Source organism: Candidatus Gastranaerophilales bacterium, assembly GCA_028693235.1.
Classification (GTDB): domain Bacteria; phylum Cyanobacteriota; class Vampirovibrionia; order Gastranaerophilales; family Gastranaerophilaceae; genus JAQUVW01.
In genome coordinates this window covers 230687-288357 of the sequence record JAQUVW010000004.1, presented here as the reverse complement: position 1 = coordinate 288357, position 57671 = coordinate 230687, and the positions used below count along the sequence as shown (strand labels likewise).

The window sequence follows — 57671 nt, the reverse complement described above, 5'->3', positions numbered from 1 at the left end:
ATCTGATTTGATAATTATGTCTGAATCAAAAATGAATGATAATGTAAATGTTGACGTCAAAAAAGAGCAAAAATCTTTCGACTTAAAAAAAGCTTTGGCTCCGCTTGCCGTCGGGACGGTGGGGTTGTTTGCTGCAACTGCAGGTATGAGTGCGATTTTGAAAAAAAGTGCTAAAACAATTTTAAAAACAGAACCATTTGAACAACTTCCGGACTTGGCTTTGAATATGAATATCAGACAAGAGCCACAGTTTGCAACTTATATGATGCTCAGAAATCCCAATACAAAAACTGTTCTAGGGGCGATTGGTGTTTGTGCTTTTAGCGGACTAACAGTGCTTGCTAAAAATTTCGTGGATGGCGTAAAAGAAGTTTGGGTTAAAAAACAAGAGGCTGATATACAAAGGGATTTGCAAGAAAATCTTATTGATACTGAGACTCAAGCTTTTTCTGGAAAATTGAAAATCGAGAGAAATATTCTTTCCGACACTGCCGATTACTTTGATAAGGTGTTTAATAAACCTCATTTTGATAAGAATAACGTTGCAAAAACATTCAGTAGCATAAGTAGCTTTAAGGGCAACATGGAAGGGCCTCTTAAAAAGCAAGAAGAAACCAAGACTGTAGCTACCAAAAGGTTTGTTGATGAAAATAAGAAAAATAATATTTTGTTAGCTTCAATAATTGGCTTGACTACTATTGCTGGGATTTTGTGCGGGAAAATGACGTTTAAAAATTTGAAAAAAACAACTGAATTGGCAAATGATTATACTAACAAGTTTGCTGAAGATATTGTCGATTCTATAGACAAGGTTACCGCAAAGGCTGAAAAACCTAATATCGAGGCTCTCTCAAAACTGTATGAGACAATTTGTGCGACTCCTGAGTATGTTAGAGCAGGTTTAAGCAAAGTTGGTGCAACAGAAGATGAGATAAAATCAGTAATTGAAAATGTTTCTAGGGCAAAGAAATCAATATTTGCAGATGCTCCTATAGCATTAGGCGGAATTACGAAAAAAATACAATATTATTGCTATCTTGATGAGGATAGAGGGCATTTGTATAATTGGATTATGAATCCTGATAACAAATTTATGAAATATGTATTTTTAGCTTTCAGTTCTATCAGTGCAATGGGATATGCAGGTAAGCAAGTTGTAGATGCCTTAAAAGCAGTTGCTGTAAGTAAGGAAAATTCTAATACCGAACTCGGACTTCAACAACGACTAGTTGATGTTGAATTGAAAAATTTTGAATCAAAGAAAAACAGTGCTGTTAAACCATTGGTCGAAGAATTCGATTTGAGAGTAAAGGAAGGAAAAAGCGAAGAAGAACTCAAAAATCTTGCAGACAATATATTGATGGAAGTAAAAAACGGTGCTCCGTTTGTTTATTCATAGGTGGGTGATATGGAGATTAATTCGATAAATATGAATACTTACAATATGGTTGCTCGTCTTGGTATGCAAACTCAAATGCCTAACGAAAAATGCAATTATTGTACTTTTAATCAGCCATTAGTTAAGTCAATTGTAGACCAAAAAGAGGCTGCACTTCCTTATATCGGTGGATTTTTGAATACGGTTAATGACGAAAGGCAAGTTTCAGAGGGGCTTTATACTTTAGACAGAATGATTGATACAGGGGTGCAAGGAGTGGACAAGTTATATCCTGTTATTTCAAGATTTAACGATACAAATTCTCCAAATGTTCAAGTTCTGTTAGCGGGTATCTACAGAAAAACCAAAGTCCCTGACGCTTTTGGTCCATTGAATAAAATGCTTTTAAAACAAACTTTTTATCCCAATAGTCCCTATTTTGATCCAACAGAAGAAATAGGTGGTGCGATTTTAGAATATTTGAAAAGCTCTGCTGCTGTAAATACTTACTCTGCCAAGCTTTAACATAATTGTTACGATTTGTGTAACATGTTGAAGTTAAGAGTCAAACTTGCCTTTTAAAAATACTTTATATAAGAGTAAGTGAAGGTAATTTATTAGTATTTTAGGTAAGGTAATTTGACTTTAAACGTTGATAACAACTTAATGTCGAAAGGCGTGGCTTTTGGTGCGATAACATCCACCAATCCAAATGCTTCTCAAGGCTTAAAAACAAAACCAATGGAAGCCGATTCTTTTAGAAGAAGTAGTGTCATCACTATCCCTACCAATAAATTTCAAAGTTTTTATAATAAAATCCTTGAAAAAGTTGCCCCCAATGTTTTATTAAATAGCTATTTGAACGATAAAAATATACAATTATTGTTGCTAAGAAATCCTAATGTAAAAACCGTTTTGAACGCACATAACATGCCACTTGTCGTTAATACAGAAAACGTCAAGGGTATAAAAAAAGTGCATATCGATTCAACAAGAGATTTTGCAAGTGGTATTGCAAAAGAATTGCGATTGTCTTCACAAGAACAAGAAATCATAAAAAATGGTGCTATATTCCATGATTATGGAAAAATTCTTATTCCTGCCGCTTTGTTGAATAAAAATGGTAGATTAACTGTTGATGAAAAAAAGATTGTCGACATGCATTCTCGACTCGGCTATGAAATGTTGAAAAGTACAGGAATGAGTGATGATGTCCTTTCTATTGTAAGAGATCACCACAAACCACTTTACAAAAATCCTGATGTAAATACACAAGTTGTTTCAGTTGCAGATATTTATTCTGCTTTAACAACAAAAAGACCATACAAAGAACCATTGTCGCCTGAAAAATCCTTCCAGATTTTAGATGGATATGTCGATAAAGGACAAGTTGATGCCGAATTGGTTAAAGCTTTGAAAAGTCATGTAAATCAATCAGAAAGAGTTTAATAATCACTTACAATTTTAATAAACTAACCAAATAAATAACCTACCTTTTAAGATATTTTTGTTTTCAAAAATATCTTTTTATTTTGCAATTTGGACGATAGCCGGCAGGTTCTCAACTTCTAGTTTATAAATTGCTTCTGCTCCTAAATCTTCATAAGCAACTATATATGAGGAGCTTATCTTGGATTTCAAAAGGCTTGCAACACCTCCTGTAACTGTTAAGTATAAGCCGTTATTCTTTTTTATGGAGTCTGTGACTTCGCCGGAGCGTTGCCCTTTCCCGATTGTAGCTAAAAGCCCGAGGTCGTATAAATCAGGTGCAAATTTATCCATTCTTGAAGATGTTGTGGGACCAATCGGACCTATGATTTCACTTTCATTTGCAGGACACGGCCCTGCGTAAAATATAGTTGCGTTTTTTATTTCAAAAGGTAAATTTTTATTTTGTTTAATTAACTCTGCTAATCTCTGATGGGCAGCATCTCTTGCTACATAAAGGGTTCCTGATAGTAATACAGAGTCGCCTTTTTTTAACGAACGCATTTCGTTTGTATTTTGCAGATTTACGATTTTGGTATTTTGGTTATCTGCACTTATATCTGCAAAATCAGGCGTTTCAATGAAATATTTTGTTCCTTTTGATGAAATTTCAGCAGAAGCTTCTCGTGAAGAATGGCAATTAATAGTAACAGATACCGGCAGGCATGCTATATGAGTGTGTTCTGTCAAAATATTTAAGCCTAAAATTAAATTTTCATCAAAATCCTCTGGTGCATTTTGATTAATTGTTTTTATGATTTCTTTTTCAAAATTTTTGGATTTTGGGTCCGGTGTATTTATAAGCAGAGCTTTTTTAGAAAGTATAGCGGCGTCTTCGAGTGTACCCCCTATTCCGACTCCTGCAAAAATTGGCGGGCATGAATTTATACCTGCGTCAAGGATACTTTTGACAATAAAATTTTTTACATCTTCTTTTGTACTTGTCGGAAGAAGCATTTTTGCCAGAGATTTGTTTTCAGAACCCGCACCTTTAATTAATACGCTGATTTTGATTTTGTTTCCTTCAACTATTTCAGAATGAATGATGCAAGGAGTATTTGTGTTAGTGTTGAGTCTTTCAAAAATGGCATTTTTAACGATTGATTTTCTAAAAAAGTTTTCGCAATAGCAATTTTGAACCGCTTGGTTTATGGCTGTTTTTAAAGGCTCTCCTGAGATATGAACATCTTGTCCGATTTCTAAAAAAATGATTACTTGCCCTGTATCTTGGCAGAGTGGTCTTTTGTTTTCAAAGGCGATTTTTGCATTTTCTAAAATTGAAGCAAAAATATATTTCATTTTATGAGATTTTGCAGTTTGATATGCTGATAAAATTTTCGAATAAACTTTGTTGTCAAGTGTGGTATTTGCGTCAAAGCAAAGTTTATAAACAGCATTTTTAATTAAATTTGTAGAAATCTCAACCATAGAATACATAATATAATCTTGGGTTAATAAAGTAAAGTGTAGAAGTTAAAGGTTATGAAAATAAGTGTATATAAAGACAGAAGAGTCGCCGGTTTAAAGAATAAACCGGCGTGGAGAGAATTGTGACTATATGTATTATTTAAGCAGTTGAAGTGCCAATTGAGGAACTTGGTTAGCTTGACCCAATACGCTTGTTGTAGATTGTTGCAAGATTTGATACTTAATCATTTCTGTACTTGCTTTAACTAAGTCAACATCCATGATTCTGGATTTAGACTCTTCTGTATTTTCGTTCAATGAAGTTAAGTTGCTTTTATTTGCTTCTAATCTGTTAGAATAAGCACCTAACATTGATCTATCAGTAGTGATTTTGTTCACAGCGACGTCAATTTGGTCCATATAGCCCATAATTTCAGTCGGATCCCAATCGGCAATATTCACATAATCGCCGGTAGCAGGACCTGTGGTAACTTTTAGTTCGACATTTAAGCCGGTATCATCAATTCTCATGTTGGTTAAGGTTGGTCCGATGTCGATTGAGTTCAAAGCCGGATCAGTGCCTGCACCGAATTGAAGGAACAAGTGTTCTTTGGTACCGTCTAAAAGCGGTATGTTGTTGAAGTTAATTGATTGGGCTTGGATATCAATATCACTTATTCTTTGTTTCATTTCATTCAAAATAGAGATTTTGTTTTGTGTATTGTAGATTTCGTTGGCTGCTTGAACACAAAGTTCTCTAACTCTGGATAAATGCTCGTTGACGATGTTCATTCCGCCTTCAGCTGTTTGCATAAGGCTCAAACCGTCTTGAATGTTTGTAGCGGCTCTTTCGTTACCTTTAATTTGGTTTTCCATACCTACGGAAATTGCTAAGCCTGCTGCGTCATCTGCTGCACTGTTAATTCTTAAACCTGTTGATAATTGTTGCAACACTTTGTTCAAACTTGTGTTAGCTCCAATTAAGTTGTTTTGGGCAATTAATGCCGAAACATTTGTATTTACTGTGATTGGCATTTTCTATCTCTCCTTCTCTTATCACACTCTGGTTATCGACTCTCTTTTCTCATACTTTAGTTGGGTATTTTGTAGTTTTTTTATTGTAAATCCTGAAAAAGCTTGCTATATATAGGGTTTAGGTGTATTATACTTACTTGAGAAATATCCTCCATTTGGAGTAGAAATCGAGAAAATATGCCGCATTTTATTATAAATTCAACAGCTGTAGAGGGTTGCTATATCAGGGTTTCAGGCAAAGAGCTCTATAATCATATTGCTAAAGCGATGAGGGTTAAAGAGGGAGAAACCCTTATGTTTATTGATGAGAACGAGGTTCAGTATAAGACTTTGGTGGATAAGATTTCATCTTCTGAAATCTATACTAAAGTTGTAGATTCTTATCCGTCATTTCGTAAACTTGACGTAGATATTACATTGGCTCAAGCTGTTTTGAAGCCTGATGCTCAGTTTTTGGCTATACAAAAAGCTACAGAACTTGGGGTCAAAAACATTCTTCCTTTGGTGACGGATAATTGTGTTGTGAGGGAAAGTATTATAAAAGCTAAAGCAGAAAAATGGCAAAAAATTGCATTGGAGTCTGTTAAACAGTGCGAAAGGGCTGATATTCCAGTGGTTTTGCCTTATGAAAAACTAAACAAAGACTTTTTTGATAAAGAATATAAATATATAGCTTTTGTTGAAAGAGATGCTGATTATTCGTTAAAAGAATTTTTTAATTTGACAGAAATCAATAAAGAAAGCAAAATTGTTATTATAATAGGACCGGAAGGTGGCTTTTCGCAGAGGGAATTTGACTTGTTTAAGGAGCTTGAAATTCCGCAAGTAAGCCTCGGAAATCTTATTTATAGGGCGGATACAGCCTGTACTGTTGCAGTTGCAAATGTTTTATTCGGATTGGAAAATGGAAAAAGCTAAAAATATAATTGAAAACGATGAGATACTAAATTCCGTAAAAAAATACGTAGATAAAGGAAATATCTACGTTGTAGGCGGTTATGTTCGAGATGCTTTAATGGGTAAGGTGAGTGTTGATAGGGACTTGATTGTTGATTGTGATGATGTAAGAGGTGTTTCGCAATTTTTGGCAGACAAGCTTGACGCTTATTTTGTGCCGTTAGACGAAGTTAATAAAATATATAGAATCGTTTTAAAAGACAAAATCAATTATTTGGATATTACTTCTCCTGTCGAAAATGACCTTGAAAAAGACTTGAAACGCAGAGATTTGGCTTTAAATTCTGTCGCATACGATATTAAAAAAGCTGAATTCGTTGATATATCAGGTGGCATTCAAGATATTAAAAACAAGGTTATTCGAGGGATTTCAGAGGGCAATTTTGTAGATGACCCTTTACGAATTTTGAGAGTGTATAGATTTTATTCAAAGCTTGGTTTTGAAATTGATGATGAACTTTTTAAAATTACCAAAAAACATGTTTTATTAATTAATAACAGTGCAAAAGAAAGAATTGCAACTGAACTTTTGAAGTTGTTTGAGGGCTTTAGGGCTGATGATGCGATTTTAAAAATGGATGAAATAGGGCTTGTTGATATACTTTTTCCTATAATGAAAGATGTAAAAAAAGTGCCGCCAAACCTGCATCATCATTTGGATTTGTTTCATCATTCGGTCGAGTCTGTTAGACAAGTTCAGCAGAAATATAAAGAAGCTAATGTTGATACAAAATCTTATTTGGACAAAATTGACTATGGCGTAACTTCAAACCTTGGCTATTTAAAGCTTTCCGCTTTTTTGCATGATATAGGTAAGCCTCAAACTTGGACGATTGAAGAAGATACAGAGCGACATAGGTTTATAAAGCATGATGATGTCGGCTCAAAGCTTGCTGTACCTATTTTAAAAGATTTGAAATTGTCAAAAAAACAAATCTCGCATATTACAAACCTTATAAAATATCATATTTATCCATCAACTTTGACAAATCAAGGGGAAGTTTCTTACAAAGCCCAAATGCGATTTTTTAGAAAAATGGAGGGCTCTGTTGTTGAGGTGATTTTCCTTGCTATGGCTGACCGTTTGAGTGCAAGAGGAGTCGAGATTACTGATGAAATTGTCGAAAAGAACATAAGTGGTTTGAAAAATCTTCTTAATATATATATGCAGACAAAAGAAGAAATTAAGCCACTACCAAAATTATTGAACGGAAAAGAGATTATGGAGCTATTGAAAATTCCTCAATCAAAAGTTCTCGGTGAGATAATCAAACAGCTTAAAGAGGCTCAAATTTCTGGTGATGTCGAAACTAGAGAAGATGCTATAAGTTTTGTCAAAAATATAAATGCGTAACAAAAATATATATATAATTTTGAAAAACGTTTGGTTTTGACTATAATCTATAAGTAAGAGGAAATAAAGGAAATTGATATGAATTCAGTCGTTTTAGTTGGCCGTGCAGGACAAGACCCTGAGATGAAATATTTTGAATCAGGAAAATGTAAAACTACATTTTCAGTAGCTGTTTCACGTTGGGATTCAAAAGCTAAGGCAGAAACAACAGACTGGTTTAATATAGAATTGTGGGATAAAGCAGCTGAAATAGCAGGCGAATATGTAAAAAAAGGACGCTGGGTCGGAATAGACGGCAGACTCGCTTGCAGCAAATGGACAGGTCCTGACGGAACTCAAAAAGAAAGATTTTTGGTCAGAGCTAATACGTTAAGACTTCTCGGTGGCAAAAACGAAGGTTAATAAGGCGTAAATATGTTTATTTCCAGCACAATCGGTATTATCGCAGATGATTTGACCGGAGCTAATGATACAGCTTTGCAGTTTCATATGCGTGGTTGTAATACACAGATAATTTTAGATTATAATTCTTTACCTGATATCAAGGCTCACACTCAGGCATGGGCGTTATCTACGGAGAGTAGAAACACAGATGCCAAAACTGCAAAAGAAAAAGTTAAAATTGCGACAGAAAATTTAATAGACAATTTTAATATAGAATATTTTTATAAAAAAATAGATTCGACAATTCGAGGAAATATAGCCCCCGAAGTGCTTGGAATGCTTGATATATTGGGTTGGGACGCTGCGATAATAATGCCGGCTTTCCCAAATGAAGGTAGAATTACCGTGGGCGGATATCACTTGTGGAAGGGTGTTCCGATTGAAAGAACAGAACTTGCTCGTGACCCTCATTCACCTATTTATGAGTCACATATCCCGACGCTACTTAAATCTCAGCTTGAGGATGATAGCGAAAAAGACTTGGTTGATTTGATTGAGCTTGAAACTGTAATGAAAGGGGCCGGTCCCATTTTGATGAAGCTCAAAGAGCTTATAAATAAGGGTAAAAAGCTTATTGTGGTAGATGCTGTTTCTACTGTTGATATAGAGCAAGTTATACTCGCAATGGAAAAATGTAATTTTAAAATATTGCCGTGTGGCTCAGCCGGAGCTGCTCAAGCTTTGGGGAATGCTTGGCTTCCCGAGATGAAGTATCAACATATTACAAAAACCATTCCAGTGTTGCCGAAGCTTATTATTTCCGGAAGTTCTACTGATTTAACAGCTTCACAACTTAAAAAACTTGCAGATGATGATGATATTGAAAATACTTATTTTATCGAATTAAAACTTGATGATATTTTGAAAAATAATAATCAAGAAGTGATAGAACGAGCAGTTCGCAATCTAGTTGGCGGAAATGTTGTTGTTATACATTCTTCAAATTTGATTGAATCACCTGAAAAATTACCCGATATTTTGTTTGAAAATGAACTTACAAAGAAGAAGTTTGCGTCTATGATTGGTGACTTTTTGGCTGAAGTTACAAAAGAAATTTTGGCTAAAAAAGAGGTTATATTGATTAGTGTAGGCGGTGAAACTTCTTATAAATGTTGTAAAGCAATTGATAGCGGAAATATCCAGCTGATAGATGAAGTTGCCCCTGCTATTCCTTTGAGTATTGACCATAAGGCTCAATGGATTGTAACTAAATCAGGCAATCTCGGCAATCCAAATACGTTAATTGAAGTTATAAAATATTTCGAGCAACATAAATAATGAAAAAAATAGCAATTACGCTGGGCGATCCCAATAGTATTTCGCCTGAAATTATCATTAAAGCTTTAAATAAACTTGATTTACCCCAAGAAAAAATCGTTTTAATAGGCTCAAAAAATGTATTTGATTATTATGAAAAACATTTTGCATTGAGTTTTGCCAAAAAATATGAAATTGCAGAAGTGCCTTATGCTGAAAATGATATAAAAATCGGCTCTGAAACAAAAGAAGCAGGTGAGTTTTCATTTGAAGCGATAAAGAAAGCTTGTGAGCTTGTCAATTCTGGGCAGGTAGAGGCGATTGCTACGGGGCCTGTTTCTAAAAATGCGATGAATATGGCCGGTCATCATTACGCAGGTCAAACAGAGATAATTGAAAAATATATTGCTAAAAACGGTCAAAAAGCCGAAATGCTTTTTGTATGTGGTGATATTAAATTGTTGCTTTTGACAAGGCATGTTGCCGTGAGCAAATTATCAGATATTTTGAAAAAAGATTATATAGTTAAAAAAGTCAGCTCTGTAAGTGAGGATTTGACTCGTCATTTTCGAGTTCAAAATCCAAAATTTGCATTGTGTTCTTTGAATCCCCATGCAGGTGAAAACGGGCTTTTCGGGGACGAAGAAATCAAAGAATATTTGCCTGCGGTCAAAGAGCTTCAATCGAAGGGTGTGCAAATAACAAAACCTCTCCCTGCAGACGGCGTTTTGGCGAAGCTGGATATGAATAAGGCTCCCGAATACGATTGTTATTTGGCAAGTTATCACGATCAAGGGCTTGTTGCTATAAAGCTTTTAGGAATGAATAAAACTGTAAATACTACGATAGGGCTTGATGTATTAAGGACATCGCCTGCTCATGGGACAGCTTTTGATATTGCCGGAAAGATAGTTGCAGATGAAGAAAGTATGATATCTGCGATAAAACTCGCAATTAAAGATTAAAGTGACTATGACATTATTTTCGAATTAATAATGAAGGAAAGTGAATCTTTAAGAAACACGGTGACAGTTTCAATAAGTGTTTATTTTCCCAAATTGATTTCATAAAAACTTTTGCATTGCCAAAAATAAAAACAGAAGACAAAATCAAAAAAAATGGTAGAATATAGTTATGCCTAAAGTCTCTTAAATCATTGTAACGAGAGTGTAAAATAAGAGAAAAATTTTTAGTACAATTTATTGATTTTATTTTTTGAAGTAAGATAATGAAAGTACTAATTGTGAAATTTTTCACAAATGCGTACAAAATGGCACAAATTAACAAATAAGAAAATATGTTTACAAAAGGAGAGCAAAATGACAACAGAAAGTCAAACGAAAATTGACTACTCAAAAGTTGATGAAATCATCAATGCTTATTCCGGTAAGAAATCGAACTTGATTGCGATGTTGCAAAAAGTTCAAGAAACTTACCGTTATTTGCCAATCGATGTAATGACTTACATCGGCACAAAAATCGAAGGACTATCACCAGCGACTGTATATGGAGTAGCTACTTTTTATGCACAGTTTAGCTTGGATCCAAAAGGCAAATATGAAATAAAAGTATGCGACGGAACTGCTTGCCATGTTAGAGGTTCAATGCCTGTTCTTAGAGCAATAACTACAAAATTGGGGCTTAAAGATGGTAAATTCACCACAGATAACGGCCTCTTTTCTTTGGAAACAGTTAGTTGTCTGGGTGCATGCGGATTGGCTCCTGTTGTTGTTATAAACGGAAAAGTTTATCCTCAAATGACAGCAGATGCAATAAATGTCGTTGTAGATACAATTATAAATGAAGAAAAAGAGGGCTAAAATGGAAAATACAATGAACATTAATATTTTAGACGAACAAAATAAAGCTAAAGAATCTATTAAAGCCCAAGGCTTGAGAGTATTGGTTTGTGCCGGTACAGGCTGCGTTGCAAACGGCTCTTTAGAAATTATAAAAAAGTTCAAAGAATTGGGGGCAGATGTTTCTCCTTTGAGTGATTTTGACAAGGTTACTATTGTTCCGACAGGCTGTCACGGATTTTGTGAACAAGGTGTGTTGGTTATTATTCCAGAACTTGATGTTACTTATGTGAAAGTTAAATTGGCTGATGTTGAAGAAATAATTGAAAGCCATATAAAAGACGGAAAACCTGTAGAAAGACTTTTGTATAAAGACCCTAAGTCAGGTGAACCTGTTTATAAAAATGAAGATATAAATTTCTATGCAAAACAAACAAGAACTTCACTTGCAAATTGCGGAAATATCAATGCTGAAGAACTATCAGAGGCTATTGCCGTAGGTGCATACGAAGGCTTGGCAAAAGTTCTAAAACAAAATGACCCAAATGCTGTAATCGATGAAATTGTAAAATCCGGTTTGCGTGGTAGAGGCGGCGGTGGCTTCCCTACAGGCATGAAGTGGAAGTTTACAGCTGCAAACAGAGGCGGAAAATCTTACGTAGTTTGTAACGGTGACGAAGGTGACCCGGGTGCATTCATGGATAGATCCGTTATGGAAGGTGACCCTCATAAACTATTAGAAGGTATTGCGATTGCAGGTTTTGCAGTTGGTGCTGATGAGGCTTATATATACGTTAGAGCTGAATATCCGTTGGCAATTAAACGTTTGAAAATCGCTATCGCTCAAGCTGAAGAAGCTCATTATTTGGGTTCAAAAGTTATGGGTACAGATTTTAATTTTGAAATTCACATCAAAGAAGGTGCAGGAGCATTCGTTTGTGGTGAAGAAACAGCCCTTATCGCTTCTATTGAAGGCGAAAGAGGTATGCCAAGACCAAAGCCGCCGTTCCCTGCTAATAAAGGTTTGTTCGGCAGACCTACTTTGATTAACAATGTAGAAACATTGGCTAATGTACCTGTTATCATTCGCAAAGGTGCTGATTGGTTCAGTTCTTTAGGTACTGAAAAATCCAAGGGTACAAAAACATTTGCGTTGACAGGCGAAGTCAACAATACAGGTCTTATTGAAGTTCCGATGGGAACAACTTTGAGAGAAATTGTATTTGATATCGGTGGCGGAATCAGAAACGGCAAAAAATTCAAAGCGGTTCAAATGGGCGGACCTTCAGGCGGTTGCTTGACGGAAGAACATTTGGATATGTCTATGGATTATGATTCATTGATTAAAGCAGGTGCAATGATTGGTTCAGGCGGACTTGTTGTTATGAATGAAGACACTTGTATCGTAGAAGTTGCAAGATTTTTCATGAACTTCACGCAAAATGAGTCTTGCGGAAAATGCGTTCCTTGTCGTGAAGGAACAAAAAATATGCTAAAAATTCTTGAAAAAATTGTTAAAGGTCAAGGCACGATGGAAGATCTTGATACCCTTGAAGAACTTGCAAAAGCTGTAAAAGACGGTTCACTTTGCGGTTTGGGTAAAACAGCTCCAAATCCTGTTTTGTCTACTCTTAAATATTTCAGAGATGAATATATAGCACATATTAAAGACAAAAAATGTCCTGCAGGTGTATGTTCAGCGTTGAAAACAATTGCTATTGATGAAGACCTTTGTAAAGGTTGTTCAAAATGTGCAAGAACTTGTCCTGTTGGTGCTATTTCAGGTCAAATTAAATCACCATTCAAGATTGATCAATCAAAATGTATTAAATGCGGTGCTTGCTTGAACAACTGCCCATTTAAAGCTATTAAACAAGTTTAAGAGAAAAGGGAACTTATAAAATGAGTACATTATTTATAAACGGAAAAGAAGTGGAGTTCACAGACGAACCCAACATCCTTGAAGTCATTAGAAAGACAGGCTTAAATTTACCTACTTTCTGCTATAGACCTGACTTGACACAATTCGGTGCTTGCAGAATGTGCGTTGTAGAAGTTGAATATCCAAACGGAAGAAAAATGATAAATTCTTCTTGCACAATGCCTCCTGAAGAAGGTATAAAAGTCTTTACACACACAGAAAAAATCAGAAGAATCAGAAAAACTGTTCTTGAATTGTTGTTGGCAAGCCACGACAGAGAATGTACTACTTGTGAAAAATCAGGCAGGTGTGAACTTCAAGAATACGCTGAAGAATACGGTATAAAAGACCTTAAATATTATCAAAAACCTAAATCAGAATATCTTCCAATAGATGATACAAACCCATCAATAGTTAGAGATCCAAATAAATGTATCCTTTGCGGTGCTTGCGTTAGAGCTTGCTCTGAATACCAAGGACACAGCGTTTTAGGGTTTGCAAACAGAGGTTCAAAAACAGTTGTTCAACCTATTGCAGGTAAACAATTGGCAGAAGTCGATTGTGTATTCTGTGGTCAATGTCAAGCAGTTTGCCCGACAGGTGCTTTGACAATTAAATCTGACATCGAAAATGTTTGGAATGAAATAAATAATCCGAACAAAAAAGTTGTAGTTCAAATCGCACCATCTGTCAGGGTTGCAGTTGGCGAAATGTTTGGACTTAAACCTGGAGAAAACACTATTGGTAAGTTATATGCTGCATTAAAGACAATCGGATTTGATCTTGTATTTGATACAAACTTCTCAGCTGACCTTACTATTATGGAAGAAGCTACTGAGTTTATCGGTCGCCTTACAGAAAATAAAAATCTTCCATTGTTTACATCTTGTTGTCCGGCTTGGGTTAGATATTTAGAAACTCAACATCCAGAGCTATTGAAACATTTATCAACTTGCAAATCACCTCAAGGTATGTTGTCACCTGTTATCAAGGAAATTTTGCCAAAATATAATGAAGGTGTTAATAAAGAAGATATTGTTGTTGTTTCAGTAATGCCTTGTACTGCAAAAAAAGCTGAAGCAAAGAGATATCAGTTGATGAAAGATATGAAACCTGAAACAGACTATGTTTTGACAACTCAAGAAATTGGGAAAATGATTAAAGGAGCAGGTATCAATCTTGCTAAACTTCAAGACGTTGAACCGGATTCTCCGTTTGGTGAATATACAGGTGCAGGTACTATTTTCGGTGCTTCAGGTGGTGTTGCAGAAGCAGCATTAAGAACAGCATACGAATTTGTTACAGGCGAGGAGCTAAAGGATGTTGACATTAAGGTTGTAAGAGGTGTTGATAAAGCTTCAAGAACTAAAGATGCCGAAGTCGATGTCAAAGGTACAAAAGTAAAAGTAAGAGTTGTTTCAACCTTGAAAGAAGCTGAAAAATCACTTCAAGAGTTGATAGCCGGCAAATCAGATTTCCATATTTTGGAAGTAATGGCATGCCCCGGAGGTTGTATCAATGGCGGCGGACAACCTAGAAGCTGCGATGATATTTCTATCAGAGAAGAAAGAGCAGAAGGTTTGTATAAAGAAGATAGAGAGCTTCCGTTAAGAAAATCTCATAAAAATCCAGCGATAATCAAACTTTATAAAGACCAACTTGAGAAACCAAATTCTCATATAGCTCATGATCTGTTACATACACACTATGAAGATATGTTCCAAGGTTCATATAAGGATTTAAAGTAATCCCATAGTAGTGGTTTATTCTGCATCAAACCATAAAGACCGTCAGGAATGGCGGTCTTTTATTTGTGCAAGAATTTTATGTTATAACTTTTACCTTATTGGGTATTGTGATATCATGGTTAAGCAATTTTAAAATTAAAACCCGGGGTATAAAATGAAAATGAGTAAAAAAGCATTCACGTTAGCAGAAGTGCTGATAACCCTTGTCATAATTGGCGTTATAGCGGCTATTACAATACCGTCGTTGTTGAATAATACAAATAAAGAAGAGTACAAAACAGCACTTAAAAAATCTGTTTCTACGTTGAATAATGCAATATCTATGGAGTATGCACATACGGGCAAAAACATTGAAGATTTTACGTCAGTTAACGACTTGCAGGAGAATTTATTTAAAAAGAGAATGAATGTAGTCAGTGTACCAACGGGTAATGAAACTCCCATACCCGAAGATGAATATAGTTTATTTGAAATGCCAGCTTATGCAGGAAGTGCTCCTAGCTCTATTCCTTCTGATGAGTTTATATATACTGCAGATGGAATCGGTTATTATGTTGAGCCAATGAGTGTTGGAGATTGCAAATATACATCTGAAATGTTAGATCCTCCTTGCTTTGGAGTTGTTGTTGATGTAAATGGTTCAAAAGGTCCCAACAAAATTACTACATTTGCGTATAGCGGCACTGTAGCAGGTTCAATTGCCTCTATTTTTGAACAGCCGGCATGGGCACTTATTTCTAGTTCTTCAAGTCTTGATTTAAAAGACCAAATTTCTGTTATTTATCTTTATGATAAAGTTGCGGTTCCAGACGGGCCAGCTTCAATTATTCTTCAAGGAAAAGATAGTGCAACAATAGGCAAATAATAATGTAAACAAAAGGCACTTGAAAAAGTGCCTTTTGTTTATTTTACTTTTTGGAAAATATAAATGTATTCGTGTTTGAAAATATAGAAGCCACCGCTTAGAGCTCTATAACGCCATAGATTGGCTGTTCTACCCTTACATTTTTCGTTGCCTTCAATATTTTTTACTATGATTGCTTTAGTTATGAAGCCAAGCTCATTCATTTTTCTTGAACAATCGGCTCCCAAGGGGTAGATTTGTGAGTTGGCATATTTGTCGCCGATAATTAAAGCTGCAAATCTTCCTTTTTCAAGTAAATCATAGCCGTTTTTAGCTACTTTCTCAAATAAATCATAAAATTCATCAGTTGTAGCACAGTTAGATAAATCCTCTTTTTTATCTGAAAATTTTATAATATCGTCATAAGGTGGGTGTAGAATTAAAAATTGAGCTTTATCTTTACCCATAACATCTAGTCTTGCTTGAACTTTCTCTTTTGCGTCAGAAGAAGCACTATCTGCACAAATCAGGTTTGTTTCAGTAACAAGTTCTTTTTGTGTAAATTTTTGTGAGACATGGTCAACCAATTCTTGTTTTAGTTCGACGCCTATACATCTACGTTTTATATTAAGAGCTTCAATGGCAGAAGTTCCGGAACCTAAAAATAAATCTAAAACGACATCCCCTTTTTTTGTATAACGTTCATATAGTTGTTGGGCTATTTGAGGTATGTAGTTTCCGTGATATTCATTAGAATGTTTACCGGTTTTGTCACGTGATGCGAACTCCCACCACGTATCAGTTTTTATGTGTGGATAATCTTTCCACTTATCTAATCTAATATCGCTATATGGCTTGGTTAATGATTTTTTCTTAGGAACGATTTTTAAATCAGGTCTTTGAAAATTTTCTTTAACCTTGTTATGACTCAAAGTTGGCATATCCCAATATCTCCCCTCTGTTTTTCTTAAGTATAAAGGGTAGTCCATGCTTTTAAATCATTACGATAGATGAAATTTTATTTATGTTTAACTTTTAATTTCGAGTTAAATTCTTGAACAGTCCAGTTTACAATATCGGTTGTAATACCTTTGTTAACTTTCAAAATAAGCATTCCTATTCCGCCATATGGATAAGTTTTTATATAATAGGGTCCTTGAGCAAATCTTTTTAAATAATAAGCTTGAGTTTGAGAGTATCTGTCTTTTGCACTAAGGGGAACGCAAATCGGAACGTTTCCAATATCTGCAAGGATTATGGGCGTGTATAAACCTTTAAATTTGGCAGAAGGAGATATCAAAACTAAAGCAATAGGTTTAGTTTTTAATTTGGAAGAAGCCAGAATGGCAGTGTTTGCACCTATGTCAGCTCCAACAATAGCCATGTTTGAAACTGAAATATTTTTGTAATTTTCACTTACATAAAGTAAAACGTCACATACATCAGAGGGATATTTTTTATAAGTCTTTTCAGACATATATCTCCAGTTTGTTTTTCTAAAGTTTGCGGTATAGATGCTTTTGCCGTGACCTCTGAAATCCATTTCTAACACGGCGAATCCTGCTTGATTAAATTTCGACTGTAAATCAATCCAGTATGCACTGGAATATCCTAGAGAATGTAATAAAACTACCAGCGGATATTTTTTTCGTTTTTCTTTAGGCATATACAATTTAGAAGTTAATAAGAAACCGTCTTTAGTTTCAACTTCAAGGTCGATAGAAGCTTTAGATACTTTTTTAGACAACGCAGCACCGAAAGCACAAGACGTTGTAAATATGCATACAACAATAAATATTATAAATTTTTTCATCTCATCGCCTTAATTTCCCCGACGGGGTAATCTCTAATAGTTTTTAATTTTACCTTTTACCTTTTTATTTGTTTTTTATCTGTATAAGAGCGTCAACAAGACAAGGGTCCCATTTGATTTGAGATTCTTGATGTATAACGTCTAAAGTTTCTTTAACACTTAATGCATCACGATAAGTTCGTTTTTCAAGTAAAGCACAGAAAGCGTCTGCAATTGCAACGATTCTTGAACCGAGAGGAATACTGTATCCGCTGAGTCCTTCGGGTTTACCTTTGCCGTCCCAACGTTCTTTATGGTAGTGAATATAAGGGACGACTTCAGATAAGAAGTTGATGCTCATAAGCAGATTAACACCGATATTGGGGTGGTTTTGAAGTTTTTCCCAATCTTCTCGAGATAACTTTTCTTTTTTGTTAAACAATTCTTGAGGAATTGTTATTTTGCCAATGTTACGCAAAAGAGCTGCATAATATATTAAATCTTTAGTTTTTTCGTTCAATCCGAGATGAGAGCAAATATCTCGAGCCAAGTCGGCAACTTCTTTAGAGTGATTTGCTTTGAAGTTGCTTTTAGCGTCAACAGCTTTAGCCATGTTTTCTACAAACATTTGTTGTTCGTCGCCCAAATCACCTATTACGGCAGTCAATTCTGCTCTATGGTGTTGCAATTGAGTTGTTGTAACTTCAGAGTTATTTATGAGAATTTCGGTTTCTTCTGTCAATTTTTGCAAAGCAAACGAAGTTGCAAAAAGTTTAGCTGTAACATGTACGAGTTCTACAAATTCTTTGTTCACTTTTTTATTAGAGTGATTTTGAATAACGATAACGCCGACATTTTCAAGGTTGCTATACATTGGAACGGCAACGCAGTAGTCAACTTTGTTTTCTTTTAATTTAAGGATAGGGGTATATTCTTTGCCTTTTCCGTAGCCAAAAGTTTCAATTATTTCATGGTCAGTGAACGCTTTTGTCACAAGGCTTTTATCGTTAAGAGAGTAGCCTATATTATGTGAGTAAATATCATCTCGGAAGTTCAAAGATGAACCGACAAGGACCAAGTCGTTATCAGCTTTATCAAGACCTTTAGCATATTCTTTAGCCAAGAAAATTTGGCATGCATCAACTTCAAGCATTTGTTTTATAGTTTTTGCGATTGAGTTGTAGATGACATAATCTTCTTTATCGGTAAAGCCTAAAATTTTCAAAGTATTGTCTATTGAATAAATAGAAGTCAATTCTTGTAATTGATTTTTAAGGCTTTCAATTTTATCGACGCTACCGCCTTTGCTTATTTTTTGAGCTAAATCATCAGAGATTAAATGTTCTGATAAAAAGTCGCCCAAATTCAAAGCAAAAATTTCTTCTAATGGGTCAGCATCCATGAAATCGGCACTGCGTGAAAACAGTGATACATTTTGTTCTGATTTTTCTTCCGTCATAGGTCTTCCTATTTCAATTTCTCTTTATTTTAAGGCATTTTTTCGTGTTTTTCAAAAGGTTTTTTTTTAGGAAAAAATCCTTACTTTGAGATTATCGGCAAATAAAAATAAAACTTTGATGCTTTTTACAAAAATTTATACTTTAGTTGTAGAAGTTTGATAGCAAAGTATGAGTTTAGGGCGTTAAATTAAGAAAGTTTAAGCAAATTAAAATTAGAAAACACATTGTAAACAAATGTAACAACATCGTCTTAAAACCTAAAGTTGATATTCAATAATGTCGAAATAATAAATGTAAGTAATAAGTACAAACAACAATAAGTAATAAATGGGATATGGCGAAAATGAGTCTTAACATTAACAACTACAATAGCTTGAATAATACATACGGTTTGACTTCTAAGAACCAAGGTATTGATACAAATGCAGTAAAAGATATCACAAGCCAAATCTTAGATAAAAACATTAAAACCGTTGATCTCGATTCAGTTGATCTTACAAAATTCAACAGAGCTCAATTAGGCTTAGACTTGTATAATTCAAGAACAAACATCGAAAAAGCAACTCAAGTTGCAGTTAGAAATGCAGGTTTGGATATCAACTTGAACCAAAATTTCATCGCTAACGTTCAATACTTGAATGCACAAGCAGCACAAGATTCAGTTAAAACAGCAAAACAAGTAGAAGGCAAAGTTGTACTTCCTGTTTCAGAAGCAACAGATGCTAACGTAAAAAACGTATTTGCAGTTCCTCAAGCAGCTCAACTTTTTGGAGCTCAAAACTTAAATAAAGATAAAAGAGGTTCAAACCCATTTTCATTCTACCAACCTGCAGCAAACAAAGAAGAAAAATCTGAAAAAGAACCTTTGAATATATTCGCATAATTTACAAAATGCTAATAAATTATGAATAAAAAGTATAAATTCTCACTTATTACTTATTATTACGGATGATTGTTTGATTATCCGTTTTTTCTTTTGAAATTGTCCTTGCTGACTGTGGCAAAAAGCCCTTTAGGGGGTTGAAACAAGTTCAGCATGCTGTAAAGGTTTTGATTTTTATTTACTGTTGATTATCTTTGTTTAAATATAACCACGTCTTGGATTATTTGCAGTTGAAAATCTTTCATTTTGCTTCATTAAATTGTTCACTGGGACGAGCTCGCTCACTTTCTCTCGACTCGGCTCTTGCTAAAATCCGGTCACTATTCTAAGTTCTTATCACAAGAGAAGCTCTTTTGTTTATCGTGACGCCATTTTCTACGGCTCGTAACTAGCCTTGAAAAGAAGGCAAAAAAAAGCCCTTTCTAATGAAAGGGTTTTGAATCTGTTTTGATTCCTCGTGTGTGTAAAAGTAAAGTGTAAGGTTAGTAAGTAGTGTGGAGTGTGTGTGGTTAAAAAATTTGTTTTAAAAAGCTTTTTGGCTTTTGTCTCTCTATTACTCCCTCTAATATGTTGTAGACTTAATCGATTTCATTCGTGGTTTTAAATTTTTGTTTTCTCTAATCTCTCGTGTGGTTAATTTCTCTCGTTCTCGAAACTCTCTCGTGGTGTGGGTTTGTGGTTCTCTCTTTTTTCATCTCTCGTACTTTAATAAAGTATTTTTATCTTTAAATATTGCTTTTTTATATTCATTTTATATACCCTTGTTACATTGCTTAACAATTACTTTTCAAATGTCAATCTTGATTAGCATCTTTTCTTGCTATAATGTTAATCTTTTTGACAAAAAGAATTAACCCAAAAACAATTTTAATCAGGAATAAATTCAAATAAATCCTGAGTCTTGCAGTTCAATTCATTACATATTTTATTTATTGTATCTAGACTAAAAATAGATATTTCTGCGTGATACATCTGTGAACCGTATTTTACTGAGTCCTGTAAGTCTGCAATGTTCAATCATTTTAATTCTGCGTTCGCCAAAAAGTTTTGATGAATTATTTTTAATCATTCAATAAGTATAAAAGAATTAGTTTTCACTTGACTTTAGTTTGAAATTATTGTAGAACGGTACAGAATCAATGCATTTTCATGCAATATATTTTAATAAATCTGAGATTTAGGAAACAAAAAATAATGAAAACAAAATCGGCGTTTACTCTGGCAGAAGTATTGATTACGCTCGTAATTATTGGTGTTATTGCAGCGATGACAATACCGTCGCTTTTGAATAAAACTAATGAGCAAGAAAGCGTAAGTGCTGTAAAGAAGGCTTATTCCACTTTATCGCAAGCCCACAATATGGTAATGTCGCAAGATGGCTTTGATCCAACTGATTATGCCTCTGATGCGGAATCCACAAAAGCATATGGTGACCTTGTTGTTAAATACCTCAATGTTGAGAAAAATTGTGGCATGACATCAGATGGTGACTGCTTTCCTGCTGTTACTTATAAGTACCTAAATGGTAATAATCATGGTAGTCTGAATTTAAGTTCTAGTTATTACAAAGTTCGGCTAAATGATAACATGTCGTTTAGTTTATACCTTTACTTTACATATGAGTATTTTGGAAGTACACCTGCTCTAAAAAATGTGTTTGGACTTATAGTAATAGACGTCAATGGTAACAAAGGTCCTAATACTTTCGGAAAAGATACGTTTAACTTTGAGCTGACTAAATATGGAGTTATGCCTGCTGGATCACCTAAAGATATAGGCGTTCCAATGACAGGTTGCAAAACAGATGGTGGTCCTTGCACTGCGTGGGTTATTTTGAAAGGTAATATGGATTATTTGAGACAAGATGTCAGCTGGTAGAGCAAACTATTGAGCGGCTAAAGCGAGTTTTACTCTTTCGATGCAGGCGTCTTTGCTTTGTTTCCATTCTCTGAAAGATATTCTTTCGATTTTCAGTCCCGAACGCTCTAATATAACGTGTTTTTTAATCTGAGTGTTATACATTTTGGGGTTATCTTCAACCCCGTCACATTCTACTAAAAGGATATTTTTCATAGGGTCAAATACTAACAAATCTGTGCTAAAACCAGCCATTTTGTAGCCTGCTTTAACGTTGTAGCCTTCTTCTTTGAGTTGAGTTGCGACTTCTTTTTCAAAATTATTTTTGTAAATATTGTCGTCAAGTTCATTGTCAAGAGCTGTTTCCAGCTTATTTTTGGCTTCATAGGCTTGAATATATTCAATGTAATCCTTTAAAAGACCTTGGGGCAAATCTTTAGGATTTTTTGATAAGAAACAGATGGTTTTGTTTTTTGCACGAGTAATTGCAACATTGAAAAGGTTTGGTTTTTGCAAGAATGTCAAACTTTGAGAGAAGCTGTTGTCTGCAACTGCCCAAGATAGTACCATAATGTCACGTTCATCACCTTGGAAGGTGTGGGCTGTACCGACTTCAATTTTGTGTTTACGGATTATTGAGTCAGAAAAAACTTGAGCCATTGCTTTTTTTATGAGTTCAACTTGTCCTCTGAATGGCGAAATTATACCGATAGTGGTTGGCTCATTGCCGGCTTCGATATTTTTTTTATCTTCGAGAATTATTTCGTGAACCCTTTTAATGATGGCTTCGGTTTCCGGTCTGTTTCTTGTTGCGTCGGAGTCGACTTTCCCATCTTGAACAAGACAAAGTTCCAGTACATCTTTTTTCTCAAAGTTTTTTGTCATGATACGCATTCTGTCGCCGTAGAATTCTCGGTTGCTGAACTCGATAATAGGTTCTAAACACCTGAAATGTTCATCTAAGAGGACTGGACTCATAGAGTAATAGTTTGCCAAATCAAACATTGAATTTGTTCTAAAACGCCACATTAACTGATATTTGTCAGGTATTTCATATTGGCTCAAGAATGATTGTTCTTTAGCTTTTTCCAAGAAGGATAGATGCGGAAGTTGCTTGTCGTCACCTACGATTACGGCTTTTTTTGAGCGGTAAAGTATCGGGAAACAGCTTGCGATATCACATTGAGAAGCTTCGTCGATTATTGCTACATCAAAAAGCCCCGGCTTCATCGGCAATGAACCTGAAACGGCGTAGGTAGTAACGCACCAGCAAGGAAAAGCTTCCAAAAGTGGTCTAAAATCTTCATCTTCAAGAAGTCTGTTTTGCAGATTTCTTTTCTTTTCAACTAAAGCTTTTGTGTGAACTATCAATCTTTGGCGTTTTACTTGGTCACGCAAAAGACCTTTAAGAGATTCTCTACGTTTGTTTTTGAGGATTTCAACGGCAAGAATTCTTTGTTTTTTCTTTAATGTTTTCATTTGCAAAATTAGTTGATGGAGATTGCCGATTTTAAATATTTTAGCTTCTATATTGCGGGCTTTTGCGGTCAATTCAGAAAGTTTGAGTTCATCTCTGAGTTTAGCAATATTCTCATAATCGGCGTGAAACAAAATTGGTTTTAATATTTTGTTCAATTTATGCGAATTTATTTGATTTGAAATGTTTGATAAAAAGCCTGTTTTCTCGAGATTTTTTTCTAAATTTTTCAAAACAGAATCAATAGCAATTATTTCATCACGTTTAAGATTTTTTGTGATGAAAGTGGGTTTGCCGAGCAATTTTGCCTCATTTTCTCTTTCAGATATCGCATTTTGCCATTCTTGTTCGAGCTTGATTATATTTTCACATTTATCTTCAATATCTTTTATGCTTTTTAGAAGCTTGTGCATATCAGATACGTCGACAAGAACAGCGTTTTCAAACCCCGAATCAAGGTCAACTTTGTTTGACAATAAATCTTGAAGCTCAAAAGAGAGTTGTTTTTGGTAGTTAGGGCGTCCGGCTCTTAGAGCCAAATAGGGTGCTCCAAGCTTGTTTAGACGGTCAGCTACTACGTCTGTTGCTTTGTCCATTCTGGAAGCTACAAGGACGGTTTTTCCTGTGGCAATTAAGTGTGCGACAAGATTAACAATGGTTTGTGATTTTCCTGTTCCAGGAGGTCCATAGACTGCAACAAGCGGATTTTCTTCGATTTTTTTTATAACTGCTTCTTGAGAGTCGCTCAAAGATAGTGGCGTAATAGCGGCAAAATCTTTAAGTTCTTTTTCTTTCTTCAGCTGTTTGTCGAGGTTTTTGCCTTTTGTAATAAGGTATTCCTCGTTTATCACGTTTAGTGCTGTTTCTCTAAATAAACCGCTTGGTTTTTCTGATATTTGAGTGAGTTCGTGTAAGACGCCCGCTGTAACGTCAGGGCGTTTTGTCAAGATAATAGCACTTTGATTTGTTATTGAAACTTTGTCAATCTTGACTTTTGTTTTTGGTCTATCTTCGCCTGTTATATCATCGAGATTGTCGTAATTCACTGTAACGTCAGGGTTTGAAGCTGATACGTTGTTTTCGAATTCATCATCTTCGTGAGTTAATTTTATTTCTATATCAGGAATTATTGACTTCAAAGTGGTCAAGAAAATTTGTAAACTTTCTTCTTTTAAAGGTAGCTCAGGGACAACTTCAAGCAGACCGTCCAGCATATGTTCCATTTCATCTTCGTCATCAGTTTTGTTCATCAAGGCGGTCAATGCTCCGGTGTTAAGCGACAAAACTTCATCTTGAAGTGTGCAATTTATGTTCATTCCGTCACGTTCAAGTTTGCAGGGCATGTATAACAATGGAGTTAGAAATTCGTTTAGACGTTTGTTTTTGCCACTTTTGCCGACTAAAAACAAGTAGCCGTAAATCAAATATTTGTCTTTTTGACTCATTTCTGTCTGAATCATAAGTTCAGTCAAATAGCTGTCAGAGCCGTCAAGCCGTAAAGGTTCGCCAAAGTTTGTGAACAATTTTTCATCTGATAAAAGGGACAATTCTTGTGAGTCATTTTTGTCGATAACAGAATCGTAATTATTCAAAAATATCCACTTGTTGTCTTTATCTTGTTTTAGGTTGCGGAAGGTGGAGCTTTTGACTTCTTCCCTGACGCAATCGTGAAGATATAGACTTAATCTTTTGATAAAACTGTTGTGGAACGCTGAGTTCAATATTTTTGTTGCTTCTTGGAGCATAAAACCCTCTTACTGTGTAAATTGTGAAACTTTTTAAATAAAAGCACAATTTTTCAAAATAACCTTTACATAATAATTCTACTATTTATTCAAAGATATAATAGGGCTTTTTGAATGATTTATTGTTTTGTTATTTTAAAATGAATGATAACTCCAATCTTTGACAGAGCGTGGAAAATCTTTAAAAAGTGGGTATTATATATTTACAAGGATTAATATAGAGATATGAAAAATAGAAAAGCGTTTACACTTGCAGAAGTTTTGATTACGCTGGTTATAATTGGCGTAATAGCAGCGATGACAATTCCGTCGTTGTTGAATAATACAAACAAGCAGGAAACAATAACCTCCCTTAAAAAATCATATTCTGTCTTGAGCCAAGCTCTTTTGCAACACTATGCATTGACAGGCGAGAGTTATGAAGAGGCTCAAGACAATTGTGAGAATGATGTAGATTGTATTTATGAAGAATTTTTTGCTAAAAGGATGAATGTAGTTTCCTCTACATTGAGTCCTGTTGCATACAGTGGTGGTGGTGATTTGACTTTTTACACTGCAGATGGTATGGCATATTCATTTGATAAATATACAAGTGAGATTTTTGTTGATCTAAATGGTGACAAAGGACCGAATACAAGAACTTCTTATCGTTTAAATGGCAATGCCGACATAAAAGACGGATATCGTTTTATTGTTAAAGATAAGCAAGATTCGAACTGGAACAAAATCGGAGAATATGTATATCCTGCTTGTCCAACTAATTTTGTTTTGGATGGGTTAAAATGTCTTGATTCGGAATATGGTTGCACCTGTCCGATGTAGAATTGCTTACCACTTTTTAAAAACAAAAAATACGGCACCTATAATAAAGAGAAATCCTACGATATAGTTCCATTTGAGCTCCTCTTTGAGGTAAAAAACAGAAAAGATACAAAAGACAACAAGCGTTATGACTTCTTGCATGGTTTTTAGTTGTGCTGTGTCGTAAACCATTCTACCTATTCTGTTTGCAGGGACTTGGAAACAATATTCGAAAAATGCAATTCCCCAACTAACAAGGATTACAATCCATAATGCAGAACTTCTGTGTTTTAAATGTCCGTACCAGGCAAATGTCATAAATATATTAGAAATTGTCAACAAAATTATAGGCGTAAAGCTTCGCAACATTGTTTTTTCTTCCACAAAACTGTTTCCGATAGAATTTTAACATGAAAGCGGTTTTTGTTTTTATTTGTTCAAATATATTTCAAGCTAAAAATGAATAATGTTTTTTTGTAAAGTATAGCCACTTAGGTTAGATTAAAATTCTTGTTTTTGGTAAAATAGCCCTGTAAAAGTACAAAAAACAGGGGATAATGATGAAAAATAAGAAAATTCTGTTTTGGGCAATTATGGGACTTGTCGCAGTTTGTTTGACAATCATTGCAATAAAGCCTACAAAATTAGGTCTTGACTTGGTTGGCGGTTCCAGATTGGTGCTGGAAGCTCAAACTACAGCTACAATTCCTGAAATCAAACAAGATATGATGGATAGCTTGAAGTTTGCTATAGAAAACAGAGTTAATGCTTTGGGCGTTTCTGAAACTGTAGTTCAACAAACAGGAGAAAAAAGATTATTAATTGAAATTCCTGATATTTCAGATCCTGCTAAAGCTAAAGAATTTATTGGAGATACGGCTGAATTAGAATTCAAAAAACCAGTTACCGTACAAGGCGGAAACGAAGGTTGGGCTTCTACGGGGTTGACAGGTAAAGATTTGAGAAAAGCAGCTGTTGCTACAGACCAAACTGGTCAATATGTTGTAAGCTTAGAGTTTAATGACGCAGGAACAAAAAAATTCGGCGATTTGACAACTCAACTCGTTGGGAAACAAATGGCTATATTCTTCAATAATGAACTTCAATCAGCTCCTGTTATAAACGAAAGAATATTAGGCGGCAGAGCTCAAATTTCAGGCGGTTCCGCTGGTTTTGCTTATGAAGAAGCTAAAAAAATGGTTGACCTTTTGAACGCAGGTGCTCTTCCTATCCCTGCAAAAATCATTGAAGAAAATACTGTAGGTCCTACTCTTGGTGCTGATAGTATTGCAAAGAGTAAATTGGCAGGCATGATTGGGCTTGGTGCAGTTATGATTTTCATGATTATGTACTATAGAGTCCCTGGATTTATTGCCGATATTGCGTTGATAATATATTCAATAATTGTATTTGCTATCTTTAAGATTATTCCTGTAACTCTTACTTTAGCAGGTATTGCAGGTTTTATCTTGAGTATAGGTATGGCGGTCGATGCCAATATCTTGATTTTCGAAAGAACAAAAGAAGAATTAAAGTCTGGTAGAACCTTGTTTACAGCTATTAATACAGGTTTCGACAGAGCTTTTACAAGTATTTTTGACTCTAATATGACAACGATTATTACTTGCGTAATTTTGTATATGCTAGGTTCAAGTATAGTTAAAGGTTTTGCTTTAACCTTGTTAATTGGTGTTTTGGTGAGTATGTTCAGTGCAATCACAGTTACTAAAAACTTTATGCACTTGTTGTTCGGTACAGGACAGTTGAAACACCCCGGTTGGTTTGGCTTGAAAGAAAGCGATATTAATACTGCTTATGAGGCTTCTGAAACCAAAAAAGAAAAAGCAAGATTCGGTATTTTGGACTAGGTTTGAAAATTCAATTTAAAGGAGATAAAAATGGCTAATACGCTGTTAAATTCAAAAAAAATAATAGATGTTGTCAAATATAGATGGGTTTGGGTTTCCCTTTCAGCATTGTTAATCATACCTGGTATTGTGGCAATGATATATTCAATGATGACTTATCCGACCCATATGCCACTTAGAGTCGGTATTGACTTTACAGGTGGTACAATTGTTCAATATTCAGTTGACAAAGCAGTCGATAATGCCAAAATGGCAGATATTAGAACAAAGTTAGAAAAAACAGGAATTAAAAACCCTGTAATTCAAGTCTTGACGGCTTCTGCTGTAGGCTCAAAGCATAACGAGTTCAATAATATTTTGTCAGTAAGAACTCAATTCGCTTCAGAAAAAAATGATAAAGCAATGGCAAATGTTTCATCAGTTGTGATGAAGGATTTCCCTAAAGCAAAATTGGTACAAGTAAGTTCAGTCGGACCGACTTTAGGGGCCGAGCTCTTTAAAAATTCTATGGTAGCGTTGCTTTTGGCCTTTACTGCTATAGTCGCTTATTTGGGCTTTAGATTCCGTATTGAATATGGCGTAATCGCAATTTTGGCGTTGGTTCATGATGCGTTGTTTATTGTAGGTGCTTTCTCTATTTTGGGATTGCTATGTGGAGTTCAAATAGATGCTTTGTTTATAACGGCAATTCTTACGGTCATAGGCTTTTCCGTCCATGACACCATTGTTGTTTTTGACAGAGTCAGAGAAAACGCAAAATTCTTGGCTAAAAAAGCTACTTATGGAGAAATCGTTAATGCCAGTGTAAATCAAACTTTAGCAAGAAGTATCAATACTTCATTAACTACATTGATTACGTTAGCTGCTTTGTATTTCTTTGGTGGTGTAACAACTAAAGATTTTGTATTGGCTATGATGCTCGGAATTGCAATCGGTACTTATTCAAGTATTTTCTTTGCAAGTATGGCTTTAGCTTGGTATCATGAAAAAGTAGATAAAAAGGCTTAAAATAATTATGCAAGATATTTCTCTCGCACAGTATATTTCAAAACAAAGAGAAAAAGTTGGACTTTCACAGACAGGGTTGTCTAAGAAGTCCAACCTTCCTTTGTCTGTTATTGAAGATATTGAATCAGGCAAGGAACTTTTTTTGCCATCTACACACCGTCAGCAGCTTGCAAAAGGCTTGAAGTTGTTGCCAATGGATATTAAAAAATATGAAAAAGTTATAGACTCAAGTTTTGATACCGATATGGAATTGGTTGAGTTTATGCGTAGAGCAATTTTGGGGGGAGAAACCGATGAATTGAGATGTCCTATTTGCGGCTCAGAGTTGACTACAAAGATTGTAAAGATGTATGATTTGGAGGATAATTTGGTTTTGCACCCAAAAGCAAATTGTAAGAAATGTCCATTCCAAATAAAATAGATTGCACATTAAGAATTAAAAAAACGAGGTTTGTTGTTTCAAACCTCGTTTTTTTATAGTTATTATATTTAATGTGTTTCACCACTCATTGGTTCAGCCGGACTACCGGGCATATTAGGAGGTTGGACTCCATCTGCAGGCATTCCTGCAGGTGTTGGATTAGCAGCACCGTCAGTGGGGGTTGCCCCTTGTGCTTTTGCTTTTGTAGGATTATTCTTCACAGAATATAAATTGATAGAAACTCTTGCCACCAGATATTTTTTGTTAGCTTCATAAGGTATAATAGTTATGTTTGATACATTAACGAAATAAGGGTACATATAAACATCTTTAAAGAAGTTTTGAATTTGAGAATAAGTACCAATCAAGCTAATTCTAATTTCGCAGACATTATGAGTGTTTGAAAAGTTTTTATAAATTAAATCTTGTTCAGGGTTTATAACGTATTCGATAGAACGTAATAAAAGCCCGTCAACTTTGATAAAATCAACAATATCTTCAAACATTCCGCCAAAAGAGGCAATTGAGTCATCAGGTGCTGATGATTGTTTAAAGAATGGACGCAAAGCTTCTTGTTGTTTGCTCATTTTGGTATTAGCTTCTTCTATAGATTTAACTTGAGTGGTCAAATCTGTAATAGAAGTAACTTTTTCATTTTTAGCTGACAAGTCATTTCTAAAATCGCCGATAATGCCCGAAACTTGTTTTATTCCGAAAATTACAAGCAATAATAAAACTATAGCACCTAATATTAATTCCCTTACGTTATTCACTGATTAGTCCTTTACTATCTGCCATTCATAAATTCTTTGTTTTGTCTTCTTGAAGAGTCAACTTTGTTTTGAGTATCTCTTTTAACTTTATTTGCAGAGTTCATAGGTGCCATCATTGTTTTGGCTGCTTTATGAGATACGGAGTCGTTTGGTGCAGGTACCGGTGGCAAATCTGGAGCTGCTGCTGAGTTTGGAATACCTAATTTTTCAGCATTGTTAGGTTGTCCGTCTTTATTGTTCGAATCTTGTTGAGTAGATGGAGTGACAGGACTTGTTGAAGAATTAGGTTTATTTTTAGAACTTTTAATTTCAAAAGTATATAATCCGTTAGTTGCAGTGATATCAGGAACAGCGGCATTGCTGTTTAAATCAGTTTGCAACTGAGAAATATAGACATCAGGATTTGCATTTTTAAGTCCTCTAAAGAAAGTATAAATAGAGTCGCTTCCTGCTGATTTACCTTGTATAGTAACTTCGCCGTCTGAGTTTGTTGCGAAATATTCAACCCAAGCATCTTTTGGAATGTCAGTTGATAATGCGTTGTAGAGTGTAAATTCGTGTTTATTTTCGTTAAAAATTTGTTGAGAAACAGTGAAAATGTCAGCTTTATTTGCGTTCATACCGCTTTGTCCGACTTTATCTTTGAGTTGTGTTTCTTGTTGAGTTAATTCGGTCAGGTCTTTTTTAATATTACTGTCGAGGGTGTTAAAGAGCAAAGCTATTAATACAAAGAAAATAATTATAACCGCAGCAGCTGCCCCGAAAATTAAGCCGATAGCTTTTCTGTCGATATCGATATCTTTTCCGAATAAATTGATGGTTAAAGGAGTGACTGTATCAAGGACGCCGGCATCTTCTAAGAAGTTAAATTTGATAGGGTAAGGTTCGTAGTTATAAGCGGCAGTACCGACAGCTTCAAGAGTTATAAGAGGTGTGTACGTTTGCAAAACTGCAAAATCAATATTTATAAAGGATTTGTCTGTGTATTTATTTCTATCGAGATATTTTACATCACCTTCGAAATTAATTTTAGTAGATAGCAATTCTGCACTAACGTCGTTTGTTTCGCTGACAATCAACAGATTTCTTGTCGGGTAATGTTCAAGTGTGCTACTTGCAGCAGATGCAATCGCTAAATAGACCTCATCGCCGGTGAAAGATTTAATAGCAAGAGGTTCTTCGTAGTAGTCAATAAGTTGGTTGCCGTTCATACAGAAAATAGCATAACTGTTGGCTGTAATTAAGAGCATGTTAAGTTGTGCACCTGTAGACATTTCAGCGTCAAGGATTTTGCTGTATTGGACACCTTTAATCATAGATGAGTGAGAGTTTTCAATAACTATAAGCTTTGAGCCTAATCTATCGAAAACTTCTTTGACGTTTTGGATAGTGTCTTCTTGAATTGCCGAATATACAATATATCTTTTATCTTGTTCAGCACTTTGGTCAACAGTGTTCCAGCTGACTATGGGGTCATTTCTTTTAAATAAATATAGTTGTTCAACCTCGGAAATAATAGCACTAGAGACTTGGTCATCAGGCAAAATAAGAGGTAGGTGAATAAATCCAAAATGGACATTAGGCATGTTTAAAATAACTTTACAGCTTTTGGGATTTAGTCCCAATTCTCTAAACATTTCAACAAGGTCCGCATATAATTCTTCATAGTCTACTATTTCTCTAATAGCGTTATTGTATTTCAATTCGCGAGCCGCATATTGTGAAATAGAGTGGTTATTTTTGTCAATGCATATCATTTCAACTAAATTGTTAGATGAAATTGACACACCGACCACTGTGCTTGAATTAAAACCAAATTTTGTTAAAAGATCGTCCATACTTAACCCATTAATTACGTAATTATTATATTGTTATTCTTTCATTATATTATAATATAATAATATAGGATTTTTGAAAAGATTCTTAATATTTGCAGAAAAATAGGTGAAATGGTTGAGGGAAATCGAACATGAGTGATTATATATACGGCAAGAACAGCGTATTGGAGCTTTTATCTCAAGGTAAACGCAATGTTAACAAAATTCTTTTTTCAAAAGGAATGCACGCTGATGCGAAATTAAATAAGATAGTTGACTTGGCAAAAGAGCAGGGTATTGTGTTTCAGTTTGTACCGAAAGAAAAATTTCAACAGTTTTCAGATGTTTCTCATCAAGGAGTTGTAGCTTATGTTTCCCCGATAGAGTATATGGAGATAGATGATTTTCTTGAAAAGGGGGGCAAAAACCGCAGGATAGTAATTCTTGATGGAGTAGAGGACCCTCACAATTTTGGTTCTATCGTCAGAACGGCTGTTTGTGCTGGTTATGACGCAATTGTTATGCCCTCAAGACGCAACTCGATTGTTAATTCTACGGTTGAAAAATCGTCAGCAGGAGCAATTAATCACATAGATATAATAATGGTTAATAGTCTTTCGTCCGCAGTTATGAAGTTAAAGGATAACGACTTCTGGATAATTGCATCTGATGCAGTATCTGCAGATAATTATTTTGAAATCGATTATACCAATATGAATTTTGCGATAGTAATGGGCTCTGAAAAGTCGGGTATATCTCAAAGCGTATTGAAACAAGCTGATTTCAAGGTAAAAATTCCTATGTACAATGACTTTGATTCGTTAAATGTTGCAAATGCCGCATCTATAATCATGTACGAGGCTGTTAAGCAAATAGCCCAAAAAGGAATATTATAGTATAATATTTTTGTCCTTGGAGGATTTAATGGCAAACAAGATTGATAAATATTCAAATAATCAAGATGAAACTGAAACAGAAGCAGAAGCACCTGCTACTGAGGCAACTCCTCAAGATGAAGACATAATTGCCTCTGTTGAAGAGCCTAAAGTTGCAGAAACTGCGAGTTCTGTTGCTGCAGATGATTCTGTAAAAATATACTTACAACAAATAGGCAAGATTCCGTTGTTGACGGTTGAGCAAGAATTGGAAATCGCAAGGCAAATTAAAGAAGAAAATTCTGAAGCAGCTAAAGATGCATTGATTAATGCTAATTTGCGTCTTGTCGTTAGTATTGCAAAAAAATATATCGGACGTGGCTTGTCATTTTTGGATTTAATTCAAGAAGGCAATTTGGGCTTGATGAGAGCTGCTGAAAAATTTGATTATACAAAAGGATTCAAATTTTCGACTTATTCAACGTGGTGGATTCAACAGGCTATTACCCGTGCCATTGCCGATAAGTCAAGACTTATAAGGCTTCCTGTTCATATGATTGAAACTTTGAGTAAAATTAAAAAAGTTTCACTTGATTTGACTATGGACTACGGGCATGCCCCAAGTAAAGAAGAAATCGCATACAAGGTCGGAATGTCTGTTAATAAACTTGCTGCATTGATTGAATCAGCTCAAGGTACTGTGAGTATTGAATCACCTGCTAACCAAAAAGATGAGTCAACAAAACTTGCTGACTTTATCGTTGACGAAAATTCTTTGTCGCCTGATTCAAAAGTTACACAAGACAATTTGTTTTCTGATATAAGAAAAATTCTTAATCAATTAAGCCCGAAAGAGCGTGATGTCTTAATTATGAGATATGGTCTTGACGACAACGGGCAGAAAAAAACTTTGGAAGAAATCGGTGCAAGATATGGTGTTTCTAGAGAAAGAATTCGTCAGATTGAAAATCGTGCTATGAGCAAACTTAAAAAATTATGCAGAAATGCAATGCTGAATAAGAATTTGAAAAATTATATTTAAAATTCAGATTATGCTTTTTTCATGATATAATCACTTGTGAAAACCGGTCGGTGTTTAAATAGTTAAAACATTGGCTTGTAATGTAGCCGTAAGTGGAGATTTTAACTTGGAAGAAATTACATCATACAAATTAGCCAGCGTTGTTGCCAGATTGATTGACGATAAAAAAGGTAAAGATATTTCAATTTTGAATATATCAAATGTATCAGTTTTGGCTGATTATTTTGTTATTTGTTCAGCAGATACCACAACTCAGGTAAAAGCTTTGACAAATAGTGTCCACGATGGAGTTAAAAAGTTTTTTGGCAGACTCCCTATCGGTGAAGAAAATGACCTCAAACACCGTTGGAATTTGGTTGATTATGGCGATGTAATTGTTCACGTTTTGCATAAAGAAGAACGTGATACTTATGCAATAGAAAAATTTTGGAACCACGCTTTAAGAGTCGAAGAAGCTGATTGGATGGAAGAATCCAAAGAATATTCTGCTTATAACGAAATGTAGTTTTTATTTTTATTAATCCAAAAGCCCTTCTGCTAGGAGAAATCTGCCGAGGGTAACAATTTCTGTGTATTTTGACAGAGAATTGATAAAACATTGATTTTTGCAAAAACCGCCTGAAAGATAAAGTTTCTCGGGTTTTTTAGCGAAATTCCAAGCGTTATGGGCTATTCCGTGAACAAATTTTGAGACTGCAATTTTAGGTGAGCCACCTTTTGCTATGTCGTCCATAATTTTTTCTAATCCGAATATTCCGCAGGTAATTACGTATTTTTCGTTCACAAAAGATAGGTCTTTAGATGAAAGATTGTAGAATTTCAATAGCATTTCGATTGTTGCCCCTGTGCTACTGGAGCAGGCACTATTCCAGTCAAGGTCTTTGAACTTGCCGTCAGTGTATTTTACCCACTTTGAATCACGACTGCCGAGGTCGAGAATTATTGCGTCTTCTTTTACTTTTTTTCTAAAACCTTGAACCAATGCAATAATTTCATTTTCGTAGTCTTTATCTGAGGGGATAAGATTTTGTGTCATGTGCCCTGTTGCTTTGTCGAATTTGAAATCAATATCAGGTAGTTTAGAAGATGGGATTATATAATATTTTTTTCCGTTTTCTTCTTTTACAAGGCAAGATTTATAGCGGCTCATTTTGTCCGAGTTATTTGTTTCAATTATTTTTGACCAAGTTGTACCTGCGTCGAGAACTATATTTATCATCTTAACCTCAAAAAAGCTTCAATTTTAGCTTTTGTAGAATTTGTAGCACAATCATCAATGTCGACAAAAAGCCCGTTATATTTGTCCGCTAAGTATTTAGCGAGTTGAGCTTTTGCACAAAAAGCTTGAGCGTAAAAAACGGTCGGAACTTCTGATTGAACAAACATTTCGAGTTCAATATCAGCGGGGGTACCTGCTTCAACGCAACGAGTCCAGCCGTATAGGTGAGTTGAGTCTGGAAATAGCTCTAAAATTGATAAATCATTCGGCGGAACGCCCCAAAACCCGAATGTAGGCGTTATATATGAAGTTGATATGTCTTTTTTATCGACAATATTTGCAGTGATAATTTCAATTTTTTTCCGTAATGGGAGGTTTGAAGTGGAGATTTTTATCTCATTTTTCGGTGACAAATCTTCGAAAATTGTTTCTACAACATCAAACCCCATATCTTTTAACAATTGTGCGGCAAACCAACCGCTGTCACATTTGTCTTTTCCTATAGGTGCTAGGATTGTTATTATCGAGTTTTTTAAGTATAGTGCGTTGTTGATTATGTTTTTAATTATTTTGCAATAGGATTCGGGCAAAATTTTTGTGTCAGGATAGGAAAAATCTATGTCCAAATCTACCCAATCAGCTTGAGGGTAAGCGTCTTTATATCTTTTTATAACATTAGGGTGCGGATAGCCCCAAAATCCTATTATATTTTTCATATAAATATTATAATATAAATGTGGATAAAAATTTTTAAAACAGGTATAATTTTTGTATGGATAATTTTGAAGAAAAAAAATTAAAATCAACTACGATTTTTAAAGGTAAAATAATTACAGTTGTAAAAGATGAAGTTTTGATTAGCAACGGGCTTTTAAGAGATAGAGAAGTCGTAAAGCATAATGGTGGAGTTGTCATTCTAGCTGAAAAAGATGATAAAATCCTTATGGTTAAACAGTTTCGTTATCCTGTTGGGCTTACATTGTGGGAGCTTCCGGCTGGGAAACTCGACAAAAAAAATGAAGATATTTTGGACGCAGCAAAAAGAGAACTTGAAGAGGAAACAGGGCATAAAGCGAAAAATTGGCAATCTCTAGGCTTTGTTCATACAAGCCCCGGTTTTAGTTCTGAAAAGTTGTATTTGTTTTTTGCTAAAGACCTAACTCAGACAGAGCAAAATCTTGACGAAGGCGAAATATTAAAATTTGAAGCAATCGAGAAAAATAAAGTATTTGAAATGATTAAAAATGGTGAAATTACTGATGCCAAAACAATTTGTGCAGTGATGAAAGCTTATAAATTATGATAAAAATGCTTGTTGTTGATATTGACGGCACAATAAAAACCAGAGTAAGCCCGATTTCAGAAAAATTGAAACACCACGTTAAAATTTTGAGAGAAAATGGCGTGAAAGTTGTTATTGCTACTGGCAGAATGCACTGCTCAGCTAAACATGTCGCAGAGGATTTAGGGACAGATGAACCTGTGATTTCTTATCAGGGCGGCTTGATAATTGATTCGGACGGAAAAGTCTTATGGAATAAGCTACTGAACGAAAAATGTGCTAAAGAAGTGATTGAATATTTGAGAAAAGAAAATATTCATATTAATACCTATGTTAATGATGAACTATTTGTTGAGAAAGACTCTGATGAGGTCAAAGATTATGTTAGCGATAAAAACATAAGTTATAATTTGATTGATACTCTTGATAATCTTGATTATTCTAATTTGAACAAGATTTTGGCGATTGATTATGATGAGCAAAAAACTATTGAGCTTGTTAAATATTTTCAAGATAAATATAAAGAAGAACTTTATATTATCCGTTCTACTCCGAATTTTTGCGAAGTGTCAAATCCATTGGCAACAAAGGGAAATGGGGTAAGATTTTTGGCTAAAATGTGGGGTATAAATCAAGACGAAATTATGGTTGCAGGAGATCAAGATAACGATATTGAAATGTTAAAAGCTGCCGGAATAAAAGTTGCGATGGAAAATGCAACTGATGAATTGAAAAAAGTGGCAAATTTTATAACAAAATCTGTCGACGAAGATGGAGTTTGTTTTGCAATAGAAAAATTTTGCGACATTAAGGAGCTAAAATGCAGTATAGAATAGGGCAGGGCTTTGATTTACATAAATTAGTCGAAGGTCGAAAATTTATCCTCGGCGGAATTGAAATTCCATACGAAAAGGGCTTATTTGGACATTCTGACGCTGACGCATTGTGCCATTCGATTATCGATGCACTTTTTGGTGCTTTGGCTTTAGGTGATATAGGTACTCATTTTCCTGATAATGACCCAAAATACAAAGGAGCGGACAGCATTTTGCTTTTAAAAGAGGCTTATGGGCTCGTTAAAAAAGAAGGCTATTTAATCAATAATCTTGATAATACTATTATGGCTCAAGCTCCTAAAATGAAGCCTTATATCCCTTTGATACAAGAAAAGTTGGCAGTCGTTTTAGGGGTCGATAAAAATCAAATTTCTATTAAAGCAAAAACAATGGAAGGTGTTGACGCTGTAGGTGAAAAAAGAGCGGTTTCGACTCAAAGCATTGTTTTGCTTGTAAAAGATTAAAAATCATTTGTACGCTCTAATGCTTCTCTATGACTGTTTTATATGGTTTTTTGTCAGATGCTTTGTTGGACTTTTTCTGAAATCATTGTCATTGTTGCGGTTTGGGCGATATCTAAAAATAAAAATTTATGACAAATAAGCTTTAACCTATTATTCTCATTGGCTTTTAGATGGTTTTAATGTATTATAAAAGGTTGGTTTTTTTAATGGATTTGGTCAAAAGGTTTGTGCTTATTAGATATGAGAACCATATCACCTAGTGTCTGTCAGGTTAACAAAATTAAAACAAAAGAGCCTCTTGAGGCTCTTTTGTTAATATTGCTTGAGTTTAACCTTTTAGCGAATCAATTAAATCTTCAATCGCCTTTTGTTGAATCGATATTTCATCCACTCTTGCTTGAGTTTTTTCGATAACGTCTTTAGGGGCAGAAGATGTGAATTTTTCGTTTTTCAATCTACCTTCAAGACTTTTCTTTTCATTTAAAAGTTTTTGAAGTTTCTTGTCTTGTCTTGCTATTTCAGCGTTTAAGTCGATTAAACCTGCTAGAGGAATAATTAATTTTGAGTCACCGACAACGGCAGTTGCGGATTGGTTTAAGGTGACTTCTTTCTCTTTTTTGTAAGAGATATTTTCAACTTTTGCCAAACGGTGAATGTATGCTTCAACTTTTTTGAAAATTTGTTCATCTTTTTCTTTAGCGACAACCTCGATATCAACTTTTGTTGAAACTGGGATATTGAAGCTTTGTCTTGTGTTTCTTAGGGATTTAATGGTTTCAATGACAAGCTCCATTTGAGTGTTTTCATCATTAAAAGATAAGTCCTCTTTATAAACAGGAAAATCTGAACGCATAATACTTTTCGCTTCATTTTCAAGTGGCAAAAGTTGCCAAATAGCTTCTGTAATATGAGGCATAATCGGGTGAAGCAGTCTTAATGTTTGGTCTAAAACATACATTAAAACTCTTTGTGTATTCAATTTTGTATTTTCGTTTTGTAATTGAACTTTTGCAATTTCAACATACCAATCGCAGTATGAATTCCAGAAGAAATCATATAGAACGTGGGCACATTCACCTATTCTGTAGGTTTTGATATCTTCGTTGATTTCTTTTGCTGTGTTGTTTAATTTATTTAAAATCCATTTATCAGCCAAAGTGAGATTGCTTTTGTCAATCGGATTGTTATCAACGCCATCAAGGTTCATCAAAACAAATCTTGAAGCATTCCATATTTTGTTTGCGAAATTTCTTCCGTATTCAAATTTTTCGTCACTGATTTTAATATCTTGGCCGCCATAAGTGCACAAAGATGTAAGGGTGAAACGCAAAGCGTCGCAACCGTATTTGTCAATAATCTCGACAGGGTCAATTGTGTTGCCTTTTGATTTAGACATTTTTTGACCTTGCTCATCACGGATAAGCCCGTGGATATAAACTGTTGAGAATGGGGCTTTTCCTGTAAATTCATAGCCCATAGTAATCATTCTTGCGACCCAGAAGAAAATAATGTCAAAACCTGTTACAAGCGTTGTTGTCGGGTAGAATTTTTTGAAATCTTCCGCATCTGTATTTGGCCAACCCATAGTTGAAAAAGGCCATAAACCTGATGAAAACCAAGTATCTAAGACGTCAGAATCTTGGGTATATTTAGTTGGGTCAGGATTTTCTTTGGCAACAATCATTTCTCCTGTTTCGTTGTTGTAATAAGCAGGAATTTGATGTCCCCACCAAAGTTGACGTGAGATGCACCAATCTCTGATATTGGTCATCCAGCCTAAATAATTTTTTGTCCAACGTTCCGGAATGAATTTTATTTCACCTTTATCAATAGCTTCAATTGCAGCTTTTGCAAGTGGTTCCATTTTCACGAACCATTGTTCTGAAAGTAGTGGTTCAATTGTTGTGTTACATCTTTGGCATTTGCCGACATTGTGTTCATGGTCTTTAATTCTTACCAAAGAATTATTCAATTTTAACAAGCCGATAGTTTTTTCTCTTGCTTCGTATCTGTCTAAGCCTTGAACATCGGGGTGAACTTCGGCACAGTTTTTCATTTTTCCTTGTTCGTCAATGACCCAGATTGGTTTAAATCCGTGTCTTTTTCCGACTTCAAAATCGTTAGGGTCGTGAGCGGGGGTGATTTTTAGAGCACCTGTTCCAAATCCTTTTTCAACGTATTCATCAGCTATAATCGGAATTTCTCTTCCTGTTAGTGGAATACAAACTGTTTTTCCGATTAAGTCTTTATATTTATAATCGGTTGGATTGACGGCAATCGCTACATCACCGTAAATGGTTTCGGGGCGAGTTGTCGCAACGACTATCGCACCTTGCTCATCTTTTAGCGGATAACTGATTTCCCACAAGTGACCTTGTTCTGTTTCGTATTCTGTTTCAACGTCAGAGATTGCACTTTGGCAACGTGGGCACCAGTTTACAATGTAGGCACCTTTATAAATCAAGCCTTTTTCATAAAGTCTTATAAATACTTCTTTTACAGCTTGAGAACAGCCCTCGTCAAAGGTAAAACGTTCTCTTGAACGGTCAAAAGAAGCTCCTAATCTTTTGCATTGGTCAAGAATTGCGGATTTATGTTCATTAGCCCATTCCCAAGTTTTTTCTAAGAATTTTTCTCTGCCTAAATCGAAACGGCTTTTGCCTTCTTTTCGCAGTTGTTTTTCAACAACGTTTTGGGTTGCAATTCCTGCGTGGTCGGTGCCGGGGAGCCAGAGAGTTTCGAAATTTGACATTCTGTGATAACGAACTAAAATATCTTGCAAGGTTTCATCAAGTGCGTGACCCATGTGCAAGACGCCTGTCACGTTTGGTGGCGGGATAACTATTGAAAACGGGGTTTTGGGGGATTTTGCGTCCGCTTTGAAACATTCATTTTCTTCCCAAAATTTGTATATAGATTCTTCTGTTTGCTTTGCCTCATAGGTAGTAGGCAAATCTTCAATTTTTGTTAAATTCATCTGTTTTTAACCACCTTTTTATTTTTATTCGTGACAACAGGATAGCACAAAGGAACTTTGCTTGAAAGCATTAATTGACAGGCTTTAAGTAAAAATTTATAATGCGGATATGAAAAAATTTTTAATCGCTATTTTTTGTTTTATTTTATTGACTTCGCAAGCTTTCGCAGAAAGGCTGCCGGGGTGGGATAATATCGTCAACTTTGACGAGAAAGATTGTCCGTTGTGGTTTGATTATTTTTTTTCATATGGAAAAATGCTCCACAAAAACTTTGATGAAAGAAAATTTAATTGGGTTGGCTCAATAGATTGGGGCGAAACTTATTATGTAACCATATATAGAGATGGCAGTATAAAAATTAAAGAGCATAGATACAATGGTGCACATGATGATATGCTCGACAAATATGTAAAAAAAGTAATAAAAGAAAACCCTCCCCCACCATTTCCTGAGGGAGTTGAAGAACAAGAAATAACCTTGAGAGTTTCTTTAATGGGATGTTCATTTGATGAAATCGAGTTTGATTATGTCTATCCTGAAGGTGATTTATCTGTATATAAAAAGAAGAGATTATTCACAAAAAATAGGACCATAGCTCCATATAATCATTACGGACTAAAATTTGCAGATGCACAAAAAAAATATGCAGAAAATATGAAAGCGTACGAAGAATATAAAAAGACTCATAAAAAAGAGGTTGAAGAAAAAGAAGCTATTAGACAAGCTGAAAAACAATTTGAAAAACTCGATTCTATAAAAGAAGGTACTCCCGAGTATCAAGCTGAACAAAAACACTTTGAAGAGCTGAAAAAAGAAGTAAACAGGATAAAATCGTTACAACCTTAACAATTGTTGCAGATGGTTCTGAACTCAATTTTGACAATGCTTTAAGTCTACTTTCTACGTAAAATTACGTAGGTATTTTTACGGATATACAAATTTTCAAAAATAGTTAATAATTGGAATATAGATTATATTTAAAGTTTGCCATTACTCAAACTTACCACTAATAAAGGCTTTAGGTGGCGAGCTTGGCGTGCAATATTTTAGAAAGGAAAAATAAATGATAAGTTATTCAGATTTAGAAAAACAGAAACATCAAAAAGCAGAGGATTATAAGTCGTTGTGTCTTATTACGTCCGATGTTGCTCAAGGCAAAAAGGTCAATTTGCCTGATGGGTGGGTTTTACGAGATACAAGATACATTAGGGAGTCGAATTTTAAAGCTGCAACTTTTCAAAATGGGAAAGATTTCGTTAGTTGTTTTGCAGGTACTGACCCTAAAAATATTAAAGACCAAGGTGCAAATTTGAAAATGGGTGTGTTGGAAAAGCCAAGTAAGCAAATGAAAGAGGCTATAAAATATTTACAATATATAAAAGAGAAAGTTCCTTTTGTCTCTAATCTTATTTCCGCCGGACACTCTGAGGGCGGAACCGAAAGTATTGTCAGTTCTTTAGTTTGTGATGTTCAGTCTGTTACCTTTAACGCTTTTATGCCTTCTTTCAATTTACTTCAAAATGTTGCAGATTCAGAACATAAAAATTTGAATACATCTCTCGTGACTAACTATCGTGACCCTTTAGACCCTGTATCAAAGCTTAAAAATCCTGATGTTGGAACTACATACATAGTCGAGAACAACTGGCATAAAATGATGGCTACTTCACCTTTTGGCTACAAAAAAGCTCATGCTCTAAAAAATATGGGCAATTGTCAAAATGCAATATTAAAAAATGAATATAAAGAAATTAATCCACGTTTCATGGACAAAATATTGAATGTTCAGTTTACTCATAGCGATGTCAAAGATATCTCTGACGCAGGTCTTTTTGATACATATGAAAGTGAGCTTATGTCAAGATTGCAAAATAATAATATTGTTCCCGATGATTTTGCCAGAATGCAAGCTTTCTCCGGTGACCTTATCTATGTCGATGGGTATGTAAGGGCTGATGGAACAGAGGTTAGAGGTTATTTTAGACACAGGGCATAATTGACATAAAAAATGTAAAAACATATAATTTGGATATGAAAAAATTTTTAACAGCTGTATTTTGTTTTATTTTATTGGCTTCGCAAGCTTTCGCAGAAAGGCTACCGGGGTGGGATAATATCGTCAACTTTGACGAGAAAGATTGTCCGTTGTGGTTTGATTATTTTTTTTCATATGGAAAAATGCTCCACAAAAACTTTGATGAAAGAAAATTTAATTGGGTCGGCTCAATAGATTGGGGAAGCGAGTACGATGTAACCATATATAGAAATGGTAATATAAAAATAAGAGAGCATAGATATAATGGTGCACATGATGATGAGCTCGACAAATATGTAAAAAAAGTAATAAAAGAAAACCCTCCCCCACCATTTCCTGAGGGAGTTGAAGAAAAAGAAATTACCTTGAGAGTTTCTTTAATGGGATGTTCAGAAGATCAAATACATTTTGACTATGTCTATCCGAATGGATTTTTATCGGTGTATAAAAAGAAAAGATTATTTATAAAAAACCATAATGAACCTGTGTATTTTCAGCTAAGTCCAAAGTTTGCGGATTTTAATGCTGAAACTATAAGAATAGAAGATGAGCAGCGGAAAAAACTCGAAGCTGAACAAAAACACTTTGAAGAGCTGAAAAAAGAAGTAAACAGGATAAAATCGTTACAAACACAAGAATAAATTCCTTTTGACGAATGCAAGAAAAAGTGCTATTTTGTAGCAGAGGAGTTCTTATATGAATATAAAAAATGCTTTTTTTACTTCACTTTTAGTCGTTACTCTCGGCTCTTCTTGCTTTGCAAGCGTTCCAGCTAATCATATTGATGAAGCTTATTTGGACTCTTTCTATTCTGCCTCTTTCTCTTTAAATATTAAGTCCGCTACAAATGATGAGTCTCAATTGCTAGCTCTTTGCGACAAAATCTTGGCTATTATGCCTGAAAATACTGACGCAAACAGACTAAAAGCTCAAATATATTTCAACGAAAAAAAATATGATTTAGCTAATATTTATGCCTCTAAAGTCTTGTTGAAATATCCGAATAATCAAAATTGTAATACTATAAAAGGGGTTATTAATCTTAAAAATGGTGACAGAAAACTAGCCAAATCCTATTTCGGAAAAATTAATATCAATGACAAAAATCAAATTGAAAATATGCTCACTATTTCCGATGCCTACTGCGATGATGCCTTAAAAACTGCGTCCATAAAAAGTATCTATCAGTGCACAAAATATTATACTTACGCAAGAATATCAGATAAATCAAGGGCTGATACATATTATAAAATCGGTGTCATCGTTCTTAAAATGGGTGCCGAAGACCAAGCAAAATCTTCTTTTAAAAATTTTATAAAAAGAACCCCTGTTTCTCAAGAAGCCTATCTTAAAGTGTCAAATGCGTTTTGGATATATTCTACAACCAAAGACAGGTACAAAGATGTTGCTCAAAATATTGAAAAAGCTATTGCTATAAATCCTGAACTTCCACTTGAATATACACTCCGTCTTGCTGCTTGCTACAGGCATTTGAACCGTGAAAATGATGCTAACATTCTTTTAAAAACTCTTTATGATAAACAATAAAAAAAAGACCCATTGCGGGTCTTTTCTTTATATATGTTATTTTTTGTCTATTTTAACAAGCTCTTACCTGTCATTTCTTCAGGTTGGCTGATTTTTAATATTTCTAATATAGTAGGTGCAACATCGCAAAGTGCCCCGCTGTCTTTAAGTTTAACACCTTTGCCGTTTATAATTAAAAACGGTACAGGATTTGTCGTATGAGCTGTATATGGTGTGTGTTCAACAGGGTCTTCCATACATTCAGCGTTACCATGGTCTGCTGTCAAAAGCATTGTTACCCCTTTTTCTTTTGCTTTTGTGGCAATTTTGCCGACGCAAGAATCAACTGTTTCAACTGCTTTTACGGCAGCCTCCATTACGCCTGTATGTCCAACCATATCAGGGTTTGCAAAGTTTACCAAGATGAATTTGTATTGCTCGTCATCAAGTGCTTTTAATACATTCTCACATACTTCAGGAGCACTCATCTCGGGTTGCATGTCGTACGTTGGAACTTTCGGTGACGCTACAAGCTTTCTCGTTTCGAGTTTGTTTGGAGTTTCAACTCCTCCGTTAAAGAAAAATGTAACGTGTGCATATTTTTCGGTTTCTGCCGTTCTGAATTGATGAACACCATTTTTATCAAGAACCTCGCCCAAAATATTTGTTAGTTTTTGTGGCTCAAATGCAACAGGGAATGTGAAAGTTGCGTCGTATTGAGTGAATGAACAATAGAACAAGTTCTTTCTTACTGCTTTTCTTTCAAATCCGTCAAATTCTAAGAAGGTTATTGCTTTTGAAATTTCTCTTGCTCTATCCGGTCGGAAGTTGAAAAATACAACAGCGTCATTATCTTCTATTCTGCTGTCTTCCCCTGTTATTACTGTCGGTTTTACAAACTCATCATTTTCGCCTATAGCATAAGATGCTTCTATACCCTCAACTGCAGTTCCTGCCTTTTGTCCTTCTCCAAAGAGTAAACAATTATATGCTTTTTCGACTCTGTCCCAACGGTTATCTCTATCCATTGCCCAATATCTGCCTGATACGGTCGCAACTTTTGGCAAGCCATATTCAGACAATTTGTTTTCAACTTGTTCAATGTATTCAACGGCACTTTGTGGAGGTGTGTCACGTCCATCTAAAAATGCGTGAATATAGACTTTCTTTAAACCTTCTTTATGTGCAAGTTCTATCAAAGCCATCAAGTGGTCAAGTGAGCTGTGAACGCCTCCTGTTGAAACTAAACCCATATAATGCAATCCGGAATTGTTTTCTTTAGCATGCTTTATAGCATCCAAAAGAACGGTATTCTTGAAAAAATCACCTTCTCTTATTGATTTGTTTATTCTTGTAAGCTCTTGGTAAACAATTCTTCCGGCACCTAAATTTAAGTGTCCTACTTCTGAATTCCCCATTTGTCCGTCAGGCAATCCCACGTGTTCTCCGTCAGCATATATTTCTGTATATTTTTCTTCTTTTTTTAATCTGTCAAAATTTGGGGTTTTTGCTTTTTGGGTTGCATCTTTTGGACAGCTGTTTTTATTGATTCCCCATCCGTCCATTATGCACAATAATACTCTATCAGACATTTCGTTTCCTTTTTTCTTCTATACCTGACAATATTATCTCTTATAAAGAAAAAACTTAAAGCTATTTTGAAAAAAAGCTAAATAATTTGTTTAGAAATCCGTCATCTTCTTGCATTGTTTCTTCTGACATTTTGTTTATTTTAGCCTTTAGTGCTTCGTTTTCAGGTGTTAATGGTGCTTTTGCCAAGTATTTATTATAATATTCTTTTGCTAAATAGTTGTTTTTTGATTTTTCGTAGCAATATGCCAAGTCTTTTAATATTTTATAGTTTTTGTTGTTTTGTTCATAAAGTTTTTCATAGTAGTTTATTGCGTTTGAAAATTCGCACATGTCTTTATAAAATTTGGCAAGATTCTCAAGTGCAGCTTCATTCTTGGGGTCGATTTCAAGAATTTTTTCATAAAATTCAAGCAAAGCATGAGTTTCACCGTTCGCCTCATATATTTTTACGATTGCATTGATTACATCAAGATTTTTAGGGTCGATATTGTGGGCGATTAAAAATTCATTTTGTGCCATCGCTCTATCTTCTTTCATTAGATAATAGCGTCCCCAATTATAATGAGCGTGTGCCATATTGTCTTGCTCTTCATCAATTAATGCACTCATTTGATATACAAGAGGGCTATTAGGCTCTTTCGTTTTAAAGGCTTCAATTTCTCCTTTGCAGGCTGCAAAATCTTTTTTGTTAAAATAATATTCCGCCATTAACAAGTTATATTGTGCATCTGAGTGGTCTGAGTTTTTGAGAATTTCATAGGCTTTTTCGTTATCGTCAAGCATTAAATATATCTTTACCTTATTCAGGTCCGATTGCACAAATTTTAATGCAGTATCTAATTGATTTGTATTTATCAGCAATTTTGCCATAAATTCTTTTATTTCAGTGTTGTCAGGGTATGCTTCAATCGCCCTGTCCAAGACGTTTATCGCTGAATGAGGGTCGCCTGTTTCGTTATACAAATCGGCAAGTTTATAAAATACTGCCAAATCTTCTTTATGGTCTAATATTTTAAAATATTCATCTATCGCATTTCCCTCTTTTTTTACAAATTCAAATGCCTTTGCCAGTAATAATCTTGTATTGATTATGTCGTTTTCGTCAGTTGTTGAGTCTATTGCTTTTTTGTAGTCTGTTATAGCTTGCCCCATATTACCTTGGAAAACTTTGATTTTTGCTCTTGTTAAATAATATTTGTGTTTATCTGTATTGAAATACAAGTCTTGGAGCTCATTGTATGCCATGAAATTTTCAGGAGATAATTCAACAAGTTTTTCCCAATATTCGATTGATTCTTCTTCCTTGCCCAGTGTTTTTGCTGCAAGTGCAAGCTTTTCAACTAAGTCAGCGTTATTATTTTCAGCTTCATAGCCTTTTTTTAACATTTCATATGCTTGTTCAAAATTGTCGTTATCCATCAAGGCTTGAGCTTGATTTACCAATACTTGTTGTTTCATTATCTTATCCTATTTTTATTTATAAATATTATTATACAACACTAAATAAAAATTGCCTCATCTTCTAGGCTAGCCATGTTCGGGAGTCGTTTTTTGAAACCCTATTTTCAAAAACTTCCATACTTCTTTTATACGAAAAAATGCTAAAGAAAAAAAAATTATTCATAATTTTGTATGATTTATGTCCACCCCATCATTGCTAAAATACATCTATACTCCTTAGAAGACGACGATACACATATCCCTAATCTATAGCTATGAACCCCTAAATTCATAGCTTTTTTCTATGTAAAATTTTGTTAAATTAGGTGTCAAAAAATATTTTTTGGTGGTTTGATAATAGAGCATCCATAAAGTGTGAAGATTCTTGCGGTGTTTTCTGCACCCTCCGCGAGGCGTCTTGTACACCAAAATCGGTAAGTTATGTATTAATTTCTGCGTTTATATTTATTAAGGAGAGAAAAATGATTCAAAGTATTAGTGCTTATTCAACTTCAGCGTCCGCTTCTAAGCTTCAAAGAAAAGCTAATGATGTGGCTAAAAACCCTGTCACGCAATCTCAAACAATTATTAATTCGCCAAAAGCTAATATGGCAATAAGACAAAATGCCCTTGCTAATATCAGCTTCGGTAGTGCTGCTTCTCTTGGTGCAGTAGTTGAGGATTTCCAAGCTTATATCCCAAATATCTTTGATGTCGAAAAATCTGATTCGCTTGAATCTACAGGCATGGGCGGGCAAAATAAAGGGCTTCAAATCGATGCGGAAACTAATCCTGAAGAAGCTATTCGCAACTATATAATTACACAAGAAGGTTCTGATAAGTCATCTATTAAAATTTCAAAATCTATGCTCAACGACAATTTACCTCAAGTTAGATTGAAAACAGGTAAATTTGCTCCCGTTGCTGAAATCGTTGACAAAGAAATTGGCATAAAAATTCAAGTTCTGCCGGGGGCAAACGTCGAAAATGAAAATGGATTTTCTATAATTAATGCAGGTAAAGCAAAAACAGGTTCTGATTCTAAAAATATTTCGTTCCAAGGGCGTGGAGATTCTCAAGTCGTTGTTTTTAACAAAGAAGATAGAGTCTATGATGCTTCTGAATCTTACAGAAAAAGTGGAGTTCACTCAAATGTAGAACGAGGTGATGCGATTGACCTTGTTCAAAATGACCGTCCTACTTTTATGGTCTTGGCAGGCGGTTATGGTACAAGATTGTTTGACTACGCTGATTGCAAGCCTGCAGCTAAGCTCCCGACCGACCCTAATTATACACTAATGTGTAATGCTTTAGACCAAATGGCAAAATCAGGCTACTTAGATAATTCTCAAGAAGATGCTTTTGAGTATCTGTCCGGTAAAGGCACACTAAAAGGTGACAATGTTAAACAAAATTTGCAAGAAACTAACCTCGGAGATGGTGGCTGTATCGCAAAGGCATTAGCTTTAGACACTACAAAAACAGATGCCCCTTTGATTATTCTCAACGCAGACACTATTACCAACGCTGATATAACAAGGGCTTACGAGGCTTACAAGAAAAATGCCGATGCCGCTATCTTGATTCCTTACTATGAAGCTGCTGAGTCAAGAGCTAAAGACTTCGGGCTTATGCAAGCTGTTCCTCGTGATAACGGCACCTTGGAGATAAAATCCTTTGTCGAAAAACCAAAAACTTTAGAAGCCGCAGCTCCAGCCAAAGTTCAAGGAAAAGACAAATATATGGCAAACCCCGGTATTTATATCATCGGGCCTCAAGCACTTTCTAAATTGAAAAATATGGGTGTGGAGCTTATGCAATCACCTAAAGAACTCGGTTTGGCTAAAAACTTTATTACACCGCTCGTTGAAGCTTGTCAAAAAGGTGAATTTAAGGACGAAAATGGCGAACCTATGAAATGCTATACTTCACTTCTTGAAAAGAAAGGGGGAGGGGCTGCTTTCTGGGACGACCTCGGCAAAGATGTTACTATCCCTGAAACTTTCAGATTGATGGCTAAAGAAACATCAACTCACGGTGCTGATTCTCCTGAAAATTTATTCTACGGCTTGCCAAAATTTATGTTAAATGATGCTGTCGACAACGTTGACCAAGATTCAGGCGTTACGTTTATGAATAAATCTGCTCGTGAAAAATTGGCTCAATTTGAAGAAAAATACGGAGCTACTACCCTAAACGGAAATTGCATTGTTTATGACAATGCTGATTAAAAATATATTACGTGTTTATTTAGGAGCCTCTTAGTGAGGCTCTTTTTTTTCGTTTACAGGTAGTCTGCCAACGCTGAAGACATTCCGTCCGTACTTAGTTTCTATTTTATCCCAAACTTCTGATATCTTTTTTGCTTTTTCTCTATTTTCATCTCTGAAAAATTCAAGCTGGTTTGCCACGTTCTCTTTGAGCTTGTTAACAAAAATCCCTGAAGAACGGTATAAAACGTGCTCAAAATAAAGTCGTTCAAAAAGTCTGTCGATGACTGTAGCTAAGGCATACTCGCTATCTTCAAATCTGCCTAGCTCCACTCTTTCTACGTAAACTCTGAAATCCTTGCTCCTTAGCATTACGCAAAGTTCTTTCGCTCCCAAGTTAAGTCGTCGAAGTTTTGCACAAACATTATGCAAGTGCGTCAAAAGTTCGTTTTTAATATATTCTTTGTCATTTGTGCATTTTTTGAAAGAAGATGTCTTTTGTATGGATTTTGGCTTTTCATCGTTGTCTATTTTTTGAATTACGCTTTCACCCAAAAGCTCGTATTTTAGCTCAAGCCCTTTTTTACCCAAATGTTTTTTGTGAAAATCATCATCTTTTTTTGTTATATCAAATGCTGTAAAAATTCCGAAACTTTTGAAGGTAGAGGTTAGATTTTTTCCAATTCCCCACACGGATTCTACCGGATATTCAATTAATTCTTTTTGAATATCTTCCTTTTTTATTCTATAAACGAAATCGCCCTTTTTTGCTTTGGCAGTTGCGATTTTTGCCAAGGTTTTACTTGGTGCAAGCCCTACTGAAACCTGAATTCCCGTTTGTTCTTTAATTGTGTCCCTTATTTTTTTTATGAGTTCTTCGTAACTTAAATTGAAAATTTTGTCGATGTCAGTCAAATCCAAGAAAGCTTCGTCGATTGAATATATCTCTACAGACGGAGAAAAGTCAAAAAGCAACATTCTTATTCTTTGTGATATGGCATGATAAAGTCCCAAACGCCCCGTAATATAGGTGGCTGTCGGAAATTCTTTTTTTGCCATAAAATATGGCATACCCATTTTTATTCCGAGTTTTTTAGCTTCATTTGAACGAGAAACTATACACCCGTCGTTGTTGCTCATTACGCACACAGGTTTTCCATATAATGATGGGTTCATTATTTGTTCGCAACCTACAAAAAAGTTGTTGCAATCAACGAGTGCTATTTGTTTTTCTTTTCGCATAATCCGTTCTACTTTGTTTGACTTGTAAGAGGGGATATTACATATTAAAAAGGGTATGCGGATAGTGGGGTATCCGCATATTTAAACCGATTAGACGTGTACACTTTTTCGGTTTAGGAAGGAAATTTGTTAAAGTTTTCTGACGATACCTTGTGCCACTCCGAAAATCATCAGTTGTTCTTTGGGGTACAAGTTCGGGTATTTTTCATTTGCAGGTTGGAGCCATACTTTGTTCTCTTTTTTTCGATAAGTTTTGAGCGTATAGCCGTCATCTATATAGGCAAGGACTATATCTCCATTTTTTGCTTCAGAGGTTTTTGTGACAATTACTTTGTCGCCTTCAAAAATGCCCAGGTCTATCATTGAGTCGCCTGATACTGTAAATAAGAATGTCGAAGGCTTGTTGATAGCAAAACTTTCATCTAAAGATACTCTTTTTTCTATAGTATCTTCTGCAACTGTTGCGAAGCCTGCTTTGACAGCGTGGGTAAATAAAATTGCTCCGAAGCTTTCTTTAGATATATAAAATCTGTTATTTCTTTCATATATTAATTCTGCTTCTTTTAGTTTATTAAAATACTGCCATACGGAATTTTTATGTTTAAATCCAAAATCATTGGCGATAATTTCGAAGCTGGGGAGAGCTTCTTTTCCGTACATTTCTTTTAATTTTTCGAAGAATTTTTTTTGTTTCTCTGTTAGCATATTTTTATTATAGACAAATGTCTATAATATGTCAAGCGTGTTTTTAAAAATATGAAATATCTGTTATAATTGTGTAGATTATTTTATTAGCAATAAAGATTAGGAGAATTATATGGCTAAAGATGCTAGTTTCGATGTTGTTTCAGAGTTCGATAAACAAGAACTTTTGAATGCAGTTGACCAAACCAAAAGAGATATCATTTCAAGATTTGATCTTAAAAATACAAATTCTGATGTGATTCTAGATGGTGATAAATCAGTTACTATTACTACTTCTGATGATATGAAACTTAGAAATATTTTAGATATTCTGCAATCTAAACTCGCTAAAAGAAATATTTCTATCAAAATCTTAGACCCGCAAGGGGTTGAAAACGCTCTAGGGGGAAATGTCAGACAAATTTTTAATCTTAAAAAAGGCTTAACGACTGAGCTTGCTAAAAAAATTGTTGCTGATATCAAGGATTCAAAACTTAAAGTGCAAGCCTCTATTCAGGCTGATCAGGTTAGAGTCAGCGGCAAAAATAGAGATGACTTGCAGGCTGTAATTCAAATCTTGCGTGAAAATGAAGAAAAATATGATATTCCTTTACAATTCCAAAATTACAGATAAAATAAATTAAAAGCTCCTCGATTTTCAAGGAGCTTTTTACTAATAGCTTATTTGTCGTATGGGGTATGACTCATTGGCGGTTTGTGATTTTTCATGTTTTTTTGCATTTTGTTTTCGTGTTCTTTTTTCATTTTAGCAAGTTCTTTTTTCTGTTTGTCCGTTAGCACGCTTTCAAATGCTTTACGGTTTTCTTCTCTGTATTGATGAGCTTCTTTCCTTAAATTTTTTATATCTTCTTTTAATGGGGCTATTTTCTTGTCCTTTTCAGCCAAAGACATATTCGATTCTTGAATTTTATGAATAGCTTCACGTTTCGCTTTCATTTGGTCGATTAGAGGTTTAATTTTCTTTTGTGACTCGATACGATTTTGTTCGATTTTTGCTTTTTGTTCTGCTGTTAAGTTCAGCCTTGAGTCGAATTTTGCTTTTTGTTTTGCATGTTCTTTTTTCATTTTTGCTTTTTGCTCGGGCGTAAGATTGGCTCTCATTGGAGGTGGTCCCATTCTGTCATTCATTGGCGGGTTGGGTCGTGGATTTCCTTGACATTGAGCTGCTTCTGAAATTCCTGCAAATGTCCCTACTAATGCGATAGCAAGTGCAATTTGACATAGTGTAGTCTTTTTCATTTAGACTCCTTCCTGATTTTTTATAATAAATCTTTTAGTATTACACCGAGTTCTTTTCTTGCATTGAAAAGCCTCGATTTCACTGTGCCTACTGGCTTTTTAATTCTTTTTGATATTTCTTCGTAATCTAGGTTATAGATTTCATACATTACTATAACTTCTTTGAAATTCGGTTTTAGCGAGTTAATAGCTTTTATAATCTCTTCTTGGCGTTGTTTGGCTATGATTTTTTCGTCAAAAGAAATCGCATTGTCTGAAAGTTTGTGCAAATTATCTTCTGAGGAGTCTGTTTGTTGGGATTTTTTGAATACAGAAGATTTTAGATAATCCCGACAAGTATTAGCCGTAATTGTATTTATCCAACTTTTGAATTTCCCTGTTTCTTTGTATTTGTCCAAGTGGGTCCAAGTTTTGATATATACTTCTTGCTCAATATCTTCGTTGTATTTACCGGTCATATTTTTAATTATGAGTTTTATTCCGTTCTTATAATTTTCTATTATTTCTTTCACATTAATCCTGACTAATTTTGTATAAGCCCGTATTCATCGATATTTGCACCTATTGAGTATAGAAGATTTGTTTCTTGATAATTATCATAATTATTATTTTGCGTATAGTTTAAATAAGTGAATGTCGCTAAACAAGAGAATGTGATTAGTAGTATAGCCAAGCAAGAAGCCATTTTGTAGGTATTTAGCTTTTTGCGTTCTCGCTTTTTGTACTCATCTGCTACTTCTTTTACTAATGATGAAATTTTAGTTTGCAAATTAAATTCATCTTTGCAAGCGTTGCATTCAATGAGGTGCTTTTTGTAATCTTCTTCGCTGGCAAAGGTAAAGTATGCTTCGTATTTGTCGCAATTTTCGTTCATTATGATTTTAGCCTTTCATAATATATAGAACGATAGGTGAGTGGGAAAGTTCATTTTTAGGTTTACTTGTTTAATTCAAGGTTTCTTAATCTTGATTCCAAAAGGTTAATTTCCATTCTCATTTGAGTTACTTGTTTTTCCAATATTTCATTCTTTATTTCAAACGGTGCATCTGATAATGGAACTGCGTGAGCCCTTATTCGCATATTTTTTTTACGATTACCTTTGTATTGAATTTCAATAGTGGGTTCTGGTTCTGCGTTTATAGATTGAGTTTTATATTGATTAATTTTATCATTTATTTGCATCACCGTTAATGGCTCTGAAGAGCCTTCTGTAATAGGTTTGGGGATATAATTGTCCCAATAGCTTTGGGCATTTGCTATTGGACATGAAATTATTAGGGCTATAAATATTAAATATCTTTTCATTTTATATCTCAGGTTTATAGGTTCTTATTTTAAAGTGAATTGCTAATGTCGGATTTTATTTTTGCAAGGATTTCATCGACACCTTCTGTGGATTTGCCTGCTCCTTGTGCAAAGTTTGGACGTCCTCCACCTTTCCCGCCTGTAGCTTGAGCTATTTCGCCTACTATTTTTCCGGCGTTAATTCCGTGTTTTACAAAGTCATCGTCGACTTTTACCATAATTAATATTTGGTCAGAAGATATTACTGAAACCAATACAATTATGCTATTGCCAAGTTTTGAACCGAGAAGTTCAACCCCTGTTTTTACAGCTTGCATATCAAGTCCGTCAAGCTTGCTGATAAAGAGTTTTCCGCCTTTTATGTCTTCTGCTTTTGAGACAAAAGATTGGAATTTTTGTTTTGCCATGTCAGCTTTTAGTTTAGAAAGCTCATTTTGTAGAAGTTTGTTTTCTTCGACAAGTTTTTTGACTCTTTCGTTTACTTCAGATGGAAGTGCTTTAAATTTGTGTGCAAGTGCGTCGATTTCAGATGCTTTTTCGTTTAAGAATTGAAATGCACTGTCTGCACAAATCGCTTCAATTCTTCTTGTACCTGCTGCGACTGCACCTTCTGATACAATTTTTGTTAATCTGATATCTTCTGTGTTTTTAATATGAGTTCCGCCGCAAAGTTCAGATGATATATTGCCGACTTTTACAACTCTTACTTTTTGGTCGTATTTTTCGCCGAATAATGCCATTGCACCTGTCTTTTTAGCTTCTTCAATATCCATAATGTCCGTGTGTTGTGAGTGACCTTCTGATATCCAATTGTTCATGATTTTTTCAACTTTTTGTATTTCATCAGCGGTCATTGCTCTTGAGAAAGAAAAGTCAAAACGAGTTTTTGTTTCATCTACATAAGAACCTGCTTGTTTTACCTCTTCGCCTAAAACCTTTATCAAGGCTGCTTGGAGCAAGTGGGCATTTGTATGGTGGATTGCGATATTTTTACGTCTTTGAGCATCAACTTTTGCGGAAACTGTTTCACCTGTTTTTAGTTCCCCGTTAATTATTTGAACCCTGTGGACGAATAATTTATTAACTCTGAATGTATTCAAAACTTCGGCTTTAAATGAGTCATTTTCGATAAAGCCTGTATCACCTACTTGACCGCCACATTCGCCGTAAAATGGAGTTTTGTCTAAAATTACATCGACAAAATTATTATCGACATCGACTTTTGCAATAATTTTAGCTTCTGATTGAAGTTCATCATAGCCAGTAAATTCAGTTGAGCCGTGTTCATTTTCGATTGCAACATAGACCAAATCATCAGTAAGGCTGATTTTTTGAGTAGCTGCTTTTGCTCTTTCTTTTTGTTCTTGCATAGCTTTTTGAAAACCTTCAACATCGACTTTCAAGCCTTTTTCTTCAGCTATTTCAACAGTAAGTTCTAATGGGAAACCGAAGGTATCATATAGCTTGAAGGCACTTTCGCCGTCAATATTTTCGTTCTTTTCAATCAATTCATTTATTAATTTGTAGCCTCTATCAAGAGTTTTGTTAAATCTTTCTTCTTCTTGTTTAATTGTTTTTTTAATTTTATCTCTGTTTTTTTCAAGTTCAGGATATGCTTCTTTGTATAAGTCTACGATTGTATCAACGAGATTGTTCAAGAACGGGAGTTCTAGTCCTAGTATTTTTCCGTGTCTTAGAGCTCTTCTCATTATCATTCTTAAAACGTAGCTTCTACCTTCATTCCCCGGTACAACGCCGTCAGAAATCATAAATGAAACGCAACGAGCGTGGTCAGTGATTATTCTCAAAGAAATATCAGTTTTTTCACTTTGTTTATAAGGAACACCTGTCATTTGAGAAACTTGGTCTAAAATCGGTTTCAAAAGATCTGTTTCAAAAGTTGAACGTTTGCCTTGAACTACCATTGTTATACGTTCTAAGCCCATTCCTGTATCTACATTTTTTTTGTCTAAAGGCGATTGATTACCTTCTTCATCTTGGAAAAGTTCTGTAAAAACGAGATTCCAAATTTCAACCCATCTGTCGCATTCGCAGGTGGCAATTGAGCAATCATCACTACACTTTAGGTCTTCGCCTAGGTCATAGTGGATTTCTGAGCATGGACCGCAAGAACCTGTAGCACCGGGAGGTCCCCAGAAATTGTCTTTTTTACCTTTGCGGATTATTCTGTCAGCAGGGATTCCGACTTTATTGTGCCAAATATCAAATGCTTCATCGTCGGTTTCAAATATGGTTATCCAGAGTCTTTCCGGGTCTAATTTTAAATAATTTGTGACAAAATCCCAGCTCCAAGGAATAACTTCATTTTTATAATAATCACCGAAGCTAAAGTTACCTAACATTTCGAAAAAAGTATGATGCCTTGGGGTTCTTCCCACATTTTCAATATCAGAGTCTTTGCCGCCTGCTCTTGCACATTTTTGACATGAACAAGCTCTTGCAGGGTCAAACGGTGCTTTTTCAAGCCCTAAATAATACGGCAAAAATTGGAGCATTCCCGCTGTTGTCAATAATACTGTCGGGTTATCAGGAACAAGGCTCGAGCTTTTGACCTCCGTAGATTGGTGCTTCTCCTTGAAAAAGTCTAAAAATGCTCTTCTGATTTCATTTCCTGTGAGTGGGGTTGCCATTTCTTATTTCCTCTTTAATTCAATTTGCTAAATATTCTCTTATTTGATTTTACTACAAAGATATTATGTGCAAAAGTTTTGTAAAAATTCTTTCATAGCACGCTTTTTGGCTTGCAAGTAGACTTTTGTAATCTTTTAATCTATAATGATTGTACCATTTAGTATTATACAAATTAAGGTGAAAATAAATAATAATGACATCAGACAGTAGCAGCTCGGAAACTCTTTCCGTTCCGCAGGGTAATGATAACAAGGACTTTTGTCCGGCCGTACGTTCTAAACAATTAGCTATTATAAGAGCTTTTATCGCAAATATCGGCATTGCTACAATTAAATTAGTCTGTTGGCTTTTTTCAGGAAGTTCCGCTTTGTTATCTGAAGCGGCCCACTCGTTTGTCGATTCATTCAACAGTATTTGTTTGATGATTGGACTCAAACGTGGCTCAAAACCTGCTGACGAAATGCATCCCTTCGGGTATGGTTTGGAGGCTAATATATGGGCTCTTTTTGCTTCAATTTTGATGCTTGCAGGTACTGCAATCGCTATTGGAAGTGGTGTTGATAAAATTTTGAATTCAAGCCTTCATAACCCCGCTGATTTGTTGAAAAATTACCCGCTTATGGCTTTGACTTTGCTCGTAAGCATGTGTTTTGAAGCTTGGGCTGTTAATAGTGCGATGAATGCAGTTCTCGTTGAAGCTAATGTCGATATCACAAACAATAAAATTAAAGATTACATGAATTCTGTGAAGCAGATTAAACATATCAAAAGTCCTACAACAAAATTTGTTTGGTATGAAGATTCCTCAGCTCTTTTAGGCGTAATAATCGCTTTTATCGGGCTTTCTGTTTCGAAGTTTTTATTACCTGATGAATTTGTGTTTTTACCAGATGCTATAGCTTCTATTTTAATCGGTTGCATTTTGTTTTTCTTAGCAATTTATATGCTTAAAAATAATGTTAATTTTTTAACAGGACAATCCGCTGAACCTCAAATTGAAGATGTCATAAGAAGAGTCGCAAGCACTATGCACGGAATAGCTTGCGTGCATGAACTTAAAACTATGGATATGGGCACTTCTGGATTGATTGTTAATATGACAATTGAAGTTGATCCTGAAATTCAGGTTAAAGATGCAGATGATATCGCTGATATGCTCGAACGTAAAATTAGAAATAATGTAAAAAATATATCCCATGTTGCCATTGAAATTCAAGCTGATGACGCTGAAGAAAATTGGGAAGATAAGTTTGATAAAATTATCCAAGAAGGTGAAGATATCTCCCTAATTGATAACCATGAAGCTAAAATGCTTTCTAATTTCTATTCTTTCTCCCAAACAGTTGTCAAAGAAGTTATGGTGCCTCGTCCTAAGATAGTTTTTGTCGACGCAGAATCTTCTTTGCTTGAGTTAATGGATATTATTATTGACTCTGGGCATACTCGTATTCCGATATACGAAGACAATGTCGATAATATCATTGGCGTTGTCA

53 protein-coding genes (2 of these 53 running past the window's edge) are annotated in these 57671 nt (G+C 34.9%); 31 read left to right on the top strand and 22 right to left on the bottom strand.

Going from position 1 to position 57671, the window contains the following annotated elements:
- The 3 genes from PHV37_08730 to PHV37_08720 all read left to right on the top strand — a co-directional run.
- A protein-coding gene (locus tag PHV37_08730; protein ID MDD3238164.1) for a hypothetical protein crosses the window boundary here: on the top strand, positions 1–1399 show its 3' portion. 164 nt of this gene lie to the left of the window's left edge; the window shows 1399 of its 1563 coding nt (coding positions 165–1563); its start codon lies beyond the left edge, outside the window; its stop codon occupies positions 1397–1399.
- Between the two features lie 9 nt (positions 1400–1408).
- A complete protein-coding gene (locus tag PHV37_08725; GenBank protein MDD3238163.1) occupies positions 1409–1903 on the top strand; it encodes a hypothetical protein in 495 nt (164 codons plus the stop codon).
- A 114-nt stretch (positions 1904–2017) separates the two neighbouring features.
- On the top strand, positions 2018–2827 hold the full coding sequence (locus PHV37_08720) for an HD domain-containing protein (protein ID MDD3238162.1): 810 nt from the start codon (positions 2018–2020) through the stop codon (positions 2825–2827).
- A 78-nt stretch (positions 2828–2905) separates the two neighbouring features.
- Here the strand turns inward: PHV37_08720 and PHV37_08715 are convergent, their stop codons facing one another.
- Both PHV37_08715 and PHV37_08710 read right to left on the bottom strand, forming a co-directional pair.
- On the bottom strand, positions 2906–4294 hold the full coding sequence (locus PHV37_08715; GenBank protein ID MDD3238161.1) for a FumA C-terminus/TtdB family hydratase beta subunit: 1389 nt from the start codon (positions 4292–4294) through the stop codon (positions 2906–2908).
- 135 nt (positions 4295–4429) lie between these two features.
- A complete protein-coding gene (locus tag PHV37_08710; protein MDD3238160.1) occupies positions 4430–5308 on the bottom strand; it encodes a flagellin in 879 nt (292 codons plus the stop codon).
- Positions 5309–5485: 177 nt separating this feature from the next.
- Here PHV37_08710 and PHV37_08705 point away from each other — a divergent pair, with 177 nt between their 5' ends.
- From PHV37_08705 to PHV37_08665, 9 genes are all read left to right on the top strand, one after another.
- The gene (locus PHV37_08705; protein MDD3238159.1) at positions 5486–6226 is read left to right on the top strand and encodes an RsmE family RNA methyltransferase; all 741 of its coding nucleotides are present in this window, start codon (positions 5486–5488) and stop codon (positions 6224–6226) included.
- Entirely contained in the window at positions 6213–7619 is a 1407-nt protein-coding gene (locus PHV37_08700) for an HD domain-containing protein (GenBank protein ID MDD3238158.1), read from the top strand. Before PHV37_08705 ends, PHV37_08700 begins: the two co-directional genes overlap by 14 nt.
- 78 nt (positions 7620–7697) lie before the next feature.
- Entirely contained in the window at positions 7698–8021 is a 324-nt protein-coding gene (ssb, locus tag PHV37_08695; protein ID MDD3238157.1) for a single-stranded DNA-binding protein, read from the top strand.
- Between the two features lie 12 nt (positions 8022–8033).
- Positions 8034–9341, top strand: a complete 1308-nt coding sequence (locus PHV37_08690; protein ID MDD3238156.1) for a four-carbon acid sugar kinase family protein — start codon at positions 8034–8036, stop codon at positions 9339–9341.
- A complete protein-coding gene (gene pdxA, locus PHV37_08685) occupies positions 9341–10285 on the top strand; it encodes a 4-hydroxythreonine-4-phosphate dehydrogenase PdxA (GenBank protein MDD3238155.1) in 945 nt (314 codons plus the stop codon). The genes PHV37_08690 and pdxA overlap by 1 nt, the downstream gene beginning before the upstream one ends.
- A gap of 354 nt (positions 10286–10639) precedes the next feature.
- Entirely contained in the window at positions 10640–11140 is a 501-nt protein-coding gene (locus PHV37_08680) for an NAD(P)H-dependent oxidoreductase subunit E (GenBank protein MDD3238154.1), read from the top strand.
- A gap of 13 nt (positions 11141–11153) precedes the next feature.
- On the top strand, positions 11154–13001 hold the full coding sequence (gene nuoF, locus PHV37_08675) for an NADH-quinone oxidoreductase subunit NuoF (protein MDD3238153.1): 1848 nt from the start codon (positions 11154–11156) through the stop codon (positions 12999–13001).
- Positions 13002–13021: 20 nt separating this feature from the next.
- Entirely contained in the window at positions 13022–14788 is a 1767-nt protein-coding gene (locus PHV37_08670; GenBank protein MDD3238152.1) for an NADH-dependent [FeFe] hydrogenase, group A6, read from the top strand.
- A gap of 160 nt (positions 14789–14948) precedes the next feature.
- The gene (locus PHV37_08665) at positions 14949–15653 is read left to right on the top strand and encodes a prepilin-type N-terminal cleavage/methylation domain-containing protein (protein MDD3238151.1); all 705 of its coding nucleotides are present in this window, start codon (positions 14949–14951) and stop codon (positions 15651–15653) included.
- Between the two features lie 38 nt (positions 15654–15691).
- Here the strand turns inward: PHV37_08665 and PHV37_08660 are convergent, their stop codons facing one another.
- The 3 genes from PHV37_08660 to PHV37_08650 form a co-directional block, all read right to left on the bottom strand.
- Positions 15692–16621, bottom strand: a complete 930-nt coding sequence (locus tag PHV37_08660; protein ID MDD3238150.1) for a DNA methyltransferase — start codon at positions 16619–16621, stop codon at positions 15692–15694.
- Positions 16622–16650: 29 nt separating this feature from the next.
- Positions 16651–17445: an alpha/beta fold hydrolase gene (locus tag PHV37_08655; protein MDD3238149.1), complete on the bottom strand. Its 795-nt coding sequence runs from the start codon at positions 17443–17445 to the stop codon at positions 16651–16653.
- Between the two features lie 64 nt (positions 17446–17509).
- Positions 17510–18883 (bottom strand): HD domain-containing protein, encoded by a 1374-nt coding sequence (locus tag PHV37_08650; protein ID MDD3238148.1) that lies wholly within the window; start codon positions 18881–18883, stop codon positions 17510–17512.
- A 335-nt stretch (positions 18884–19218) separates the two neighbouring features.
- On the opposite strand from PHV37_08650, the gene PHV37_08645 reads away from it, so the two are divergent.
- Positions 19219–19767, top strand: coding sequence for a hypothetical protein (locus PHV37_08645; GenBank protein ID MDD3238147.1), 549 nt, complete (start codon positions 19219–19221; stop codon positions 19765–19767).
- Between the two features lie 943 nt (positions 19768–20710).
- Here the strand turns inward: PHV37_08645 and PHV37_08640 are convergent.
- On the bottom strand, positions 20711–20836 hold the full coding sequence (locus PHV37_08640; protein MDD3238146.1) for a hypothetical protein: 126 nt from the start codon (positions 20834–20836) through the stop codon (positions 20711–20713).
- 125 nt (positions 20837–20961) lie between these two features.
- Here PHV37_08640 and PHV37_08635 point away from each other — a divergent pair, with 125 nt between their 5' ends.
- Positions 20962–21645: a type II secretion system protein gene (locus PHV37_08635; GenBank protein MDD3238145.1), complete on the top strand. Its 684-nt coding sequence runs from the start codon at positions 20962–20964 to the stop codon at positions 21643–21645.
- Positions 21646–21651: 6 nt separating this feature from the next.
- Here the strand turns inward: PHV37_08635 and PHV37_08630 are convergent, their stop codons facing one another.
- A complete protein-coding gene (locus PHV37_08630; protein ID MDD3238144.1) occupies positions 21652–24846 on the bottom strand; it encodes an AAA domain-containing protein in 3195 nt (1064 codons plus the stop codon).
- A gap of 225 nt (positions 24847–25071) precedes the next feature.
- Between PHV37_08630 and PHV37_08625 the strand changes: the two genes are divergently transcribed.
- Positions 25072–25668 carry a type II secretion system protein gene (locus PHV37_08625; protein ID MDD3238143.1) on the top strand — a complete coding sequence of 199 codons (597 nt, stop codon included), beginning with the start codon at positions 25072–25074 and terminating at the stop codon, positions 25666–25668.
- A 6-nt stretch (positions 25669–25674) separates the two neighbouring features.
- Here PHV37_08625 and PHV37_08620 read toward each other — a convergent pair whose 3' ends face one another.
- A complete protein-coding gene (locus tag PHV37_08620) occupies positions 25675–26031 on the bottom strand; it encodes a DMT family protein (GenBank protein MDD3238142.1) in 357 nt (118 codons plus the stop codon).
- Positions 26032–26204: 173 nt separating this feature from the next.
- Here PHV37_08620 and secD point away from each other — a divergent pair, with 173 nt between their 5' ends.
- The 3 genes from secD to PHV37_08605 are packed head-to-tail and all read left to right on the top strand — an operon-like array spanning position 26205 to position 28944.
- Positions 26205–27515, top strand: coding sequence for a protein translocase subunit SecD (gene secD / locus PHV37_08615; GenBank protein MDD3238141.1), 1311 nt, complete (start codon positions 26205–26207; stop codon positions 27513–27515).
- Positions 27516–27545: 30 nt separating this feature from the next.
- Positions 27546–28523, top strand: coding sequence for a protein translocase subunit SecF (gene secF / locus PHV37_08610; GenBank protein MDD3238140.1), 978 nt, complete (start codon positions 27546–27548; stop codon positions 28521–28523).
- Positions 28524–28530: 7 nt separating this feature from the next.
- Positions 28531–28944 carry a hypothetical protein gene (locus tag PHV37_08605; GenBank protein ID MDD3238139.1) on the top strand — a complete coding sequence of 138 codons (414 nt, stop codon included), beginning with the start codon at positions 28531–28533 and terminating at the stop codon, positions 28942–28944.
- Between the two features lie 68 nt (positions 28945–29012).
- On the opposite strand, the gene PHV37_08600 is transcribed toward PHV37_08605, so the two are convergent.
- Positions 29013–29717, bottom strand: coding sequence for a hypothetical protein (locus PHV37_08600; GenBank protein ID MDD3238138.1), 705 nt, complete (start codon positions 29715–29717; stop codon positions 29013–29015).
- 14 nt (positions 29718–29731) lie between these two features.
- The gene (locus PHV37_08595) at positions 29732–31555 is read right to left on the bottom strand and encodes a hypothetical protein (GenBank protein MDD3238137.1); all 1824 of its coding nucleotides are present in this window, start codon (positions 31553–31555) and stop codon (positions 29732–29734) included.
- Between the two features lie 131 nt (positions 31556–31686).
- On the opposite strand from PHV37_08595, the gene rlmB reads away from it, so the two are divergent.
- The 3 genes from rlmB to rsfS all read left to right on the top strand — a co-directional run bounded on the left by rlmB (position 31687) and on the right by rsfS (position 33956).
- Entirely contained in the window at positions 31687–32430 is a 744-nt protein-coding gene (rlmB, locus tag PHV37_08590) for a 23S rRNA (guanosine(2251)-2'-O)-methyltransferase RlmB (GenBank protein MDD3238136.1), read from the top strand.
- Positions 32431–32458: 28 nt separating this feature from the next.
- The gene (locus PHV37_08585; GenBank protein ID MDD3238135.1) at positions 32459–33451 is read left to right on the top strand and encodes a sigma-70 family RNA polymerase sigma factor; all 993 of its coding nucleotides are present in this window, start codon (positions 32459–32461) and stop codon (positions 33449–33451) included.
- A 70-nt stretch (positions 33452–33521) separates the two neighbouring features.
- Entirely contained in the window at positions 33522–33956 is a 435-nt protein-coding gene (gene rsfS, locus PHV37_08580; GenBank protein ID MDD3238134.1) for a ribosome silencing factor, read from the top strand.
- 12 nt (positions 33957–33968) lie between these two features.
- On the opposite strand, the gene PHV37_08575 is transcribed toward rsfS, so the two are convergent.
- Both PHV37_08575 and PHV37_08570 read right to left on the bottom strand, forming a co-directional pair.
- Positions 33969–34670 (bottom strand): hypothetical protein, encoded by a 702-nt coding sequence (locus PHV37_08575; GenBank protein MDD3238133.1) that lies wholly within the window; start codon positions 34668–34670, stop codon positions 33969–33971.
- Positions 34667–35386, bottom strand: a complete 720-nt coding sequence (locus PHV37_08570; GenBank protein MDD3238132.1) for a hypothetical protein — start codon at positions 35384–35386, stop codon at positions 34667–34669. Before PHV37_08570 ends, PHV37_08575 begins: the two co-directional genes overlap by 4 nt.
- Positions 35387–35442: 56 nt before the next feature.
- Here PHV37_08570 and PHV37_08565 point away from each other — a divergent pair, with 56 nt between their 5' ends.
- From PHV37_08565 to ispF, 3 genes are read left to right on the top strand one after another with little or no spacing between them, the layout of a single operon-like run.
- A complete protein-coding gene (locus tag PHV37_08565; GenBank protein ID MDD3238131.1) occupies positions 35443–35973 on the top strand; it encodes an NUDIX hydrolase in 531 nt (176 codons plus the stop codon).
- Positions 35970–36788 (top strand): HAD family hydrolase, encoded by an 819-nt coding sequence (locus PHV37_08560; protein ID MDD3238130.1) that lies wholly within the window; start codon positions 35970–35972, stop codon positions 36786–36788. The genes PHV37_08565 and PHV37_08560 overlap by 4 nt, the downstream gene beginning before the upstream one ends.
- On the top strand, positions 36773–37252 hold the full coding sequence (gene ispF, locus PHV37_08555) for a 2-C-methyl-D-erythritol 2,4-cyclodiphosphate synthase (GenBank protein ID MDD3238129.1): 480 nt from the start codon (positions 36773–36775) through the stop codon (positions 37250–37252). The genes PHV37_08560 and ispF overlap by 16 nt, the downstream gene beginning before the upstream one ends.
- A gap of 328 nt (positions 37253–37580) precedes the next feature.
- Here ispF and PHV37_08550 read toward each other — a convergent pair whose 3' ends face one another.
- Complete coding sequence (locus PHV37_08550; GenBank protein ID MDD3238128.1) at positions 37581–40229, bottom strand: valine--tRNA ligase; 2649 nt, start codon at positions 40227–40229, stop codon at positions 37581–37583.
- Between the two features lie 109 nt (positions 40230–40338).
- On the opposite strand from PHV37_08550, the gene PHV37_08545 reads away from it, so the two are divergent.
- The 4 genes from PHV37_08545 (at position 40339) to PHV37_08530 (ending at position 43813) form a co-directional block, all read left to right on the top strand.
- Entirely contained in the window at positions 40339–41076 is a 738-nt protein-coding gene (locus PHV37_08545) for a hypothetical protein (GenBank protein MDD3238127.1), read from the top strand.
- A 217-nt stretch (positions 41077–41293) separates the two neighbouring features.
- Positions 41294–42226 (top strand): hypothetical protein, encoded by a 933-nt coding sequence (locus tag PHV37_08540; GenBank protein MDD3238126.1) that lies wholly within the window; start codon positions 41294–41296, stop codon positions 42224–42226.
- Between the two features lie 35 nt (positions 42227–42261).
- Positions 42262–42906, top strand: coding sequence for a hypothetical protein (locus PHV37_08535; protein ID MDD3238125.1), 645 nt, complete (start codon positions 42262–42264; stop codon positions 42904–42906).
- Positions 42907–42961: 55 nt separating this feature from the next.
- Positions 42962–43813: a hypothetical protein gene (locus tag PHV37_08530; protein ID MDD3238124.1), complete on the top strand. Its 852-nt coding sequence runs from the start codon at positions 42962–42964 to the stop codon at positions 43811–43813.
- 47 nt (positions 43814–43860) lie between these two features.
- On the opposite strand, the gene gpmI is transcribed toward PHV37_08530, so the two are convergent.
- Complete coding sequence (gene gpmI / locus PHV37_08525) at positions 43861–45384, bottom strand: 2,3-bisphosphoglycerate-independent phosphoglycerate mutase (protein MDD3238123.1); 1524 nt, start codon at positions 45382–45384, stop codon at positions 43861–43863.
- 61 nt (positions 45385–45445) lie between these two features.
- The gene (locus tag PHV37_08520) at positions 45446–46843 is read right to left on the bottom strand and encodes a tetratricopeptide repeat protein (GenBank protein ID MDD3238122.1); all 1398 of its coding nucleotides are present in this window, start codon (positions 46841–46843) and stop codon (positions 45446–45448) included.
- Between the two features lie 464 nt (positions 46844–47307).
- Between PHV37_08520 and PHV37_08515 the strand changes: the two genes are divergently transcribed.
- The gene (locus PHV37_08515; GenBank protein ID MDD3238121.1) at positions 47308–49056 is read left to right on the top strand and encodes a sugar phosphate nucleotidyltransferase; all 1749 of its coding nucleotides are present in this window, start codon (positions 47308–47310) and stop codon (positions 49054–49056) included.
- A gap of 30 nt (positions 49057–49086) precedes the next feature.
- Here the strand turns inward: PHV37_08515 and PHV37_08510 are convergent, their stop codons facing one another.
- Positions 49087–50277 carry a hypothetical protein gene (locus PHV37_08510; protein MDD3238120.1) on the bottom strand — a complete coding sequence of 397 codons (1191 nt, stop codon included), beginning with the start codon at positions 50275–50277 and terminating at the stop codon, positions 49087–49089.
- Between the two features lie 129 nt (positions 50278–50406).
- A complete protein-coding gene (gene lexA / locus PHV37_08505; protein ID MDD3238119.1) occupies positions 50407–50982 on the bottom strand; it encodes a transcriptional repressor LexA in 576 nt (191 codons plus the stop codon).
- A 112-nt stretch (positions 50983–51094) separates the two neighbouring features.
- On the opposite strand from lexA, the gene PHV37_08500 reads away from it, so the two are divergent.
- Positions 51095–51595, top strand: a complete 501-nt coding sequence (locus tag PHV37_08500) for a YajQ family cyclic di-GMP-binding protein (protein ID MDD3238118.1) — start codon at positions 51095–51097, stop codon at positions 51593–51595.
- A 47-nt stretch (positions 51596–51642) separates the two neighbouring features.
- Here PHV37_08500 and PHV37_08495 read toward each other — a convergent pair whose 3' ends face one another.
- From PHV37_08495 to alaS, 5 genes are all read right to left on the bottom strand, one after another.
- On the bottom strand, positions 51643–52221 hold the full coding sequence (locus PHV37_08495) for a Spy/CpxP family protein refolding chaperone (GenBank protein ID MDD3238117.1): 579 nt from the start codon (positions 52219–52221) through the stop codon (positions 51643–51645).
- 20 nt (positions 52222–52241) lie between these two features.
- Complete coding sequence (locus PHV37_08490; GenBank protein MDD3238116.1) at positions 52242–52733, bottom strand: sigma-70 family RNA polymerase sigma factor; 492 nt, start codon at positions 52731–52733, stop codon at positions 52242–52244.
- Between the two features lie 11 nt (positions 52734–52744).
- On the bottom strand, positions 52745–53095 hold the full coding sequence (locus PHV37_08485) for a hypothetical protein (protein ID MDD3238115.1): 351 nt from the start codon (positions 53093–53095) through the stop codon (positions 52745–52747).
- 62 nt (positions 53096–53157) lie between these two features.
- Positions 53158–53526, bottom strand: a complete 369-nt coding sequence (locus PHV37_08480; GenBank protein ID MDD3238114.1) for a hypothetical protein — start codon at positions 53524–53526, stop codon at positions 53158–53160.
- Between the two features lie 29 nt (positions 53527–53555).
- Positions 53556–56177 carry an alanine--tRNA ligase gene (gene alaS / locus PHV37_08475; GenBank protein ID MDD3238113.1) on the bottom strand — a complete coding sequence of 874 codons (2622 nt, stop codon included), beginning with the start codon at positions 56175–56177 and terminating at the stop codon, positions 53556–53558.
- 194 nt (positions 56178–56371) lie between these two features.
- Between alaS and PHV37_08470 the strand changes: the two genes are divergently transcribed.
- Positions 56372–57671, top strand: partial view of a cation diffusion facilitator family transporter gene (locus PHV37_08470; protein MDD3238112.1) — the 5' portion only. The gene runs 554 nt beyond the window's last position; the window shows 1300 of its 1854 coding nt (coding positions 1–1300); the start codon lies at positions 56372–56374; its stop codon lies off the right edge, out of view.

What these genes read in the sequence shown, in the direction of transcription:
- PHV37_08725 (MDD3238163.1), top strand. Translation starts at nt 1,409, where the DNA reads ATGGAGATTAATTCGATAAATATGAATACTTACAATATGGTTGCTCGT.
- PHV37_08715 (MDD3238161.1), bottom strand. Translation starts at nt 4,294, where the DNA reads ATGGTTGAGATTTCTACAAATTTAATTAAAAATGCTGTTTATAAACTT.
- PHV37_08710 (MDD3238160.1), bottom strand. Translation starts at nt 5,308, where the DNA reads ATGCCAATCACAGTAAATACAAATGTTTCGGCATTAATTGCCCAAAAC.
- PHV37_08705 (MDD3238159.1), top strand. Translation starts at nt 5,486, where the DNA reads ATGCCGCATTTTATTATAAATTCAACAGCTGTAGAGGGTTGCTATATC.
- PHV37_08700 (MDD3238158.1), top strand. Translation starts at nt 6,213, where the DNA reads ATGGAAAAAGCTAAAAATATAATTGAAAACGATGAGATACTAAATTCC.
- ssb (MDD3238157.1), top strand. Translation starts at nt 7,698, where the DNA reads ATGAATTCAGTCGTTTTAGTTGGCCGTGCAGGACAAGACCCTGAGATG.
- PHV37_08690 (MDD3238156.1), top strand. Translation starts at nt 8,034, where the DNA reads ATGTTTATTTCCAGCACAATCGGTATTATCGCAGATGATTTGACCGGA.
- pdxA (MDD3238155.1), top strand. Translation starts at nt 9,341, where the DNA reads ATGAAAAAAATAGCAATTACGCTGGGCGATCCCAATAGTATTTCGCCT.
- PHV37_08680 (MDD3238154.1), top strand. Translation starts at nt 10,640, where the DNA reads ATGACAACAGAAAGTCAAACGAAAATTGACTACTCAAAAGTTGATGAA.
- nuoF (MDD3238153.1), top strand. Translation starts at nt 11,154, where the DNA reads ATGAACATTAATATTTTAGACGAACAAAATAAAGCTAAAGAATCTATT.
- PHV37_08670 (MDD3238152.1), top strand. Translation starts at nt 13,022, where the DNA reads ATGAGTACATTATTTATAAACGGAAAAGAAGTGGAGTTCACAGACGAA.
- PHV37_08665 (MDD3238151.1), top strand. Translation starts at nt 14,949, where the DNA reads ATGAGTAAAAAAGCATTCACGTTAGCAGAAGTGCTGATAACCCTTGTC.
- PHV37_08660 (MDD3238150.1), bottom strand. Translation starts at nt 16,621, where the DNA reads ATGGACTACCCTTTATACTTAAGAAAAACAGAGGGGAGATATTGGGAT.
- PHV37_08655 (MDD3238149.1), bottom strand. Translation starts at nt 17,445, where the DNA reads ATGAAAAAATTTATAATATTTATTGTTGTATGCATATTTACAACGTCT.
- PHV37_08650 (MDD3238148.1), bottom strand. Translation starts at nt 18,883, where the DNA reads ATGACGGAAGAAAAATCAGAACAAAATGTATCACTGTTTTCACGCAGT.
- PHV37_08645 (MDD3238147.1), top strand. Translation starts at nt 19,219, where the DNA reads ATGGCGAAAATGAGTCTTAACATTAACAACTACAATAGCTTGAATAAT.
- PHV37_08640 (MDD3238146.1), bottom strand. Translation starts at nt 20,836, where the DNA reads ATGATTAAAAATAATTCATCAAAACTTTTTGGCGAACGCAGAATTAAA.
- PHV37_08635 (MDD3238145.1), top strand. Translation starts at nt 20,962, where the DNA reads ATGAAAACAAAATCGGCGTTTACTCTGGCAGAAGTATTGATTACGCTC.
- PHV37_08630 (MDD3238144.1), bottom strand. Translation starts at nt 24,846, where the DNA reads ATGCTCCAAGAAGCAACAAAAATATTGAACTCAGCGTTCCACAACAGT.
- PHV37_08625 (MDD3238143.1), top strand. Translation starts at nt 25,072, where the DNA reads ATGAAAAATAGAAAAGCGTTTACACTTGCAGAAGTTTTGATTACGCTG.
- secD (MDD3238141.1), top strand. Translation starts at nt 26,205, where the DNA reads ATGATGAAAAATAAGAAAATTCTGTTTTGGGCAATTATGGGACTTGTC.
- secF (MDD3238140.1), top strand. Translation starts at nt 27,546, where the DNA reads ATGGCTAATACGCTGTTAAATTCAAAAAAAATAATAGATGTTGTCAAA.
- PHV37_08605 (MDD3238139.1), top strand. Translation starts at nt 28,531, where the DNA reads ATGCAAGATATTTCTCTCGCACAGTATATTTCAAAACAAAGAGAAAAA.
- PHV37_08595 (MDD3238137.1), bottom strand. Translation starts at nt 31,555, where the DNA reads ATGGACGATCTTTTAACAAAATTTGGTTTTAATTCAAGCACAGTGGTC.
- rlmB (MDD3238136.1), top strand. Translation starts at nt 31,687, where the DNA reads ATGAGTGATTATATATACGGCAAGAACAGCGTATTGGAGCTTTTATCT.
- PHV37_08585 (MDD3238135.1), top strand. Translation starts at nt 32,459, where the DNA reads ATGGCAAACAAGATTGATAAATATTCAAATAATCAAGATGAAACTGAA.
- PHV37_08575 (MDD3238133.1), bottom strand. Translation starts at nt 34,670, where the DNA reads ATGATAAATATAGTTCTCGACGCAGGTACAACTTGGTCAAAAATAATT.
- PHV37_08570 (MDD3238132.1), bottom strand. Translation starts at nt 35,386, where the DNA reads ATGAAAAATATAATAGGATTTTGGGGCTATCCGCACCCTAATGTTATA.
- PHV37_08565 (MDD3238131.1), top strand. Translation starts at nt 35,443, where the DNA reads ATGGATAATTTTGAAGAAAAAAAATTAAAATCAACTACGATTTTTAAA.
- PHV37_08560 (MDD3238130.1), top strand. Translation starts at nt 35,970, where the DNA reads ATGATAAAAATGCTTGTTGTTGATATTGACGGCACAATAAAAACCAGA.
- ispF (MDD3238129.1), top strand. Translation starts at nt 36,773, where the DNA reads ATGCAGTATAGAATAGGGCAGGGCTTTGATTTACATAAATTAGTCGAA.
- PHV37_08550 (MDD3238128.1), bottom strand. Translation starts at nt 40,229, where the DNA reads ATGAATTTAACAAAAATTGAAGATTTGCCTACTACCTATGAGGCAAAG.
- PHV37_08545 (MDD3238127.1), top strand. Translation starts at nt 40,339, where the DNA reads ATGAAAAAATTTTTAATCGCTATTTTTTGTTTTATTTTATTGACTTCG.
- PHV37_08540 (MDD3238126.1), top strand. Translation starts at nt 41,294, where the DNA reads ATGATAAGTTATTCAGATTTAGAAAAACAGAAACATCAAAAAGCAGAG.
- PHV37_08535 (MDD3238125.1), top strand. Translation starts at nt 42,262, where the DNA reads ATGAAAAAATTTTTAACAGCTGTATTTTGTTTTATTTTATTGGCTTCG.
- PHV37_08530 (MDD3238124.1), top strand. Translation starts at nt 42,962, where the DNA reads ATGAATATAAAAAATGCTTTTTTTACTTCACTTTTAGTCGTTACTCTC.
- gpmI (MDD3238123.1), bottom strand. Translation starts at nt 45,384, where the DNA reads ATGTCTGATAGAGTATTATTGTGCATAATGGACGGATGGGGAATCAAT.
- PHV37_08520 (MDD3238122.1), bottom strand. Translation starts at nt 46,843, where the DNA reads ATGAAACAACAAGTATTGGTAAATCAAGCTCAAGCCTTGATGGATAAC.
- PHV37_08515 (MDD3238121.1), top strand. Translation starts at nt 47,308, where the DNA reads ATGATTCAAAGTATTAGTGCTTATTCAACTTCAGCGTCCGCTTCTAAG.
- PHV37_08510 (MDD3238120.1), bottom strand. Translation starts at nt 50,277, where the DNA reads ATGCGAAAAGAAAAACAAATAGCACTCGTTGATTGCAACAACTTTTTT.
- lexA (MDD3238119.1), bottom strand. Translation starts at nt 50,982, where the DNA reads ATGCTAACAGAGAAACAAAAAAAATTCTTCGAAAAATTAAAAGAAATG.
- PHV37_08500 (MDD3238118.1), top strand. Translation starts at nt 51,095, where the DNA reads ATGGCTAAAGATGCTAGTTTCGATGTTGTTTCAGAGTTCGATAAACAA.
- PHV37_08495 (MDD3238117.1), bottom strand. Translation starts at nt 52,221, where the DNA reads ATGAAAAAGACTACACTATGTCAAATTGCACTTGCTATCGCATTAGTA.
- PHV37_08485 (MDD3238115.1), bottom strand. Translation starts at nt 53,095, where the DNA reads ATGAACGAAAATTGCGACAAATACGAAGCATACTTTACCTTTGCCAGC.
- PHV37_08480 (MDD3238114.1), bottom strand. Translation starts at nt 53,526, where the DNA reads ATGAAAAGATATTTAATATTTATAGCCCTAATAATTTCATGTCCAATA.
- alaS (MDD3238113.1), bottom strand. Translation starts at nt 56,177, where the DNA reads ATGGCAACCCCACTCACAGGAAATGAAATCAGAAGAGCATTTTTAGAC.